At 72.5% G+C, this 56062-nt stretch carries 48 protein-coding genes, 1 tRNA gene and 18 pseudogenes (1 of these 67 cut by a window edge); 40 read left to right on the forward strand and 27 right to left on the reverse strand.

Translation table 11 applies throughout. From position 1 onward, the window contains the following. Positions 1–81: 81 nt before the first annotated feature. The 10 genes and pseudogenes from WKH84_RS18045 to WKH84_RS18090 all read left to right on the forward strand — a co-directional run bounded on the left by WKH84_RS18045 (position 82) and on the right by WKH84_RS18090 (position 9491). Complete coding sequence (locus tag WKH84_RS18045; RefSeq protein ID WP_341854647.1) at positions 82–501, forward strand: YccF domain-containing protein; 420 nt, start codon at positions 82–84, stop codon at positions 499–501. A gap of 2 nt (positions 502–503) precedes the next feature. Continuing rightward, the gene (locus WKH84_RS18050) at positions 504–911 is read left to right on the forward strand and encodes a flavin reductase (RefSeq protein WP_341856957.1); all 408 of its coding nucleotides are present in this window, start codon (positions 504–506) and stop codon (positions 909–911) included. Positions 912–1001: 90 nt separating this feature from the next. Continuing rightward, the gene (locus WKH84_RS18055; RefSeq protein ID WP_341854648.1) at positions 1002–2705 is read left to right on the forward strand and encodes an alpha/beta hydrolase; all 1704 of its coding nucleotides are present in this window, start codon (positions 1002–1004) and stop codon (positions 2703–2705) included. Positions 2706–2707: 2 nt separating this feature from the next. Further along, positions 2708–3034: a hypothetical protein gene (locus tag WKH84_RS18060; RefSeq protein WP_341854649.1), complete on the forward strand. Its 327-nt coding sequence runs from the start codon at positions 2708–2710 to the stop codon at positions 3032–3034. 123 nt (positions 3035–3157) lie between these two features. Then, entirely contained in the window at positions 3158–3397 is a 240-nt protein-coding gene (locus WKH84_RS18065) for a hypothetical protein (RefSeq protein WP_341854650.1), read from the forward strand. Further along, positions 3394–4059, forward strand: coding sequence for a DUF6320 domain-containing protein (locus tag WKH84_RS18070; protein ID WP_341854651.1), 666 nt, complete (start codon positions 3394–3396; stop codon positions 4057–4059). The genes WKH84_RS18065 and WKH84_RS18070 overlap by 4 nt, the downstream gene beginning before the upstream one ends. A 768-nt stretch (positions 4060–4827) precedes the next feature. Next, positions 4828–5868: a hypothetical protein gene (locus WKH84_RS18075; protein WP_341854652.1), complete on the forward strand. Its 1041-nt coding sequence runs from the start codon at positions 4828–4830 to the stop codon at positions 5866–5868. Positions 5869–5902: 34 nt separating this feature from the next. Then, positions 5903–7216, forward strand: a complete 1314-nt coding sequence (locus WKH84_RS18080; RefSeq protein ID WP_341854653.1) for a solute carrier family 23 protein — start codon at positions 5903–5905, stop codon at positions 7214–7216. A 22-nt stretch (positions 7217–7238) separates the two neighbouring features. Beyond that, a pseudogene (locus WKH84_RS18085) lies at positions 7239–7397 on the forward strand (iron chelate uptake ABC transporter family permease subunit); the annotation flags it as partial. Positions 7398–7592: 195 nt separating this feature from the next. Continuing rightward, positions 7593–9491, forward strand: coding sequence for a BCCT family transporter (locus WKH84_RS18090; RefSeq protein ID WP_341854654.1), 1899 nt, complete (start codon positions 7593–7595; stop codon positions 9489–9491). 54 nt (positions 9492–9545) lie between these two features. Here WKH84_RS18090 and WKH84_RS18095 read toward each other — a convergent pair. The 5 genes and pseudogenes from WKH84_RS18095 to WKH84_RS18115 all read right to left on the reverse strand — a co-directional run bounded on the left by WKH84_RS18095 (position 9546) and on the right by WKH84_RS18115 (position 14602). Continuing rightward, positions 9546–10554: pseudogene (locus WKH84_RS18095) on the reverse strand (ornithine cyclodeaminase). Between the two features lie 137 nt (positions 10555–10691). Continuing rightward, positions 10692–11714 (reverse strand): alcohol dehydrogenase AdhP, encoded by a 1023-nt coding sequence (gene adhP, locus WKH84_RS18100; protein WP_341854655.1) that lies wholly within the window; start codon positions 11712–11714, stop codon positions 10692–10694. Between the two features lie 109 nt (positions 11715–11823). Continuing rightward, positions 11824–13346, reverse strand: a pseudogene (locus WKH84_RS18105) (aldehyde dehydrogenase family protein). A 180-nt stretch (positions 13347–13526) separates the two neighbouring features. Next, the gene (locus WKH84_RS18110) at positions 13527–13655 is read right to left on the reverse strand and encodes a hypothetical protein (RefSeq protein ID WP_341854656.1); all 129 of its coding nucleotides are present in this window, start codon (positions 13653–13655) and stop codon (positions 13527–13529) included. Continuing rightward, the gene (locus WKH84_RS18115; protein WP_341854657.1) at positions 13652–14602 is read right to left on the reverse strand and encodes a transcriptional regulator; all 951 of its coding nucleotides are present in this window, start codon (positions 14600–14602) and stop codon (positions 13652–13654) included. Before WKH84_RS18115 ends, WKH84_RS18110 begins: the two co-directional genes overlap by 4 nt. A gap of 337 nt (positions 14603–14939) precedes the next feature. Here WKH84_RS18115 and WKH84_RS18120 point away from each other — a divergent pair, with 337 nt between their 5' ends. The 4 genes and pseudogenes from WKH84_RS18120 to WKH84_RS18135 all read left to right on the forward strand — a co-directional run bounded on the left by WKH84_RS18120 (position 14940) and on the right by WKH84_RS18135 (position 16681). Then, positions 14940–15188, forward strand: a complete 249-nt coding sequence (locus WKH84_RS18120) for a hypothetical protein (protein WP_341854658.1) — start codon at positions 14940–14942, stop codon at positions 15186–15188. Further along, a pseudogene (locus WKH84_RS18125) lies at positions 15083–15418 on the forward strand (NAD-dependent epimerase/dehydratase family protein); the annotation flags it as partial. The gene WKH84_RS18120 and the pseudogene WKH84_RS18125, both read left to right, overlap by 106 nt. Positions 15419–15602: 184 nt before the next feature. Beyond that, the gene (locus WKH84_RS18130) at positions 15603–16298 is read left to right on the forward strand and encodes a hypothetical protein (RefSeq protein WP_341857037.1); all 696 of its coding nucleotides are present in this window, start codon (positions 15603–15605) and stop codon (positions 16296–16298) included. Positions 16299–16330: 32 nt separating this feature from the next. Further along, the gene (locus WKH84_RS18135) at positions 16331–16681 is read left to right on the forward strand and encodes a hypothetical protein (RefSeq protein ID WP_341854659.1); all 351 of its coding nucleotides are present in this window, start codon (positions 16331–16333) and stop codon (positions 16679–16681) included. 259 nt (positions 16682–16940) lie between these two features. On the opposite strand, the gene WKH84_RS18140 is transcribed toward WKH84_RS18135, so the two are convergent. The 5 genes and pseudogenes from WKH84_RS18140 to WKH84_RS18160 all read right to left on the reverse strand — a co-directional run bounded on the left by WKH84_RS18140 (position 16941) and on the right by WKH84_RS18160 (position 22770). Beyond that, a complete protein-coding gene (locus WKH84_RS18140) occupies positions 16941–17921 on the reverse strand; it encodes an alpha-1,6-glucosidase domain-containing protein (RefSeq protein ID WP_341854660.1) in 981 nt (326 codons plus the stop codon). 457 nt (positions 17922–18378) lie between these two features. Beyond that, the gene (locus WKH84_RS18145) at positions 18379–19110 is read right to left on the reverse strand and encodes a hypothetical protein (protein ID WP_341857038.1); all 732 of its coding nucleotides are present in this window, start codon (positions 19108–19110) and stop codon (positions 18379–18381) included. A gap of 9 nt (positions 19111–19119) precedes the next feature. After that, a pseudogene (locus WKH84_RS18150) lies at positions 19120–19398 on the reverse strand (hypothetical protein); the annotation flags it as partial. A gap of 133 nt (positions 19399–19531) precedes the next feature. Further along, a pseudogene (locus WKH84_RS18155) lies at positions 19532–19984 on the reverse strand (DUF3372 domain-containing protein); the annotation flags it as partial. Positions 19985–20679: 695 nt separating this feature from the next. Next, positions 20680–22770 (reverse strand): alpha-amylase family glycosyl hydrolase, encoded by a 2091-nt coding sequence (locus WKH84_RS18160; RefSeq protein ID WP_341856958.1) that lies wholly within the window; start codon positions 22768–22770, stop codon positions 20680–20682. A 365-nt stretch (positions 22771–23135) separates the two neighbouring features. Between WKH84_RS18160 and WKH84_RS18165 the strand changes: the two are divergent. The 4 genes and pseudogenes from WKH84_RS18165 (at position 23136) to WKH84_RS18180 (ending at position 27017) form a co-directional block, all read left to right on the forward strand. Further along, positions 23136–24082 (forward strand): annotated as a pseudogene (locus WKH84_RS18165) (glutaminase). Positions 24083–24268: 186 nt separating this feature from the next. Next, positions 24269–24571: a GNAT family N-acetyltransferase gene (locus WKH84_RS18170; protein ID WP_341854661.1), complete on the forward strand. Its 303-nt coding sequence runs from the start codon at positions 24269–24271 to the stop codon at positions 24569–24571. Continuing rightward, positions 24568–25398 carry a DUF5926 family protein gene (locus WKH84_RS18175; RefSeq protein WP_341854662.1) on the forward strand — a complete coding sequence of 277 codons (831 nt, stop codon included), beginning with the start codon at positions 24568–24570 and terminating at the stop codon, positions 25396–25398. Before WKH84_RS18170 ends, WKH84_RS18175 begins: the two co-directional genes overlap by 4 nt. Continuing rightward, positions 25395–27017, forward strand: coding sequence for a glycosyltransferase (locus tag WKH84_RS18180; RefSeq protein ID WP_341854663.1), 1623 nt, complete (start codon positions 25395–25397; stop codon positions 27015–27017). Before WKH84_RS18175 ends, WKH84_RS18180 begins: the two co-directional genes overlap by 4 nt. Before the next feature lie 199 nt (positions 27018–27216). Here WKH84_RS18180 and WKH84_RS18185 read toward each other — a convergent pair whose 3' ends face one another. After that, complete coding sequence (locus tag WKH84_RS18185) at positions 27217–28497, reverse strand: hypothetical protein (protein ID WP_341854664.1); 1281 nt, start codon at positions 28495–28497, stop codon at positions 27217–27219. A gap of 472 nt (positions 28498–28969) precedes the next feature. On the opposite strand from WKH84_RS18185, the gene WKH84_RS18190 reads away from it, so the two are divergent. From WKH84_RS18190 to WKH84_RS18240, 11 genes and pseudogenes are all read left to right on the forward strand, one after another. Beyond that, entirely contained in the window at positions 28970–29374 is a 405-nt protein-coding gene (locus tag WKH84_RS18190) for a GntR family transcriptional regulator (protein ID WP_341854665.1), read from the forward strand. 34 nt (positions 29375–29408) lie between these two features. Continuing rightward, positions 29409–29627, forward strand: a complete 219-nt coding sequence (locus WKH84_RS18195; protein ID WP_341854666.1) for a hypothetical protein — start codon at positions 29409–29411, stop codon at positions 29625–29627. Further along, positions 29567–29929 carry a GNAT family N-acetyltransferase gene (locus WKH84_RS18200; RefSeq protein WP_341854667.1) on the forward strand — a complete coding sequence of 121 codons (363 nt, stop codon included), beginning with the start codon at positions 29567–29569 and terminating at the stop codon, positions 29927–29929. The genes WKH84_RS18195 and WKH84_RS18200 overlap by 61 nt, the downstream gene beginning before the upstream one ends. Positions 29930–30204: 275 nt before the next feature. Beyond that, a complete protein-coding gene (locus WKH84_RS18205; RefSeq protein ID WP_341854668.1) occupies positions 30205–30732 on the forward strand; it encodes a hypothetical protein in 528 nt (175 codons plus the stop codon). Next, complete coding sequence (locus WKH84_RS18210) at positions 30729–31049, forward strand: hypothetical protein (protein WP_341854669.1); 321 nt, start codon at positions 30729–30731, stop codon at positions 31047–31049. Before WKH84_RS18205 ends, WKH84_RS18210 begins: the two co-directional genes overlap by 4 nt. Next, positions 31046–31522, forward strand: coding sequence for a hypothetical protein (locus WKH84_RS18215; RefSeq protein ID WP_341854670.1), 477 nt, complete (start codon positions 31046–31048; stop codon positions 31520–31522). The genes WKH84_RS18210 and WKH84_RS18215 overlap by 4 nt, the downstream gene beginning before the upstream one ends. A gap of 31 nt (positions 31523–31553) precedes the next feature. Next, positions 31554–31724: a hypothetical protein gene (locus tag WKH84_RS18220; protein WP_341854671.1), complete on the forward strand. Its 171-nt coding sequence runs from the start codon at positions 31554–31556 to the stop codon at positions 31722–31724. Positions 31725–31813: 89 nt separating this feature from the next. Next, positions 31814–32792, forward strand: a pseudogene (pheA, locus tag WKH84_RS18225) (prephenate dehydratase). A 43-nt stretch (positions 32793–32835) separates the two neighbouring features. Continuing rightward, a pseudogene (locus tag WKH84_RS18230) lies at positions 32836–32985 on the forward strand (DUF1905 domain-containing protein); the annotation flags it as partial. A gap of 10 nt (positions 32986–32995) precedes the next feature. Next, positions 32996–33334, forward strand: coding sequence for a YdeI/OmpD-associated family protein (locus WKH84_RS18235; protein ID WP_341854672.1), 339 nt, complete (start codon positions 32996–32998; stop codon positions 33332–33334). A 104-nt stretch (positions 33335–33438) separates the two neighbouring features. Further along, positions 33439–34569, forward strand: a complete 1131-nt coding sequence (locus WKH84_RS18240; RefSeq protein WP_341854673.1) for a hypothetical protein — start codon at positions 33439–33441, stop codon at positions 34567–34569. 281 nt (positions 34570–34850) lie between these two features. Here the strand turns inward: WKH84_RS18240 and WKH84_RS18245 are convergent, their stop codons facing one another. Together WKH84_RS18245 and WKH84_RS18250 are read right to left on the reverse strand one after the other, a co-directional pair. Continuing rightward, entirely contained in the window at positions 34851–35435 is a 585-nt protein-coding gene (locus WKH84_RS18245) for a hypothetical protein (protein ID WP_341856959.1), read from the reverse strand. 304 nt (positions 35436–35739) lie between these two features. After that, a pseudogene (locus WKH84_RS18250) lies at positions 35740–36249 on the reverse strand (acylglycerol kinase family protein); the annotation flags it as partial. 62 nt (positions 36250–36311) lie between these two features. Between WKH84_RS18250 and serS the strand changes: the two are divergent. Together serS and WKH84_RS18260 are read left to right on the forward strand one after the other, a co-directional pair. Next, positions 36312–37568, forward strand: a pseudogene (gene serS / locus WKH84_RS18255) (serine--tRNA ligase); the annotation flags it as partial. Positions 37569–37775: 207 nt separating this feature from the next. Beyond that, positions 37776–38543: pseudogene (locus WKH84_RS18260) on the forward strand (HAD family hydrolase); the annotation flags it as partial. A 12-nt stretch (positions 38544–38555) separates the two neighbouring features. Here WKH84_RS18260 and WKH84_RS18265 read toward each other — a convergent pair. From WKH84_RS18265 to WKH84_RS18300, 8 genes and pseudogenes are all read right to left on the reverse strand, one after another. Then, on the reverse strand, positions 38556–39134 hold the full coding sequence (locus WKH84_RS18265; RefSeq protein ID WP_341854674.1) for a glycosyl hydrolase: 579 nt from the start codon (positions 39132–39134) through the stop codon (positions 38556–38558). Positions 39135–39213: 79 nt separating this feature from the next. After that, a pseudogene (locus WKH84_RS18270) lies at positions 39214–39390 on the reverse strand (glycosyl hydrolase); the annotation flags it as partial. Continuing rightward, on the reverse strand, positions 39318–40427 hold the full coding sequence (locus WKH84_RS18275) for a hypothetical protein (RefSeq protein ID WP_341854675.1): 1110 nt from the start codon (positions 40425–40427) through the stop codon (positions 39318–39320). The pseudogene WKH84_RS18270 and the gene WKH84_RS18275, both read right to left, overlap by 73 nt. A gap of 16 nt (positions 40428–40443) precedes the next feature. Next, positions 40444–43041 (reverse strand): glycosyltransferase family 2 protein, encoded by a 2598-nt coding sequence (locus tag WKH84_RS18280; protein WP_341854676.1) that lies wholly within the window; start codon positions 43039–43041, stop codon positions 40444–40446. Positions 43042–43264: 223 nt separating this feature from the next. Beyond that, entirely contained in the window at positions 43265–43453 is a 189-nt protein-coding gene (locus WKH84_RS18285; RefSeq protein ID WP_341854677.1) for a hypothetical protein, read from the reverse strand. A 38-nt stretch (positions 43454–43491) separates the two neighbouring features. Next, entirely contained in the window at positions 43492–43911 is a 420-nt protein-coding gene (locus WKH84_RS18290; RefSeq protein WP_341854678.1) for a hypothetical protein, read from the reverse strand. Beyond that, positions 43908–44889: pseudogene (locus WKH84_RS18295) on the reverse strand (NAD(P)H-quinone oxidoreductase). The gene WKH84_RS18290 and the pseudogene WKH84_RS18295 overlap by 4 nt, the downstream one beginning before the upstream one ends. Positions 44890–44933: 44 nt before the next feature. Next, positions 44934–45910, reverse strand: a pseudogene (locus WKH84_RS18300) (MDR family oxidoreductase). Positions 45911–46108: 198 nt separating this feature from the next. Here WKH84_RS18300 and WKH84_RS18305 point away from each other — a divergent pair. The 7 genes and pseudogenes from WKH84_RS18305 (at position 46109) to WKH84_RS18335 (ending at position 48836) form a co-directional block, all read left to right on the forward strand. Next, complete coding sequence (locus WKH84_RS18305; protein ID WP_341854679.1) at positions 46109–46468, forward strand: GntR family transcriptional regulator; 360 nt, start codon at positions 46109–46111, stop codon at positions 46466–46468. Continuing rightward, positions 46465–46602, forward strand: a pseudogene (locus tag WKH84_RS18310) (ATP-binding cassette domain-containing protein); the annotation flags it as partial. The gene WKH84_RS18305 and the pseudogene WKH84_RS18310, both read left to right, overlap by 4 nt. A 280-nt stretch (positions 46603–46882) precedes the next feature. Further along, a pseudogene (locus WKH84_RS18315) lies at positions 46883–46966 on the forward strand (hypothetical protein); the annotation flags it as partial. 118 nt (positions 46967–47084) lie between these two features. Beyond that, positions 47085–47348 (forward strand): hypothetical protein, encoded by a 264-nt coding sequence (locus WKH84_RS18320; protein WP_341854680.1) that lies wholly within the window; start codon positions 47085–47087, stop codon positions 47346–47348. 11 nt (positions 47349–47359) lie between these two features. Next, entirely contained in the window at positions 47360–48106 is a 747-nt protein-coding gene (locus WKH84_RS18325; RefSeq protein WP_341854681.1) for a hypothetical protein, read from the forward strand. A 26-nt stretch (positions 48107–48132) separates the two neighbouring features. Then, positions 48133–48220 (forward strand) — tRNA-Ser (locus tag WKH84_RS18330). A gap of 208 nt (positions 48221–48428) precedes the next feature. Continuing rightward, complete coding sequence (locus WKH84_RS18335; RefSeq protein WP_341854682.1) at positions 48429–48836, forward strand: PH domain-containing protein; 408 nt, start codon at positions 48429–48431, stop codon at positions 48834–48836. A gap of 9 nt (positions 48837–48845) precedes the next feature. On the opposite strand, the gene WKH84_RS18340 is transcribed toward WKH84_RS18335, so the two are convergent. Both WKH84_RS18340 and WKH84_RS18345 read right to left on the reverse strand, forming a co-directional pair. Further along, on the reverse strand, positions 48846–50426 hold the full coding sequence (locus tag WKH84_RS18340; protein ID WP_341854683.1) for a DUF1684 domain-containing protein: 1581 nt from the start codon (positions 50424–50426) through the stop codon (positions 48846–48848). Further along, positions 50333–50665 carry a hypothetical protein gene (locus WKH84_RS18345; RefSeq protein WP_341854684.1) on the reverse strand — a complete coding sequence of 111 codons (333 nt, stop codon included), beginning with the start codon at positions 50663–50665 and terminating at the stop codon, positions 50333–50335. Before WKH84_RS18345 ends, WKH84_RS18340 begins: the two co-directional genes overlap by 94 nt. A 210-nt stretch (positions 50666–50875) precedes the next feature. Between WKH84_RS18345 and WKH84_RS18350 the strand changes: the two genes are divergently transcribed. Together WKH84_RS18350 and ptsP are read left to right on the forward strand one after the other, a co-directional pair. Next, a complete protein-coding gene (locus tag WKH84_RS18350; protein WP_341854685.1) occupies positions 50876–51466 on the forward strand; it encodes a hypothetical protein in 591 nt (196 codons plus the stop codon). A 107-nt stretch (positions 51467–51573) separates the two neighbouring features. Next, positions 51574–53293: pseudogene (ptsP, locus tag WKH84_RS18355) on the forward strand (phosphoenolpyruvate--protein phosphotransferase). A gap of 78 nt (positions 53294–53371) precedes the next feature. Here ptsP and WKH84_RS18360 read toward each other — a convergent pair. The 4 genes from WKH84_RS18360 to WKH84_RS18375 all read right to left on the reverse strand — a co-directional run. After that, positions 53372–53644 (reverse strand): HPr family phosphocarrier protein, encoded by a 273-nt coding sequence (locus WKH84_RS18360; RefSeq protein WP_341854686.1) that lies wholly within the window; start codon positions 53642–53644, stop codon positions 53372–53374. Positions 53645–54270: 626 nt separating this feature from the next. Next, positions 54271–54621 (reverse strand): VTT domain-containing protein, encoded by a 351-nt coding sequence (locus WKH84_RS18365; protein ID WP_341854687.1) that lies wholly within the window; start codon positions 54619–54621, stop codon positions 54271–54273. A gap of 95 nt (positions 54622–54716) precedes the next feature. Beyond that, on the reverse strand, positions 54717–55028 hold the full coding sequence (locus tag WKH84_RS18370; RefSeq protein WP_341854688.1) for an antibiotic biosynthesis monooxygenase: 312 nt from the start codon (positions 55026–55028) through the stop codon (positions 54717–54719). Positions 55029–55291: 263 nt separating this feature from the next. Further along, on the reverse strand, positions 55292–56062 hold the 3' portion of the coding sequence (locus WKH84_RS18375; protein ID WP_341854689.1) for a Ku protein. It continues 96 nt past the right edge of the window; the window shows 771 of its 867 coding nt (coding positions 97–867); its start codon lies off the right edge, out of view; the stop codon is at positions 55292–55294.

The raw sequence follows: 56062 nt of genomic DNA on the forward strand, positions 1-56062 counted from the left end.
GGCTCCCAGAGTAGTGGCCCTCCCGCACGGTCGGGGGACAGCCCCCTGGCCGCGGACAGCAGCGGTGCCTACCCTGGCCCCATGCGTTCCCTCCTGAGCCTGGTCCTGAACATCATCTGGTCGCTGACCGCCGGCTGGTCGCTCTTCCTCGGCTATCTCCTCGCCGGGATCCTGGCCTGCCTCCTCATCGTCACGATCCCGTTCGGACTCGCGTCCTTCCGCATCGCGGGCTTCGTGATCTGGCCCTTCGGCCGCGAGGTCGTCGACACCGGCCGCGGCGGCGCCGCCGGCACGATCGGCAACGTGATCTGGTTCGTGATCGCCGGCTGGTGGCTCGCGCTCGGCCACGTCGTCACCGCGCTCGCCCAGGCGGTCACGATCATCGGCATCCCGCTCGCGTGGGCGAATCTCAAGCTGATCCCCGTGACCTGCTTCCCCTTCGGCAAGGAGATCCTCGACGCGGGCTCGGCCCGCGCCCGCATGCTCCCCACCGCGCGGTGAGCATGGCGCATCACGGGGTCGACCAGGACGAGTACCGCCGCCTCAGCGACCTGCTCGCCGTGGGCCTGGCCGTGGTCAGCACCCGGCAGGGGCCCCACGACCTGCTCGTCACCGTCGACTCCTATCTCGACATCTCCTACGACCCGCCGACGATGGGCCTGGCCCTGTACGGGCTCTCTCGCGCCGCGGAGGCGGTGGAGGAGGCGGGCCACTGTCGCCTGAGCCTGCTCGCCGAGGACCAGCAGGCGCTCGCCGACCGCTTCGGCACCCCCGGCGCGCCGCCGCAGGGGATGCTCGCCGGGATCGAGGCGGGGCGCACCGCCGACGGGGACGCGATCCTCCCCGGCGCGCTCGCCCACTTCGCGCGCGCATCGAGCAGGGCATCGACGCCGCCACTCACCGCCTGCTGATCGGTCCCGTCGTCGAGATGGGACAGGGCGCTGGAGGCGCCGAGGCGGGCCCCGCGATCCGCTTCGCGGGGAGAAGCGGGAGCCGCGGCCGTGAGCGCCCTCCTGCGCCTGGCCCTGCGCGCGGTCGCGAGGGCCGGCCGCTTCGACGTCCGCGAGGACTACCAGCGCGTCCGCACCCTCCAGCGACGTCTGGCCGCACTGCCGACGGCCCGCTACCGCACCCCCACCTGGGACACCTTCTCCGACGCCCCCGACGGGCACCGCGTGCCGGTGCGGGTGTTCGCGCCGACCGAGCGGCGCCGCGAGGACCTGTCGCTGTTCTTCCACGGCGGCGGCTGGGTCACCGGCGACATCGAGAGCTACACCCCCGCCTGCGCCACCATGGCGGACCTCACCGGTCGCCACGTCGCCTCCGTCGACTACCGCCTCGCCCCCGAGCACCCCTTCCCCGCCGGGCTCGAGGACTGCTACGGCGTCGCGCGCGGCCTGCTGGAGGACCCGGGGCGGGCGGGTCTGACGGACCCGGACCGGATCGTCCTGGTCGGGGACTCGGCGGGAGGGAACCTCGCCGCCGCCGTCTCGCTGCTGCCGCGCGAGAGCGGCCACCGCGTCCCCTCGCGCCAGATCCTGCTCTACCCGGTCACCCACTACGACCACGACCCCGCCACCTCCCCCTTCGAGTCCGTGCGCCGGCTCGGCGACCGCTACCGGCTCACCAGCACGGAGGTCCAGGACTATCTCGACCTGTACGTCCCGTACCCCGCGCGCGCGCGCCGCGCCCGCCTGGTCGCCCCGCTGATGGCCGAGGACCTCTCCGGACAGCCGGACACCCTCCTGCTCAGCGCGGGCCTGGACCTGCTGCGCGACGAGGGGGAGGCCTACGGCCGGGCGCTCGCCGCGGCCGGGAACCGGGTGCGCATCCACCGCCTCGAGGAGGCGCGCGCACGGGGTGATCACCCTGCCCCGCTTCGCGCGCCCCCTGAAGGAGGCGTACGAGGTGATCGACGAGTTCCTGGAGCAGGGGCCGTGAAGCTCTCCCTGCCGGTCCGGCGACGGCACTGGGTGCGCCTGGACAACGCCTCGAACATCTTCCTCGCCGCCCGCAGCGACGTGGACACCAAGGTCTTCCGCATGGCCGCCGAGCTGGACCACGAGGTCGACCCGGGCGCGCTGCAGGAGGCCCTGGACGCGACCTACGAGCGCTTCCCGCTCTACCACGCGGTGCCGCGCCGCGGCGTGTTCTGGTACTACCTCCAGGACAGCGACCTCCGCCCCGTCCTCGAGCCGGAGACCGAGCACACCTGCGCCCCGATCTACCAGGCCGACCGCCGCACCCTGCTGTTCCGCGTCGTCCACCACCGCCGCCGGGTGAGCCTCGAGGTGTTCCACGCCCTCTCCGACGGGACCGGGGCGCTGTGGTTCCTCACCGCCCTGCTGGAGGAGTACTGCCGCCGCCGCTTCGCCCCCGAGGACACGGCCGACGCGGCGGGCTCGGTCGAGCCGGAGGTCCACGAGCTGGCCGCCGACTCCTTCGCCCACCACTTCCGTCGGCGCACACGGGCCGAGCGCGCCGCCCGGGCGCGGGAGGAGCAGGAGCGGGCCGCGCACGAGGAGGAGTTCAGCCGCGAGGCCGCCTCCGCGATGCGCGCGCCGGGGAGGAGGAGCCCGAGATCGCGGAGGAGCCTGCAGGAGAGGAGACCGACGCCCCCGACCCGGCCCCGCCCGCGCCGCGACGGGTCGCGCGCCTGCGCGGCACCCGCACCCCCGACCACCGCACCCGCGTCCTCGAGCTGACGATGCCGGTGGCGCCCGTGCTCGCCCTCGCGAAAGGGGAGGGGGTGGCGATGTCGATGTTCCTCACCGCCGCGTTCTTCGAGGCGATCCGCCGCACCGGCGCGCTGGAGCGGGACGCCCGCGGCGCCCGCACCCTCGCCGCCTCGGTGCCGGTGAACCTGCGCCAGTTCTTCCCCTCCGACTCGGCCCGCAACTTCTTCGCCACGATCACCGTCTCCCACACCTACGGCGCCGGCGGCGACTCCTCGGCGAGGTCGCCCGGAAGCTCCAGCAGGACTTCGGCGCCCAGGCGCGGCCGGAGGCGCTCGAGGGCAGGCCGCGCCGCCTGATCCGGGTGGAGCGCGCTCCGCTGGCCCGGATCGTGCCACGCCCGCTCAAGGACGTCGCCGCTGGGACTGGCCAACCGGGCGAACAACCGCTCGCTCACCGTCGCGATCTCGAACCTGGGCCGGGTGACGCTACCCGAGGCCGCCGCCCCGCACGTCGGCCGGATGCTCTTCCACGTCTCCGCCGCACGTCCCCAGTTCTGCGCCATCTCCCACGCCGGCCTGCTCACGATCTCCTTCACCTCGCCCTACGTGGAGACGGAGCACGTGCGGGAGTACGCGCGGATCCTCACCGAGGCCGGCATCGAGGTGTCCGTGGCCGCGTCCCGGACCACCGAGGCGGAGCTCGCGGAGGTCGGCCGATGAGGAGATGCCCCGACTGCGCGGTCGGCGTCGAGGGGGAGTGGACCCGTCGCCCCCTGTGCGCGACGACGCTCGAGGGCACCGCCGCGCCGAGCCCCTATCCGGCGGTGCCGCTGCGCTTCCGTCGCCGCCGCGTGCCGCGGGTGCTCACGCTGACCTCGCTGGCGGTGATCGCGCTGTCCTTCCTCGCCCAGTCGCTGTTCCGTCCCGAGGAACAGGGCCTGGGGGCGCCGCGCTCGGTGTGGCTGGGCGTGGTCGCGACCTGGCTGGTGGTGCTGGTCGCGGTGGGCAAGCGCCGCAACCTCGCGAAGTTCATCGTCTATCTCGTCGCGCTCGCCGGCGGCGTCTGCGTGTACTGGGACTACCTGACCGGCTGGGACGCCTGGTCCCTCACCTTCGTGGTGCCGATCCTGTGCGCCGCCTCCCTGATCGGGCTGGTGATCACGGTGCGGGCGGTGCGGATGCAGGTGGGCGACTACATCGTCTATCTCGGGCTGACGGTGCCGCTGGGGCTCACCCCGATCGTGTTCCTGGCGCTGGGCTGGGTGGGCACCGTGATCCCCTCGGCGATCTGCGGCGGTCTGAGCGTGCTCTCCATCGTCTCGCTGCTGACGGTACGCGGCGGCGCGGTGCGGCACGAGCTGGCCACGCGCCTGCACCTGTAGCGAAGATCCCACGGCGCGCCGACGGCTCCAGCGCCCCCGCGCTCCCTAGGATGCGAGGGCAGACTTGCGCCCGGGCGGCCGTCCGGGCGACGAACAGCAGGAGAGAAGGTCGATGGACAGGGATCCGCGCTCGGAGGAGGACCAGGACGCCGACTGGATCTTCGCCATCGACGACCCCCACAGCCTCCCCACCGATCGCCTCCCGGGCCGCGAGGAGTTCGACCGCTACGCCCAGCCGCTGCTCGCTCGCCGCGGGCAGGGCCCGGCGCCGCCGGACCAGGACCGCCCCGGCGCCGAGCCCGACGCGGTCACCGGCGCGATCCCCGCCGTGGACGGCGAGGAGGACGGCTCCGACGGGACCGACGACGGCACCGTCGCCCCGCTCGCCCGCCCCCGCGTCGTCTCCTACGCCCGGTCGGGCACCACCCCGAACGCCGAGGACGACGAGATCCCGATCGCCGGCTTCCAGCCGCCGGAGCGCTTCAAGGACCTGGGCCTGTTCGACGCGGCGCGCGACGTGCTCGCCCTGATCTGCCTCACCTCCGCTCTCACCACGACCTTCACCGTCGCGGACAACCCGGTCCTGGACCTGCTGGGCCGGATCTCGATCGGCGTCGCGCTCGTCGCGCTGGTCGCCGTCCACGCCCTGCGCTGGATCCCCGCCGCGCCGCCGGCGCGCGCGATCCGGACGCGCGCGTGGCGGGCATGGCCCCCGCCCTCGCCATCGCCCTGCTCGTCCTCGGCGCGGACCTCGTGCTCTCCCTCCCGGTGCTCTTCGCTCCCCTGCCCGACGGGCCCCCCGTCGGGATCGGCGTCGGCGTCTCCCTGCTGCTGCTCGGCGCGATCCTCGGCATCGAGCCGCGCGCCCACGAGGGCTATCTCCCGCAGGAGCGGGCTCGCCGCGCCGCTCGACGGCCGCTCCTCGGGGTCGGGATCGCCGCGGCCGCCGCGCTGCTGCTGGCGCTGGTGATGATCGTCGGCCGCCTGTTCACCACCGGCTGGGCGTTCTCGCTGATGACCTTCGCGAACACGCTGATCTCCGCGCCGCTGCTGGCCGTGGTGCTCGCCTCCGCGGCGCGCCGGGAGCGCTCCTGGTACGTCTTCTCCACCGCCGTCGTCGCCGCTCTCGCGATCGGGGCGCTGGCCGACAACACCCTCGGGCCGCAGTTCGCCGCCCCGATCAGCGTCGCCCGCGGCTTCGTCTACCTGCCCTTCCTCTTCGCCGCGCTGGGGCTGATGGTCTCCCGCTCCTTCGTGCGCTCCATGCCGCTGTCCTTCCGCCGCACGGACTGGCTGGTGTACTCGGTGCGCGCCCTCGAGCTCAGCGCCCTGATGCACTCCGCCGCGGTGCTGTGGCACCTGATGGGCGCCCTCGCGGCGACCTCCGTGCCCCGCCCCGGCGGCCCCGTCCTCCACCTGGTCGACGCCGCGGTCTGCGCTTGCTTCGTGCTGGTCTCCGTCTTCGGCCGCACCGCGCCGCTCTCCCGTCCCGCGGTCAGCGCCCGAGCCAGCGGGGTCGTCGCCTCGCTCGTCCTGGTCGTCGTCGGCTTCCTCGACGTCATCGTCAGCTCGATCGCGACCGCGAGCGGCGCGGGCCTGACCACCGGCGGCGTCGCCCTCGTGCTCGGCATCGCCACCGCGCTGATGCTCACTGTCCCCGCCCCCGTGCGGGACGAGTTCGGCGCCCCGGACATCACCCGCATGTTCGCCGACTTCCGCGCCCGCGACAACGGTCGCGCCTCCCTCCTCGACCTGGTCCCGGACGTCACCGAGGCCACCGCCGAGCGGAAGACCTTCCCCGGCCGCTGACCGGCCCGCCGTCCCTCCCCACCCCTGGAGAACCATGTTCCGCTGGAGCCTGCACGGAGACGGCCGCACGGTCGCCCCCGACGCGATCGTCCTGCCCGAGGAGCGGCTCGCCTGGCCGCTGACGATCGGGATCGGCGCCCAGCACGTCATCGCGATGTTCGGCGCGACCTTCCTGGTCCCCGTCATCACCGGCTTCCCGCCCTCGACCACGCCGCTCTTCTCCGGCATCGGCACCCTGCTGTTCCTCACGATCACGAAGAACCGGGTGCCCAGCTATCTCGGCTCCTCCTTCGCGTTCATCGCCCCGATCACCGCCTCCACCCAGGCCGACTCGATGGGCGCCGCGCTCGGCGGGGTGCTCGTCACCGGCGTCTCGCTGGCCCTGCTGGGCCTGCTCGTGCAGCGGATCGGCACGGGATGGATCGGCCGACTCATGCCGCCGGTGGTGATGGGCTCGATCGTCGCCCTGATCGGCCTGAACCTGGTGCCCACCACCTACCAGAACAACTTCTCGCAGGCCCCGGTCACCGCGACCCTCACCCTGATCGCGATCCTGCTGTGCACCGCCCTGTTCCGCGGACTGCTGGGACGCATCAGCGTGCTGGTCGGCGTGGTCGTCGGCTACCTGATCGCGCTCGCCCGCGGCGAGGTTGACTTCACCCCGGTGCGGGAGGCGGCCTGGCTGGGCCTGCCCGAGTTCCACCACCCGGAGTTCAACCTCGGCCTGTCGCCGATCTTCCTGCCCGTGATCGTGGTGCCGCTGGCGGAGAACGTCGGCCACGTGACCAGCGTCGGCACCATGACCGGGAAGAACCTCGACCACATGGTGGGGCGCACCCTCTTCGCCGACGGCGCCGCGACCGCGCTCTCGGCCACCTTCGGTGGCTCGCCGACGACCACCTACGGCGAGAACATCGGCGTCATGAGCGCGACCCGCGTCTACTCCACCGCCGCCTACTGGGTCGCGGGCCTGGTGGCGATCGGCCTGTCCCTCTCCCCGAAGGTCGGCGCGCTGATCAACACCATCCCACCGGGCGTGCTCGGCGGCGTGACCTTCGTGCTCTACGGGCTGATCGCGATCGTCGGCTTCCGCATGTGGATCGACGGGAGGGTCGACTTCGCCCGCCCGGTGAACCAGATGACCGCGGGCGTCGCCCTCGTCATCGCGATCGCGGACCTGCACTGGGAGGTCGGCGGCTTCGCCTTCACCGGCATCGCGCTGGGGACGGTGGCGGCGCTGGTCGTCTTCCACGGCATGCGCGGGATCGGCCGCCTGACCGGCACCGAGCGCGGCCCGGCCGACGGGCGCGCCGACCAGGATCGGGAGCCTGCTCGACGCCGGCGATGAGGCGCGACTGGAGCACACCTGTGTGCTCGCGGTCGGGGTCGTCGGCTTCGTGGGCCTCGTCGCCCTCGCGGACGTGCTCGGGCGCACCCTGATCGCCCCCGCCCAAGTGCCCGCCGGGCTCATGGTCTCGCTGATCGAGGCGCCGTACCTGGCGTGGCTGCTCTGGCGCTCGCGAGTGTGATGCGCCACGTGCGCCGGGTCGGGCATGTGAGTTCCCCGACCGTCGCGTCGGACGGTGCAACAGCGCGGGGAAGCGTGCTGAACTGCGCAGATGCCGGTTGTCCGACCTTCGGACTCCGGATCGGCCTATTCTCCCTATACCCCGGGCATCCTGCACAGTTGGTGGGAATCCGATAATCGACAAGAAGGGACCGCTATGAGCGACTCAGGTCACGGCCAGGGAGCGGAGGCGCCCGCGCAGGGCTCCGACATCTCCGCATGGCCCGAAGAGCTCCCCAGGACCGTTCATCTTCCCCGGTCCCAGCAGATCGCCACCGACGACTCCGACGACGAGATCACGGAGAAGCCGCGCCGTCAGGGCGCGCGCATCAGCAAGGGCACCATCGCCCCGGCCGTGTTCTGGCCCGCGATGGTCGTCGTGCTCGGCGTCGCGCCGCTGGCGATCGTCTTCCCCGAGACCTCCGGGTCGGTGATGGAGAAATCCCAGAACTGGATCGTGGCGAACCTCGGCTGGTTCTACATGCTGGCCATCGGCATCTTCGTCGCCTTCGCGATCATCGTCGCGCTGTCCCGGTGGGGCTCGATCCGGCTCGGCCGTGACGACGACGAGCCCGAGTTCGGGCTGATGTCGTGGTTCGCGATGCTGTTCTCCGCCGGCATGGGCGTGGGGCTCGTCTTCTACGGCGTCGCCGAGCCGCTCGGCTACACGACGAACAGCCCCAAGCCGGGCTGGGACGTCGAGGGCGCAGAGGCCTCGGGCCTCGCGATGGCGCAGACCTTCCTGCACTGGGGCCTGCACCCCTGGGCCGCCTACGCCGTGATCGGCCTGGCCATCGCGTACGCCATGCACCGCCGCGGCCGTCCCGTCTCGATCCGCTGGGCCCTCGAGCCGATCTTCGGCGACCGGGTCAAGGGCTGGATCGGCGACGTCATCGACGTGCTCGCGATCTTCGGCACCGTCTTCGGCATCGCGACCTCGCTGGGCCTCGGCGCTCAGCAGATCGCCGCCGGCATGCAGGTCATCGGCCTGGTCGACGAGGTCTCCACGAACTTCCTGGTGATCCTGATCGTGGTGATCACCTTCATCGCGACCCTCTCCGTGGTCTCCGGCGTCGGCGTCGGCATCAAGTGGCTCTCCAACGGCAACCTGACCCTCGCGGGCCTGCTCGCCGTCGCGGCGCCGCTGTTCGGCCCCACCGTGTTCATCTTCCAGAACTTCGTGGAGTCCCTCGGCATCTACCTCAGCGAGGTCTTCCACCTGACCCTCGACGTCGGCGCGTACACCCGCTCCGAGGAGGCGCAGAGCTGGTTCGCCGGCAACACCCTGTTCTACTGGGGCTGGTGGATCGCCTGGGCGCCGTTCGTCGGCGTGTTCATCGCCCGCATCTCCAAGGGGCGCACCGTGCGCCAGTTCGTGGCCGGCGTGTCGCTGGTCCCCACCCTGGTGGGCATGATCTGGTTCTCGATCTGGGGCGGCAACGGCCTGTTCCGCCAGTGGTTCGGCACCGGCGACCTCGGCGACATCACCGCCGAGGAATCGATGTTCCGCATCTTCGAGCAGTTCCCCGCCACACAGCTGCTGTCGGTGCTCGGCATCATCGTGGTCGCGGTCTTCTTCATCACCTCCTCGGACTCCGGCTCACTCGTCGTGGACATGCTCGCCTCGGGCGGCCATCCGAACCCGCCGATGTGGTCCCGCGTGCTGTGGGCGCCGCTGGAGGGCCTGCTCGCCGCGGCGCTGCTGCTCTCGGGCGGCCTGACCTCCCTGCAGGCCGGCTCGCTGATGACCGCGCCGCCGTTCAGCGTGATCCTCTCGCTGATGTGCGTGGCGCTGGTGAAGGCGCTGAGCCTGGACCGGGCGGTGCTGGCCGAGCACGAGCGCCTCGCCCGCCTGGAGCGGGTCACCGCGCACATCACCGGCGAGGTGAGCCGCACCCACGCCTCGACCGACGAGATCGCCTCGCTGGTCGACGACCGCATCGACTACCGCCTCACCCGCACCCGCGGCGGCATCGGTCGCGGCGGTCACCGCACGCGGGTCGAGGGTAGGAAGAGCGCGCCCAGCGCGCCGAGCGCTCCGCCCGCGGAGGACTGACCCTCCCGCCTCCCGTGCCGACGGCCGGCGCCCTGCTGAGGGCGCCGGCCGTCGTCATGTCACGAGGGAGAAGAGGTCCTTCGGGTCGTCGGGGTCGGCGACGAGGTCCACCCATCCCAGCAGGTCCGTGCCCTCGGTCGCGTCCAGCGCGCGCCGCGGCGCCGAGAAGTCCCCGAGCGCGAAGCCGACGGAGTCCAGCACCGTCACCTCGGCGTCGGAGGTGCGGCCCGAGGCGTCCCCGGCGAGGATCCGCCACAGCTCGGTGACCTCGACGTGGGCGGACAGCCGCTGGATCTCGCCCTCGATCCGGGTCTGCGGCTCGTACTCGACCACCACCCGCGCCTCCTCGAGGATCGTCGGGTCCAGCTCGGTCTTGCCCGGGCAGTCGCCGCCGATGGCGTTGAGGTGCATGCCGGGACGCACCTGCTCGCTGTGCGGCACCGCGGCCCGGGCCTTGTCCGCCGTGCAGGTGGTGACCACGTCGGCGCCCTCGAGCACGTCCTCGATCGAGCTCGCGGCGTGGATCTCGAAGCCGAGCGGGACGAGATTGCGCCGCACCTTCTCCACCGCCGCCTCGTCGAGGTCCAGCACGCGCAGACGGTCGATCCCGAGCACGGTCCGCATCGCGAGCGCCTGGAACTCGGACTGCGAGCCCGCCCCGATCAGGGCGTGGACGCGGGCGCCGGGCAGGGCGAGCTCCCGCGCGGCGAGCGCCGACGTCGCGGCGGTGCGCGGCGCGGTCAGCGTCATCTCGGAGAGGAGGATCGGGTAGCCGTTGTCGACGTCGGCGAGCACGCCGAAGGCCGTCACGGTCTGCGAGCCCGCGGGCGGGGTTGTGCGGGTGGCCGTTGACGTACTTGAAGGAGTACAGCGATCCGTCGCTGGTCGGCATCAGCTCGATCACCCCGTGCGGGCTGTGGCTGGCCAGTCGCGGGACCTTCTCGAACTCCTCCCAGCGCAGCAGGTCGGACTCCAGGTATCTCACCATCCCCGCGAGGATGTTCTCGATCCCGTCGCGTCGGATCCAGCGGATCGTCCCGGGGACGTCGAGCAGGTGCGGCATGGTCCTCTCCTCTCGGTCGGCGCCTCGTCGCGCCGGAGCGAGGGTCGCTCCCGCTCCCAGGGTAGACGTGGACCGGGCCCGGGCGGGGAGGAGTCGCTGCTCCGCCCCCGCCCGGGCCCGATCTCTCGATGTCCTGCTCAGTACTCGATGACCACGCGGCCGTCGATCTTCCCCTCCCTCATCTCGCCGAAGATCTGGTTGATGTCCTCCAGCGAGCGGCGGGAATAGGTGGGGTGGATCTTCCCGGCCGCGTAGAACTCGATCGCCTCGGCGAGGTCCTGGCGGGTGCCGACGATCGAGCCGCGGATCGTCAGGCCCTTCAGCACGATGTCGAAGATCGGGGCGGGGAAGTCGCCCGGGGGCAGGCCGTTGAACACGATCGTCCCGCCGCGGCGGGTCATGCCGATCGCCTGCCCGAACGCCTTGGGGTGCACGGCCGTGACGAGCACGCCGTGGTCGCCGCCGACCTGCTCCTGGATCGCCTCGACCGGGTCGACCCGGCTCGCGTCCACCACGATCTCCGCGCCGTGCTTGGTGGCCAGGTCGAGCTTCTCCTGGGCGATGTCCACCGCGATCACGCGCATCCCCATCGCGACCGCGTACTGCACCGCGATGTGGCCGAGCCCGCCGATCCCGGAGATCACGACCCACTGCCCGGGCCGCACCTCGGTGCGCTTGAGCCCCTTGTAGACCGTCACCCCGGCGCACAGCACGGGGGCGATCTCGTAGGGGTCGGCGCCCTCGGGGATCCGGGCGGCGAACTTGGTCTCCACGAGCATGTACTGGCCGAAGGAGCCGTCGACGCTGTAGCCGCCGTTCTGTCGCTCCTCGCAGAGGGTCTCCCAGCCGGTGCGGCAGTACTGGCAGTCGCCGCAGGCGCTCCACAGCCAGGCGTTGCCGAGCAGGTCGCCGACCTGCACGTCGGTGACGCCCTCGCCGACCTTCACGACGGTGCCCACGCCCTCATGGCCGGGGACGAAGGGCGGGGACGGCTTGACGGGCCAGTCGCCCTCGGCGGCGTGGAGGTCGGTGTGGCACACGCCGGAGGAGATCAGCTTGAGGAGGGCCTGGCCCCGTCCGGGCTCGGGGAGGGTGTACTCCTCGACGGCGAGGTCGCTGCCGAACTCGTGGACGACGGCGGCGGTCATGGTGGTGGTCATCTCGTGCTCCTTGGTCGGCCCGTTCTCGGGCAGGGGGTGAGGGCGGGCCGTCGACAGATCGTCGAGGGGCCGCTGCGATAGCGGGATGGATCTTGCGGGGAGGGTCGGCTCAGAAGAAGCCGAGCTTGTTCTCCGAGTAGGAGACCAGGAGGTTCTTGGTCTGCTGGTAGTGGTCGAGCATCATCAGGTGGTTCTCGCGGCCGATGCCGGAGGACTTGTAGCCGCCGAACGCGGAGTGCGCCGGGTAGGAGTGGTAGTTGTTCACCCATACGCGTCCGGCCTGGATGGCCCGGCCGGCGCGGTAGATGATGTTCTGTCGCCGGCTCCACACGCCTGAGCCCAGCCCGTACAGGGTGTCGTTCGCGATCGAGATCGCCTGGTCGTAGTCGCTGAACGAGGTCAGCGCCAGCACCGGCCCGAAGATCTCCTCCTGGAAGATCCGCATGGAGTTGTCGCCGCGGAACACGGTGGGGGTGACGTAGTAGCCGCCGGAGAGGTCGCCGCCGAGGTCGGCGCGCTCGCCGCCCGTGGCGGCTCGGCGCCCTCCTGCTTGCCGATGTCGATGTAGGAGAGGATCTTCTCGAGCTGGTCGTTGCTGGCCTGCGCGCCGATCATGGTGTCGGTGTCCAGCGGGTCGCCCTGCTTCGTGGCCTCGACGCGCTTCAGCCCGTCGGCGACGAAGGAGTCGAAGATGCTCTCCTGCACCAGGGCGCGCGAGGGGCAGGTGCACACCTCGCCCTGGTTCAGCGAGAACATCGCGAAGCCCTCGAGCGCCTTGTCGTAGTAGGCGTCGTTCTGCGAGGCGACGTCCTCGAAGAAGATGTTCGGGCTCTTGCCGCCGAGCTCCAGCGTGACCGGGATGAGGTTCTGGCTCGCGTACTGCATGATGAGCCGGCCCGTGGTGGTCTCGCCGGTGAAGGCGATCTTCGCGATCCGCTTGTTGGAGGCGAGCGGCTTGCCGGCCTCGACGCCGAAGCCGTTGATGATGTTCAGCACGCCGTCGGGCAGCAGGTCGCCGATCAGCTCGGCGAGCACCAGGATCGAGGCGGGGGTCTGCTCGGCGGGCTTGAGCACGACGGCGTTGCCGGCGGCGAGGGCGGGGGCGAGCTTCCACACCGCCATCAGCGGCGGGAAGTTCCAGGGGATGATCTGGCCGACCACGCCGAGCGGCTCGTGGAAGTGGTACGCGACGGTGTCGTCGTCGATCTGGGAGAGCGCGCCCTCCTGGGCGCGGATGGCGCCGGCGAAGTAGCGGAAGTGGTCAACCGCCAGCGGCAGGTCCGCGTTCAGGCACTCGCGGATCGCCTTCCCGTTGTCCCAGGTCTCGGCGACGGCGAGCATCTCGAGGTTCTCCTCGATGCGGTCGGCGATCCTGTTCAGGATCACCGCGCGCTCGGCGACCGACGTCTTCCCCCAGGCGGGGGCGGCGGCGTGGGCGGCGTCGAGGGCAAGCTCGACGTCCTCGGCGGTGGAGCGCGCGACCTCGGTGAAGACCTGGCCGGTGACGGGGGTGGGGTTCTCGAAGTACTCGCCCTTGACGGGCGGCACCCACTGCCCGCCGATGTAGTTCTCGTAGCGGGGCTTGAAGGTGACCTTCGAGCCCTCCGTGCCGGGGTGTGCGTAGACAGTCATGGCGTTCCCTTCTGCGGTCGACGTCGTCGTCGGTGCGTCGAACGTAATCCACATCACGTTGCATGCACGTTGCGCGGGCGCTGCGACCGCGACGTCAGGCCGTCTCGCCCCGCGGCTCCCGAGCCCGGGTCGCGGCGACCGTCCGCTCGGGGGCGTCGGCCGGAGCGATCTGCAGGATCGTCATGAGCACCTCGAGGTCGTGCGCGGCTTCGGGCCGCGCGCGTAGGCCCACAGCTGCGCGGCGCCGCCGCTCCCGAGCACGAGCTCTCGCAGATGGTCGTCCACCTGGGCGCTCAGACGGCGGATCACGGGAGCGTCGGAACCGGGCAGCGCTCGCCGCTCCAGTGTGCGAGCGCCGTGTCCAGGTCGCCGCGCGCGAGGGCGGACCGTGTCTGTCGCAGGTCGCTGTCGACCTCGCCCTGAAGTCGGTAGGGGCGTGAGGCGATCGCGGGCCCGCCGTTCACCTCGAGCACGCGCCGCAGGCGCACCACCTCGGCGCGGACGGTGCTCTCGGCGGAGGCGCCGCCGTGGAGGTCCTCGGCGAGCTCCGCTCCACGCACCCCGTCGGGGGCCAGGTGCAGGAGGGTCAGCGGCTCGGCGTGGCGGCCGCTCAGCTCGACGGCGTCCTCGCCGAGGAGGAGCCGCGGGGTGCGGCGCCCGGTGAGCAGCAGGTGGGCGGGTGCGGCGGGGGCGCGTCCCGCTCCCTGTGCGCGCGGCTCCTCCTGGACGGCGCGGGAGGTCGCCTCGAGCAGCGGCGGCACCAGGGGCGCGACGGCGTCCGCGTCGCCGGTCACGTCGAGGACCCCGACGGTGCGGCCGGTGCGCGGATCGAGCACCGGCACGGCGCTGCAGCTCCAGGGGTGCACCGCCTCCTGGAAGTGCTCGGCCCCCACCACCTGGATCCCGGACCCCGTGGTGAGCGCGAGGGCCGGGGCGGAGGTGCCCATCGCGCCCTCGGACCAGTCGGCGCCGGCGGCGAAGCCCATCGCATCGGCTCGGGAGGTCACGGAGGAGCGGCCCTCGACCCAGAGCGACCTGCCCTCCGCGTCGCCGAGCGCGACCACGAGCCCCGCGTCGACGGCCGGCTCGATCAGTCGCGAGCGCAGCGACGGCGCGACATGGCGGAGAAGGGGTGCGCGCGGCGCGCCCGGGCGAGCTCGTCCCCCTCGAGCACGGCGCGTGCGGTGCCCGCCCCGTCGGGCAGTGCGGCCAGGGAGCGCCGCCAGGAGTCCAGCACCGGGGCGCGCACAGGCCACGGTGTCTCGTCGGGGAGGCTCTGCGCGCGCAGATCCTCGTGCGCTCGCCGCAGCGCGCCTGGTAGACGGAATCCGTCGGCGACCAGTCGGTGACGGTCATCCTGCCTCGCTCACGATCCACCTCGTCGTCGTTCGTGCCACAGGTGCGATGACGGTACCCCGGCGGGGGAGGGGTCGCAACGAGATCCGGCGCGGCCGGACACGGGTCCGGGAGGAGACCGAGCGGTCGGCGTCCGAGCTCTTCCCTCCTCCGTGCGGTCCCGGCGATCTAGGTTGGGAGGAGACCGCAGGTGCCATCGCCCCACCGCATACCCGGTGGGCAGAGGAGGAGCACGCCATGAGAGTCGCCGTCATCGGAGCCACCGGGAACGTCGGGACCGAGGTGCTCGCAGCCCTCGCCCGCCGGCCCGAGGTCACCTCGGTCCTCGGAATCGCGCGGCGTCTCCCCGTGCGCACCGAGGAGCCGTACGCGAGCGCGGAGTGGGCCGCGATCGACATCGGGGGCGCGACGCCTGCGCAGGAGGCGATCGCCGAGCTCACCGAGGCGCGCGTGGAGCGGACGCCGTCATCCATCTCGCCTGGCTGATCCAGCCCAACTCTCACCGGGACCTCCTGCGCCGGGTGAACGTCGAGGGGACGGCTCACGTGGGCCGGGCCGCCGCGGAGGCGGGGGTCGGCACCCTGGTGGTCGCCTCCTCGGTCGGTGCCTATTCTCCGTCCCCGGGACGGGAGGTCCGTGACGAGTCATGGCCTACGGGCGGCGTGCGCACCTCCCACTACAGCGTGGACAAGGTCGCCCAGGAGCAGGTCCTCGACGAGATCGAGCGTATGCACCCCGCGATGACGCTCACCCGCCTGCGCCCCGCGCTGATCTTCCAGGGGGACGCCGGCTCCGAGATCCAGCGCTACTTCCTGGGCCGATGGATGCCCGTGCAGCTCGCTGCGCGCCGGGCGGCCGCCAGCTGCTCCCAGCGCCGCGCGGGTCACGCGGATCCAGGCGGTGCACGCCCGCGACGTCGCCGAGGCGTACGCCGCCGCGGCCGTGGCAGAGGTGCCCGGCGCCTTCAACATCTGCGCGGACGACGTGCTCGACGTGCGGGACCTCGCTCACCTCGTGGGCACGGGGCGAGCGATCGAGCTTCCCGTGCCCGCGGTGCGCGCCGCGCTCGCCACAGCGCACCGCGCAGGTCTGGTCGCCGCTGACCCCGGATGGCTGGACATGGGCATGAACGTCCCCGTGATGGACAACGCCCGCGCCGACCGCGAGCTGGGCTGGCGGCCCCGTTACAGCGCCGCCGACGCCCTCTCCGAGTCGCTCGAGGGGATGGCCGACGGCCGGGGCACCGGCTCGGTGCCGATGCGTGCGCGCGACAGCCGACGGGCGCGCCTCGCGGTCGACGGGACCTCCGCGGGCGAGGGCGCGGGCCGCGACGCCGGGGCCTCGCCGCGGATCGACACCGGGTCGCTCGGGCTCTACCTCTCCGACCACCTCACCGGGGCCGCCGCCGGCGCGCCCGCATCGACCGGATGGCCGCCGACTTCGTGGACACGCCCGTCCACCCCGTGCTCTCCTCGATCGCCGAGCAGATCCGTGCCGAGCGGCGCTTCCTCCACCAGCTCATCGACGACCTCGGACTGCGACGCCGGCGCTACCGCCAGGCCGCGGCCTGGCTCGGCGAGCATGCGGGCCGTCTGAAGAGCAACGGGCGGCTCGTCGCGCGCTCCCCGATGACGATGGTGCTCGAGGCGGAGCTGATGCGCGGCGCGGTGATCGGCAAGCGGGGCGACTGGCTCACCCTCTCCGACAACGCCCAGGAGCTCGGACTGGACGAGGACCGGTTCCGCGAGCTCGCCGAGCAGGCGCGCGCACCAGTTCGAGCGACTCGAAGCGGTCCACGCCTACGCCCGCCGGCGCGCGTTCCGCACCGACCGCGGGACCTTCGACCCGCCGGAATGAGAGGGACGAGGCGCAGGGCGGTGCGGTCGGTGCGTGACGAGCGCACCGACCTCCCTGTCCCTGTACCTCGACCGTCTCACCGCAGCGCTGTCCATGGCGACGGGCTCCGCCGCGCCGCATGACGCGATCCCGGACTCGGCATCCCGGAGGATGATCCGTCCTGGAGCGGACGCGCCGAGGCCGTCGACGAGGTCCTCGCCTCCCACGGCTTCGACCCCCTGGGCGACGCGGGCCGCCGCAGCGGCGCCCCCGCCTACGGCTTCGACACGACACGCCCCGACGGCGCACGCCTCCAGCTGTACTCCGTGCCCGGCTCCACGGTGATCCGCCTGTCCGGCGTCCCCGTGGAGCCGTCGGAGTGCGACGGCTGAGCGCTCCCGCTCACCCCTCGCCCGAGGCGCGCCCCTTCGCCTTGCCGTTCGAGTGAGCGGGCGGGCCCTGCTCCCCGGCGTGCCCGGGCTTCCCCGAGCGCCCGGCGTGCGCCGGCGGGCCGGTCCGCTTCCCGCCGTCCTGCGCCGAGACGAACACGGCGACGGTGTGCGCGGGCACGCTCACGGTCCCGGTCTCCGCGTCCCAGCTCGCGCCCTTGACGACCTCGTCGGCGCCGCTGGCCTGCACCTCGTGCGGCTCGTACCCGAGTCCGGCCATGTGCTCGATCTGCTCGGTGAGCGGCTCGTCGGAGGCGTTGAAGACGGTGACCGCGCCGTCGAGCGCCGGGTCGACGTCGGGGCCGACGGTGTCGTCGATCCGCATCACGAGCAGGCCCGGGGTCGCTTCGGGACCGGCGTTCGGGAAGGTGACCTTCTGGCGGATCAGCTCCGCATCGCCGAGGGTGAACAGCGGCGTGGAGGAGCGCAGGCGCAGCAGGTCCAGGGTGACCTCGCTGCTGGACGCGATGTCCTCGGGGGCGGGGTTCTTCGCCGGGTCCTCGAGCATCGGCACCATCAGGTCCCACGCCTCGCCGTTCTTGCCCTCGGGCGGCAGGCCGTTCGCGTACCCGCTGTCCTGCTCGGTCCAGTCGATCGTGTTGAAGTGATCGCCGGAGTCGTAGCTGTCGCGGTCCAGGGACTTCGAGCGCATCAGGTCGGTGCCGCCGGCCCAGAAGGAGGGCGACTGCCCCAGCGCCACGGTCGCGAGCGAGAGCGTGTTCATCCGCACGCGCACGTCCATGGGTGCGTCCTGCGGCGGCTTCCACACGTTCATGTCGTACAGCGCCTCGTTGTCGTGCGCGTCGACATAGTTCACGGTCTCCTCGGGCGCCGTCGCATACCCGGCCGGGGCGCCGTTGTAGTCCAGCTGATCGCCGCGCACCACCTCGCCGGTGGAGCCGAGCGACTCGTAGTCGGCGAGGTTGCCCGCCATCCCGAGCCGGATCAGGTCGGTGCGGTGGCGCAGGTCGGTCAGGCTGCTCGGCCTCGCCCACCTCGGCGTGGCCGTTGGGCATGGTGGCGAGCCCGTTGCCGAAGCCCTGGGAGGTGCGCTTGTCGGTGTCGAAGGGCGCCGCCGTGCACGGCGTCGCGCGACCGGTCGTTGAAGGTGCCGATCGAGGTGCCGCCGAGCCGCCCCTGCGTGGCCTGGGTGAAGCGGGCGTTGCCGGTGACCTCGCCGAAGTCCCAGCCCTCGCCGTAGAGGTAGATGCCCTTGCCGTCCACGCCGTCGGACTCGAGGGTCAGCTCGTCCAGCGCCTCGCGCACGGCGAGCATGTTCTCGCGGCTGTGATGGCCCATGAGGTCGAAGCGGAAGCCGTCGACGCCGTAGTCCCGCGCCCAGGTCACTGTCGAGTCGACCATCAGCTTCTGCGCCATCGCGTGCTCGGTGGCTATGTTCGAGCAGCAGGTGGAGTTCTCGACGCCGCCTGCGAGGTCCAGGCGCTGGTAGTAGCCGGGGACGATGCGGTCGAGGACCGAGCGCTCGGACTGCCCGTGCGCGGCGGTGTGGTTGTACACCTGGTCGAGCACGACCTGTAGGCCCATGCCGTGCGGCTCGCCCACCATGGCGCGGAACTCGCGGGTGCGCTCGCCGCCGATCTGGTGGCCCTCGGTCGCGTACGAGCCCTCAGGCGCCATGTAGTGCAGCGGATCGTAGCCCCAGTTGTAGGCGTCCTCGCCCGCGACGGCCGCGACGGCCTCCTGTCGCGCGGGGAGGCGGGGCCGGCGTCGGCGGGGATGTCCGGGCGCGGCTGTGCGGCGCGGTCCTCCTCGATGGTGGCGATGTCGAAGGTGGGCAGCAGGTGCACGGTGGTCATGCCCGCCTGGGCGAGCTCCTCGAGGCGCGTGGAGCCCGCGGAGTCCGGGTGGCCGACGGCGGCGTAGGAGCCGCGGATCCCCTCGGGCAGCGCCTCGTCGCCGGCGGAGAAGTCCCGCAGGTGCATCTCGTAGATGGTCTGGTCGGCGAACTGTGCGACCTCGGGCGCGGGCGTGTCGGTCCACACCTCCGGCGCCCAGCGCGGGTCGTCCAGGTCCACGAGCACCGAGTGGGTCGAGTTCACGGTCAGGCCCACGGAGTACGGGTCGGTGACGACGTTGGTGACGACCTGGTCGAGGGCGGGCACGTACACCTCGACCGCGAACGTATAGGCCTGGCCGGTCCAGTGCTTCCTGCCCTCGAACGTCCACGCGCCGTCCGCGCCCCGCCGCATCGGGTACGTCCGCACGGGGTCCGACGGATCGGTCGCGGACTCCGCCGGGCCGTGCGGCTGCAGGGTGACGGCGCGGGCGGTCGGCGCCCACAGCGCGAGGCTCGGCGCGCCGTCCTCCCAGCTCGCGCCGAGTCGCCGGTCCGCGGCGGCGTCGGCGTAGAGCGCGTCGAGCACGCCGGGGATCTGCGGCCCGGTGAGCACCTCGAGGCCGTCCGGTCCGTGCTGGGCGACGACCAGCTGGCCGCGCGGCCGCCTTCTCGAGCACTCCGCGCTCGAGCTCGGGCAGGTCGAGGGCGAGGTGGCCGTCCAGGTGCGCGCGGCCGACGAGCTCGTCCTCGGCGAGGCCGCCGTCCCGCAGGGTCAGCTCGCCGAGGCTCCTCCCACCGGTGACCTCGTCGCCGTCGGCGGAGATCCCGCCGCCGGGCGCGGTGAACAGCTCCCAGCGGGTCGCGCCCGCATCGGCCACGAGGTCGGCGGGCCAGGCGATCGTGTCCGCGTCGACGAAGTGGGCCAGCCGCTTGCCGGAGCCCGCGGTCAGCGAATCGGAGGCCTCGATGGTCAGCTGATGGGTGGCCGGGTCGTACTCGAAGCTCACGATGTCTCCGTCCTGGGTCGAGAAGGTGTGATTGGCGCCGTCGGGCACGCCGTCCACGCCGTAGTTCTCCGCCCACGATCCACCATGGGCGACCTTCACCTCGTAGGACCCGCGGGGCAGGTCCTCGGTGGAGAAGGTGTAGATCCCGTCGCCGTCGGCGTCCTGCATCCAGGTGCGCATGCACCCGGGCATCCAGTCCTCGGGGCGCGCCGAGCGCGGCGTTCATCGAGCCGGGGAGGGTGAGGAAGGGGCCCTGGGCGCTGTTCTGCGCGATGTGGGTGACCGGGTCGTACCAGAAGGTCAGCGGCCCGCCCTCATGGGTGTAGGTGATGTCCTCGCCGCCGGGCACGCCGCCCGCGCCGTAGTTCTCGTCCCAGCCGCCGCCGATCGCGACCTTGTAGGCGTACTCCCCGGCGGGCACGTCGAAGGTGCCGGTGTACTTGCCGGAGTCGGCGTCCAGGGCGAGTTGCGCGGAGGTGCAGGCGGGTCGCCAGTCGCCCGCGCGACCCATCGCCGCATTGTGCGAGCCGGGCAGGGTCACCGTCTGCTCGTCGACCTCGCCGCCCTCGCCGTTCCCATCCTGGGAGCCGGTCGCGGAGAGGTCCGCGCCCACCACCGCGGTGACGGAGTCCGCCACGCGCTCGCCGCTCGCGTCGGTGGAGACGGCGCGATACTCGATCAGGGTGCCGACGGGCAGGCCGGCGACGTCGTGGAAGATCCGCGGGGTGTCGTCCTCGGCGGTGCCGAGCGGGGTCCACGCCGTCTCACCGGCCGCCCGCCAGCTGAAGGAGGTCTCGGCCCAGCGGTCCTGGGCCACGGTCGCGGAGATCGGGGCGCGTCCCTCGACCTTCCCGCCGTCGGTCACATCCAGGGCGATCGCCTGCGCGTCACCGGCCGGGGCGACGGGCTGATCGGCCACCAGGACCGCCGCGCCGAGCGAGGGGATCGTGAGCTCGAGGGTCCCGTCGGCCGCGGCGGTCACCGGGGCGTGGTCGCCGTACAGCGGCGCGTAGGTCGCGCCCGGGGTGAGGGCGGTGAGGGTGACGGTGCGCTCCTCGGGTGCGTTGTTCAGCGCCACCAGGTGCTCGATCTTCTCGTCGCGGTCCACGCGGGAGAAGGCGTAGACGCCGGCGCCGTCCTCGGCGTACAGCTCGACCTGCGCGCCCGTGGACAGCGCAGGCGTCTCGCCGCGCAGTGTCGCGAGCTCGCTGATCAGCGGGTACAGCTGCGTCTCGGTCGAGAAGTGCTCGTCGCTCCCGTACGGGGTGCCGTCGATCAGGGTGTCGTCGAGGTAGGACGGCACCTGGCTGGCGAACATCGACTGACGGGCGTCCTTGTCGTTGCCGTCGCCCACGAAGCCCTGCTCGTCGCCGTAGTAGATGACGGGCTGGCCGCGGGTCAGCGAGCATGGTCTCGTGCGCGAAGGCGGCGCGCTCGTCGAGCCGGTCGGAGCCGCTGAGCAGGTTCCCGATGCGGCCCATGTCGTGATTGCCCACGAAGGTAGGCAGGTCCGCGGCGGAGGAGTCGGCGGTCGTGTAGTGGTCGTCGGCGGCGAACAGCCCGGCCATGCCCTGCGCGGTGTAGCCCTTGGCCCAGTTGGTCGCGGAGGCCTGGTAGGCGAAGTCGAGCACCGAGTCCATCTCGGTGTCCCGCACGTAGGGGGACAGCGGCGTCGCGTCGGCGTCGTACACCTCGCCGAAGGTGAAGAACTGGTCCCCGGCCGGGGTCGCGGCCTGGTGGTCGACCAGGGCGGAGGTGAAGGTCTGCCAGAAGGCGAAGTCGACGTGCTTGGCGGTGTCGATGCGGAATCCGTCGATCCCGAAGTCCATCCAGGTGGTGTAGATGTCCGTCATCGTCTCGGCCACGCGCGGGTCCTCGGTCATCAGGTCGTCGAGGCCGTCGAAGTCGCCGAAGGTGACGGACTCGCCTTCCCACGTCGAGTTGCCGCGGTTGTGGTACATCGTCACGTCGTTGAGCGCCTCGGGGACCATCACCTGGTTCTCCTCCGAGCGGACCGGGGTGTAGGGGAACGAGGCCTGCGCATCGAAGGTCGGGAAGTCGGAGGACTGGGCGAGCGCCGTGACGTCCACCGGGTTCCCGTCCTGGTCGAGGTAGGGGGCGGTGGCCTGGTCGACGTAGCCGTACTCGCCCTCCTCGTAGTCGATGAGGTCCGCGGTGTGGTTGGTGATGATGTCGAAGTACACCTTGATCCCGCGCGAGTGCGCGTCCTCGATCAGCGCCTTGAGCTCCTCGTTCGTGCCCAGGTGCGGATCGATGGTGGTGAAGTCGGTGACCCAGTAGCCGTGGTAGCCGGCGCTCGCGTCGGCACCCTCGCCCTGCACGGGGTTGTTGGTGAACGAGGGCGTCAGCCAGATGGCGCTCATCCCCAGGCCCTCGATGTAGTCGAGCTGCGAGTGGAGCCCGGCAATGTCCCCGCCCTGGTAGAAGCCCTTGTCGGTGGCGTCGAAGCCGTGGTCGAGGCGGTCTCCCTCGAGGCCGCCGGTGTCATTGCTCGGATCGCCGTTCTCGAAGCGGTCGGTGAGCACGAAGTAGAAGGTCTGCCCGCCGCCGGGATGGCGGTAGGGGGCCGCGGCGAGCTCGTCGTCCGCCTCGGTGTACTCCCCGCCCTGCTCGGCCAACGCGACGGACAGCCGCGAGGTCTCCGCATCGAAGCGGAAGGTGATCTCGGCGGGCGCGGCGACGGCCAGCGGGATGTTGTCCTCCCCGCCGTCCAGGCCGTAGGCCTCGTCCCAGCCGCCGCCGATCGCGGCCTTGACCTCGAACTGCCCGGCAGGCACCTCGAAGGTCGACTCCCACTGCCCGGTCGTGTCGGTGGGGGAGAGGGCGGTGGCCTCGCAGGCCGGGTCCCAGTCCTCGCCACAGCCCAGCTCGTCCTGCAGGGAGCCCGTGAGCACCGGTCGCCCGGGGCCGACGGCGTGCACGAGCGGGGCGGTGCCCAGCATCGTCGCCGTGCCCATCGCCAGTGCTCCGGCGATCGCGAGCAGACGGGTTCTCATCGGGCGGGCGGAGGGCTGGATCGACATGCGGGGACTCCTCTGTCCGGGCAGCAGCGTCGACCGGGGCCGACGGGAGAGGCAGGCGGTGCGGAGCACCCGGCCTGCAAGAACTTGCAGTGCATCTGCCGCTCCTGTGCGGCCGACACGTCAAACACCGTAGGCGGGCCAGGTCGCATGCTCAAGGGAGCCCGCGAAACCTGCAAGAACTTTCAGGGCGGTGGGGGCGGTACCGTCGAGGAGTGACCAGCGCACTCACCACGTACCTCGACCGGCTCACCACGGCACTGTCCACGGCCACCACGGACATCGACCCGCACGCGGCCCAGGTGGACCGCGGCATCATCGGCGGCGCCGAGACCGACGGCGAGATCCCCTCCCTCTCCTTCCTCTCCGGCGCGCGCGAGGACCACCTCGGCGTCGCCGTCTGCTCGATCGACGGGGAGATCACCGCCGCCGGCACCGACCACGCCTTTCCGATGCAGTCGATCTCCAAGGCCTTCGCCTACGGCGCCGCGATCGACCTGCACGGCATGGAATACGTCGACGCGGTGGTCGACGAGGAGCCGACGGGGGAGGAGTTCAACGCCCTCAGCCTCGACCCGTACACCAAGAAGCCGAAGAACCCGCTGGTCAACATCGGTGCAATCCGCACCCACGCCATGCTCGGCACCACCCGGGAGGAGCGCACGCAGCGGCGCGCGCGGTGCTCGACGCCGCGGCGGGCCGCCCGCTCGCACCGCATGAGGTGACCTGGCGCGAGGAGCTCAAGAGCGCCGACCGCAACTACGCGCTGGCCTACATCGCGCGCGCCGCCGGCTCGATGACGGAGGACGCGATCGAGGTGGTCGACGGCTACATCGAGGGTCGCTCGGTGCTCACCACTGTCACCGACCTCGCCGTCATGGCCGCGACCCTTGCCTCCGGCGGCACGAACCCGCTCACCGGCCAGGAGGTGTTCTCCCGCGTCGCCGCGCGCCAGGTGCTCTCGGTGATGCTCACCTGCGGCATGTACGACAACGCCGGCGACTGGGTCAGCGACGTGGGCCTGCCGGCGAAGTCCGGGGTGGGCGGCGGGATCATCGCGGGCCTGCCCTCCCGCTTCGGCGTCGCGAGCTATGCCCCGCGGCTGGACCTGCACGGCAACTCGGTGCGCGGCACGCTCTTCTTCGAGCGGCTCAGCGCCGACTTCGCCCTCCACATGCTCGACGGCGTCGAGCCGCGCGACCTCGAGGAGTGCGCGCGCGAGCTGATGGACGCGGGGACGCACCCGTGAACGAGGTGCGGGAGATCGACGCCTCGGAGTGGGAGACCTGGCGCGCGCGCGCGCCTGAGAGCGCCGCGCGAGGACCCGGACGCCTTTGCCAGCACCCTCGCCACCGCCCTCGAGCGGGATGCGCAGGACGGGGAGGCCTACTGGCTCGGGTACTTCTCCCGGCCCGGCCCAGCCCTGATCGCCGAGGTGGATGGCGCCCCGGTCGGGATGGCGCGAGTGGTGGTCGAGGACGGCCCCGCGCACCTCTACTCGATGTGGGTCGCGCCCGAGGCACGGGGCGGCGGCGTCGGCGCACACCTGATCACGACCGGCCTCGACTGGCTCGCCGCGCACCACCCGGGACGCACGCGCGCCTCGAGGTGGTCGAGGCCAACTTCCCCGCGCGTCGCCTCTACTCCCGCGCGGCTTCGCCGTCGTCGGGCCGAACCCCGAGGACGCGGCCGAGATCGTCATGGAGCACGTTCCCGATCGGTAGACTCCCCGCCATGAGTTCCCCTTCGCGCAACGAGCTGGTCCGTCGCCCCTTCGACGGCCTGCCCAACGAGCAGGACCTGGTCGCGATGCGCCAGCTGATCCCCGCGGCGACCATGTCGGCGAGGACCACCGAGGAGTACGGCGCGGTCGACGTCGAGCTCGCCACGATCCTGCCGATGGCCTGGCCCGCCGTGCGCCGCACCGACGGCACCGTCACCGTCGGCGTGCAGACCCCGTTCCCCGGCGGCGACCTCTCCCGCGGGCTCGGCCAGGCGATCCGTCAGGCGGTCGCGCTCGAGCCCGGCAACCCGATCACCACCGTCACCCTCGAGGACGACTCCCCGCGCCTCCAGGACGTGCTGGACCTCTCCGGCGACTTCGCGATCCAGGTCCAGGACACCTTCGAGTTCTGGCTCGACCCGAGCGCCGAGCGCACCGGCGAGATCGAGCAGGCGATCACCCAGGCCAACGACTCGATCATGCCCACCCGACCGGTCGAGGGCCTGCCCCACGCCTACTGGGTCGACGCCGGCCCCAAGGAGCACGTGCGCTGGGTGCTGGACGCCGACGAGGACCGCGTCATCGACGCCGTCACCCGCCTGCACGCCCGCCGCGAGTCCGCGCTCTGCGAGGGCGCGAAGTACGTCGGCTCCTTCCGCGCCGAGGGCCTGTCGATCCCCGTCTGGGACCTGCCCAAGGGCGCCGGGGTCGAGGCCGCCGAGGCGGAGGCGGAGGCGTTCCGCGCCCGCTTCGAGGAGGCGCTGACCTCCACCGAGCCGCTCACCGCGATGGAGCGTCGCGCCCGGGGCGGCATCGTCGCCCGCCAGGTGACGCTGCGATGAGCGCCGCGGGGCCGCTGACGGCGCACCGCCCCGAGCGGGTCGCCGTCGTGATCCCCGCCAAGAACGAGGCGGAGCGGATCGAGGCGACCATCGCGTCGGCCCGGGGGATCCCGGGCGTCGACCTGGTCGTCGTGGTCGACGACGGCTCGTCCGACGCCACCTCCGCCGTCGCGATGGGGGCCGGCGCCCTGGTGGTGCGGCACAAGACCAACCGCGGCAAGGCCGCGGCGATGGCGACCGGCGCGCAGATGGTCGCGATCCAGGAGGGCGCCGAGCGGGCCGACGGCGGGGAGGGCTTCTCCGAGGAGCCGCACGCCGAGCCCCGCTCGCCCGGGCACACCGGCCCGCCGCCCGTGATCGACGACCGCGACGCTGTCCCGCGCGCCCTGCTCTTCCTCGACGCCGACATGGGCGAGAGCGCCGCCGCCGCGCGGCCGCTGGTCGAGGCGGTCCTCGGCGAGGGCGTCGACATGGCGATCGCGCTGCCGCCGCCGCAGTCGGGCGCCGGCGGGATGGGCGTCGTGGTGCGTACCGCCCGCCGCGGCATCCTGCGTGCGACCGGCTGGGAGGCGACGCGACCGCTGTCCGGCACCCGCTGCATCACCCGCGAGACCTGGGACGCCTGCCAGCCCCTCGCTCCCGGCTGGGGCGTGGAGACCTCGCTGACGATCGACGCGCTGACTGCTGGCTTCTGGGTCAAGGAGATCCCCGCCGACCTCCACCACCGCGCCACCGGCAACGACCTGCGCGGCCGTCTGCACCGCGCCGCGCAGCTGCGCGACGTCGCGCGCGCCCTCGCCCGCACGCGCCACCTGAGTCCGGAGATCGAGGGGGCCGACGAGGAGCAGGGCGCGGGGGAAGAGAAGCCCGCAGGCCTGCCGGCCGCCGCGCTCGAGCGGGAGGAACCCGTGGCGTCGGCCCCGGCAGAGACTCCGGAGCGCGAGGCGGCGGAAGAGACGGCGCCGACCGAGCCGGAGCCCGGGTCGGCGGCCCCGTCGGACCCCGCCCCGTCGGGCCCCGCCCCGTCGGCCGGGACCCCCACCCCGCTCCCCACCGGCCGTCCCGACCATGACGAGGCGAAGGTCTGGGCCGGCCTCGCGGAGCCTGCCGAGCCGGACGCCGAGCTCGCCGAGCGAGCGCCGGCTCACCCTCGCGGACCTCCCCGTCGACGGCGAGTTCTCCGACGACGAGACCCGGGCGCTGGGCGATGTGGACCCCGCCGAGCTCGACGCGCCGCTGCGCGCCCTGAAGGTCGAAGGCGACTTCGCGCCCGACGACATCGTCTATCTCGCCGGCACCGATCTCGAGCAGCTCGCCGAGCGCCTGGACGCCGCGCCCGTCGAGGGCCGCTTCGCGCCGGCGCACGCGGTGATCATCGCCTCCCACCTGCAGGTGGGGAAGCCGGAGATCCCCGCCTCGCTCACCGCGCCGCTCACGCCCGAGGAGTACACCTCCCTGGTCGTGCACGCCGCGGTCGACGCCGAGAACAGCTGATCAGACGCGCCGCTCCGTGGTCCCGTCGGCCGGGAGCGGGTCCGGCAGCGTCGGCGGCGCGCAGCGCGAGCCAGATCCCGAGCATCGCGGCGATCAGCACCGGCCCGGTGTCGTTGACGGCGTAGCCCACCCACGCCCCGACCACGAGCGCGATCCGCACCCGGTGCGCGACCGGATGGGCCGCATCGAGCGCGGCGAGCCGCCGCCACCGCGCCCGGCGCGGCATCAGGATCGCGATCGAGGCGAGCACCGCGATCACCAGCACCAGCCCGAGCGCCCAGTACCCGGTGGCCATGGCGATGTTCTGGGCGAGCTTGCGCACGATCACGGAGAGCGGCTCGCCGCTGAGCGGCTCGTCGATGAAGCGCCCCAGGTGCGTGCGGTCCTCGGGCGGGCGCGCGACCAGTCCAGGAAGGACACCGAAAGCACCGCCGCCGCCCCGCCGACGCCGAGGGCGAGCACGTGCCAGACCCGCGACCGGATCCCGGAGACGAGCAGGGCGAGCAGGCCGAAGGCCGGGACCGTGGCGAGGCCAGAGCCGAAGTCCGCACCCATCGACGGCGCGACGCACACCGCGGCGACCGCGAGCCCGACGCCCACGGTCCACAGCACCCGCGCCCGGGGCGTGCGCACCGCCGTGAACAGGCACAGCAGCGCCATCATCGCCGCGGCCAGCACCATCCCGAAGAGGTGGTTGGACAGGCCGTAGAAGCGCCCGCCCGAGATCGGTCGCGCCCCGAGCGGGGAGGAGAGCTGCAGTCGCGATCCGAACGCGGACTCGGCCAGGATGATCCCTGCGACCAGCGCCGCGGAGACACCGACGGGGCCGAAGCGGTCGCGGCGCCAGGGCCCGGCGAGCACGAGCACGGACAGCGCCGCGCACCCGCCCCACACCACGCCCGCCAGGGCGAGCGTCGGGCTGTCCGACCGCCACCACGGCACCAGCGAGGCGCACAGCCCCACCGGCAGGGCGAGCGGCGCGACCGCCGCGAGCGCCCGGCCGACGGCGGCGAGGCGCCGGCGTCGGGCGAGCGCCGGGACCAGCACGATCACGAGGCCGATCACGCCGAGCGCGAGCCAGGACCCGAGCGCGGGGACGGTCGCGGCATCCACCAGCCGGGCCGCCTCGGAGCGGTCCCAGGCGAGCCGCTGCGCGTCGTCGCTGTCGGTGCCGCGGAAGGGCTGGCCGGGGATCAGCCCGTCGGCGCTCGCGTCGTGGGAGGAGAGCACGGTCGCGACCACGTCGGTGATCATCACGACGCCGGTCTGCTTGGTGGCGCCGGAGGTGAGGGCCTGGCCGGGCAGGGCGGTGTCCATCGCGACCTGCAGGCCGACGGTGCGGGAGGCGACCGCGCCGGTGCGCTCGACCTCCTCGGGATGCTCGGGGTCGGTCGCGGCGACGGAGACCAGCAGGGTGCGCGGCAGATCCGCGGCCTCGCAGCCGCCGAGGTCCTCGAGCGCCGCGGCGACGGCGCCGTCGAGCTCCGTGAGCGCCTGCTCGCGCGAGGGGTCGTCGTGGTCGGGGACCGACGGAGCGATCAGCTCGACCACGTCCCCGTCCTGGAGCGCGCCGGCGACGGCGGTGGGGTCGTCGGTCTCGGTCACCACGCCGGGCAGTCTGCTCCCACTGGTCCGTCGGCGGGGTGGGGATGCCGCTGGTGCGCGGCGCCTCCTCGGCGAGGCCCCGGTAGCCGGTGTGCGCTGTCTCGATCCCCTGCCGCTTCGTGGAGACGACGGTGGTGGAGGTGGTGTTCATGGCGCCCACGCCGGAGCGGTCCGCGAGGCACTGCAGCGTCGGCGTGCTCTCTGCGTCGATGTCCTCCCAGGTCAGGCCCGCGGTCGCGATCACCAGGCGCACGGGTGCGTCGGCCTCCGCGCCCCCGTCGGCCCGTGCGGAGGCGCCCGGCAGCAGCGCGAGCGCGGCGAGGAGCGCGAGCGGCGTCACCCGGAGGGCGCGGGCGACGGGCAGGGAGGCGGAGCGGGCGGGGAGGCGGGCACGCCCCGATGCTACGGGGCGCTCCTCGACACCGACCGCGACGTGCACGAGGCCTCCACGTCCTCCGCCTATCGTGTCCTCATGCCCTCACCCCAGCCCCCGTACGAGCAGGTCCGTCGCGAGATCGTCGAACAGGTGCGCGGCGGCGAGCTCAGGCCCGGCGACCGGCTCCCCGCGATCCGGGCGCATGCCGCGGACCTCGGCCTCGCCGCCGGCACCGTCGCCCGCGCCTACAAGATGCTCGAGGAGGCTCAGATCATCGTCACCCGCCGCGGCGCGGGCACGACGATCGCTCCCGGCGCAGTGGAGAACGCCCGCCGGGAGGCCGAGACCGCCGAGCGCGAGGACGGCGGCCCCGTCGACGCGGCGCCGCTGACCCTGTTCGCCGGCCCCGTCGCCGAGGCCCGCACCCGCGGCGCCCGCGACGTCGAGATCCTCGCGACCGTGCGGGCGGTGCTCGCGGGGGAGAGCGCGGGCGGGCAGTGAGGCGGTCCAGGAGCCGGTCGTCGAGCCGCGTGGCGTGAGGATCCGCCTCGAGCGCCTGGGCCCGGGGCATGCCGAGGAGATCCTCACCGGTCAGGACGAGGCGCTGGCCAGGGAGATCATCGGCCGTCCCTGGGACCGGGAGCGCCTCGCGGAGTTCCTCGCCCGCGCGCGCGCTGGCACGAGGACGGCCCGGTGGTCGAGTTCGCCGCGCTCGAGGAGGGCAGCGGCCGGTCGCTCGGCGGGGGAGGGCTGAACCGGCTCGCGCCAGGACTCGGACCGGGCCAGGTGGCGCTGACCTACTGGCTCCTCCCAGAGGCTAGGGGGCGTGGCCTCGGCGTGCCGCTCGCGACGGCATTGGTCGAGCGGGCGCGCGACCTGCCGCCGGACCGAGGCACGACCCTGCGCGAGGCCCTGCTCCTGATCGCCCCGGACAACACCGCCTCGCAGAGCGTCGCCCGCACTCTCGGCGCCCGGCCGACGGGCGAGCTCGTCCCGCACCCCGCGGGCGGCACCTGTCGGGCGCGGCGCTGGGTGCTGGATCTGTGGGAGAGCTGACCTCGGTCAGCGCTTCGACCTCTCCTCCACATCCCGCACGCTTCCACATCTCCCGTCGGCCTGTGGCGGTCGCACACGTCGAATGTCAGGGTGGGTCCGTAGGCTGATCACCAGCTGGAACGCCCACAACAGCGGCATCGACGACGAGTCCACGGGGAGGTGGGGGCGATGACCACGACGGACCACCGCTCCGTGGCGTCTCCCGCCTCTGCGCGGTCCCCGCGCGCTCGTCGGCCGGACCGTCGGCCTCCCGCGCTCCCGCCTCACGCGGCCCTGTGCCGCGCACCGCGACGGCCCCTCCCCGTGCCCGCGTGCGGGCACGGGCACGGCTCACCGAGGACTCCCTCCTGCGCCGCGGCGGCGTCGAGCCCGGCGCCGACGCTCGCACGATCGCCCGCCTGCTCGAGGAGGAGCGGGAGGACTCCCGGCGCCACGCGCGCCGGCTCGCCGACCTCGCCCCCTTCTGGATCGACCACGAGGACCCTGACCTCGATGACGACCGCGAGGAGCGCGACCTCGCCGTCGCGATCGCGACCCGCACCACCACCGCGATCGCCTCCTATCGGATCGCGGACGCGCACACTGCCGTCACCGAGATGCCCGCGACCTTCGCACGACTCGCCGCCGGGGACATGCCCGTCGAATGGCACACGCGCATGCTGAAGGCGGTCCGCGACCTCACCGCCGTCCAGCGCGCCCAGGTCGACGAGATCGTCGCCTCATGGGATCTTGCCTCTGTGCCTGCGGACCGCTTCCGTGACGAGTCGCGCGCCAGCCGCGCTCCTGGTTCGATCGCGAGATGAGCGCCCCGCGGCCCGAGTCGCTGCGGGACGTGTCCCTCGAGAACTCCCTGCACGACGATGGCACCGCCTTCCTGCGCATCACCGGCCCGATCCCCGAGATCCTCGATCTCGCCCGGCGCCTGGACCGCTCCGCGAAGACCGTGCAGGCGCGTCAGCGCCGCGCCCTCGAGGAGGGCGAGCCGATCCCCTTCGACCTCGACGGGGACGTGGCCCGTGGCGGGAAGGCCATGAGCCAGGCGGCGCGCGCTACGCGATCCTCCTGCGCACCGAGCTCGACACCGGCGGGGTCGAGGTCCCCGCGCCGCGGCACCGCGTGAACGTCGTCGTCCCCGTGCTCACCCTGATGGGCCTCAGCGACACCCCGGCCCTGTACGACGGGATCCACCCGCTGCCTGGGCAGATGGCCCGCGACCTCGCCGCCGCCGAGCCCGTCTGGCACCGCGTCCTCGCCGACCCCGCGGACGGCGGATTCCTCCCGCGCCCGCCGAGCGCTACCGCCCCTCCGCCGACCAGGTGGAGCATCTGCGGCTCCTGCACCCGCGCGCGCCGCCCCCTGTCGCACGCACACCACCACCGACGACGCCGAGAACGACCACATCGAGGAGTTCGACCACGCCGATCCCGCCCGCGGCGGACCGACCAGCCTCCACAACCTCCACCGCCTCGACTGGAGGCACCACGATCTCAAGACCGCCGGGCGCATCGATCCACGGCGGGAGCCAGACGGAGCCACCACCTGGACGGTCGGCTCCCCGGCCCTGATCACCACCCGGGTCGCACCACGTGGTGACCTCGCCGCGCCCCATCACGCCAAGGCGCTCATGGAGTCGTGGGAGGAGTTCTGCTGGCACCGGGACCTCGACCAGATGCAGGCGATCGGCGAGATCGACCGGATCCTGCAGGAGTGGGGACCAGCGGACCTTCTGCACGACCCACCGCCCGACCCCGAGGACGAGAGAGGCGAGTACTGGGAGCAGGGTCCGCCGTTCTGAGACAGGGGGATGCCCTGCCCGTCTCCGCCCAGCGCGGCCACCATGACCGGGCTCCGCGCCGGGCATCGGCACCCGAGTACCCTTCCCCCATGCGGTACGGATTCCTCGGTCCCGAGACGACCTTCACCCACCAGGCACTCCTCCAGGCGCTCACGGAGATCCCCGAGGAGTTCCGGGCCACGGAGCCCGAGCTGGTGCCCTTCGCCTCGGTCGCCACCGCCACCACCGACCTGATCGCCGGCGACATCGACGCGCTCATGGCCCCGATCGAGAACTCCGTCGAGGGCGGCGTCTCCGGGACCCTCGACGTGCTCGCCGCGACCGACTCCATCACGATCGTCGCCGAACAGACCGTGCAGATCACCTTCGTGCTCGCCGCCCGCGAGCAGACCGCGCTCGAGCAGACTGACCACCGTCTCCTCCCACCCGCACGCCCAGGCGCAGGTGCAGGGCTGGGCGCGCAGCAACGTGCCCGGCGCGAACATCGCCGCCGCCTCCTCGACCGCCGCCGCGGCCCGCGACCTCGCGAGCATGAGCGAGGACGAAGCCTGGGGCCGTGCCGCGGTCTGCTCACCGCTGGCGGCGGAGCACTTCGGCCTCACCGTCCTCGCCGACGGGATCGAGGACCATGCCGGCGCGATCACCCGCTTCGTGCTCGTCACCCGCGAGGGCCGGATCCCCGCCCGCACCGGCTCCGACAAGACCACCGTCGTGATCCAGCCGCCGCACAACCGCTCCGGCGCCCTGCTCGAGGCGCTCGAGATCCTCGGCTCCAACGGCGTGAACATGTCCCGGATCGAGTCCCGGCCCGTCGGAGACTTCCTGGGCCGGTACTCCTTCTCCCTCGACCTCGAGGGACACATCGAGGACCGGCGGGTCTCCGCGGCGCCGCGCTCCCTGCACCGGCTCTGCCCGGTGGTGCACTACCTCGGCTCCTACCCGCGGGTCGACGGCGAGCGACCCGAGGTGCGCGAGGACTTCGCCGACGGCGCCTATGACGAGGCGCACGACTGGCTCGCGCGCCTCACCGGCATGATCACCCCCGCCGACCCGACCACGGAGATCTGAGATGGCCCCGAAGGCACCCGTCACCGTCACCGGCACCGCTCAGATGCGCGCGATCGAGGAGCGGCTGATCCTGCCGGCGCCCGAGGAGGCGAGCGCGCAGCTGCCCTCCCGCGGGCAGGTGGCTGTGCATGCCGTGCTCGGCGGTCAGGAGCGTGACACCGTCGTCGAGCCCGACGGGCGCAAGGGGCACTGGCTCGACCTCGATGCCGAGCTCATCGATGCTCTCGAGGCGAGCGAGGGCGCGCACCGTCGAGTTCACCCTCACCACCACGAAGGACTGGCCCGAGCCGGAGGTCCCCGCGGACCTCGCCGCCGCGCTCGAGGACGCCGACGACCTCGCCGAGACCTGGCCGTCGCTCACGCCGATGGCGCGCTGGGAGTGGGTGCGCTGGGTCGGCTCGACCCGCAGCGAGAGCACCCGCGCGAAGAGGGTCGACGTCTCCATCGACAAGCCGCGGAACGGCTCGCGCCGCCCCTGCCGCTTCGACCTCTCCTCCTGCACCGACCCGGAGCTCGCCCGCGGCGGCAAGCCGCGGGAGTGAGGGGCGCGCTCCCTGGCACCCCTTTCGACCCCGCTATCCACATCGAGCTGGACGTCACCCGGCTGGATTTCCGGGGGAGGTAGTGTTCTCGCTGAGGGGGAAGAATGAACACTTTCATGGGAATGGAAACTGCGGGGGTTGAAGCCCTCGCGCGACGTTACGTCGCGGCGGCAGGGGAGCTGGATCTTCTTCAGCGGCGCCTGGCGAATGTCGGTGCAGAGGTGACCTGGGTCGGTGAGGACCGGGTCGGATTCGACCAGGTTCTGTCTGGAACTGTTCTGGGCCTCTTGAAGACCGGGGCGCAAGATCTGGCAACACATGGCGGACAGCTGTCGGTCCACGTCGCGGAGCAGGAATTGGCCAGCGCAGCGATGGATCCCACACTCGAGCATTCGGCGTCCGGATTGGACTTCATCGCGGCCTTGGGCACATTCGCCCCGCCGAGACACACCGTCCCGGGACCGGGGAACCGCTCTGGCCCGCCCGGGGGCGTTGGCATGGGTGCTCAGAACTACCTGACGGGCGGGGTGACCTCGGACGGGCTAGAACCGCGGCAGGTCTCCGAGGAAGAACGCCGCCTTGAGCTTCTGCGGGATGGCACGGGTGACTATTCGCTGACGGAGACTGATGTCGAGTACGTCCTCGAGAACTATCAGGTCTCGGAGGAGGAACTCGTCGAGTGGTCGGTGAAGGAGCCATGGCGAACCCTTGCTGAACTGGCGGGTCTCAGGAGCGAGACCGTGGAGATTCCGGCTTCGGAGGCCGAACTTCTCGACGGTCTGGGACCCTCGGGCATGCTCGAATTCAACGCCAACAAGGATCTTGCGGAGAGCGAGTCGATGGACAGGTTCCCCTCCGGCGACACGGTGGACAACCACCAGGATGCCTTTCGACACGCGTACATCAATGCGCTCACAGCCAACGATCTGGGCGATTCGTGGGCCACGGACTACTGGACTGCGCATGAGAGGATCCCCGGGAACCTCCCTGCGGTCGAAGCCATGGACCTGTACAACAATCAGGTCGGCCGACGAATTGCTGGTGAGAACCCCGGCGCGACCGATGCAGAGCTGGCGGATCTCGTAGAAGAGGCGATCCACAACGGGGAGATGGTCGTCATCAACTCCGACGGCGAGCTAGTGCCCTCCAATTCGATTGGAATGGACGAGACGGGGCATCCGGTGCCAGGAGAGTCAGCCGAAGGTCGGAATCCGGCGGAGCAGACATATGGGTGAATCAAGTGAATTGTCTGCGCCATTCGGGATGCGTCGACCCACGTCGCGCCGCGCCCTCGGGATCTCCGCGGCGGCGGCTGGGCTCGGCCTCGTCCTCGGCGGCCGCGGGCTCCTGCCTGGGCGCCGACGGGAGATCGAGGTGGCCGCGAGCAGCGGTCTCACCGATGCCGTCATCGCGGTCGGCGAGGACCACGAGCCGCGCGACGTCGCCACGGCCATCGGCGACGAGTTCGACTGGGACCGCTTCACCGTCTACACGATCGGCACGCCCGCGACGACGATCAACGAGGAGTCGGGGGTGGTCGTCGAGACCGGCGAGCGCTACTCCACGCAGGAGGTCCTGTACGTCTTCCACCAGGACGGCGAGGCGGTGCGCGGAGTGCCCCTGCCCTTCGAGAACCTGGCGCACGGAGCGGGGACCTGGTGGGGCCCGCGCACGCGCTCGTCTGGGACGAGGAGCGGGGAACCCGGCTCGAGGATCCCGACGCCTGAACCGCCGGCTCCCGCGGCCCGTCGGCCTCGCTCAGTGCTTCGAGGGCTCCGTGCTCTCCGGGACGCGCGACCCGCAAGACGCCGGGATCGACGGTCGCGATCAGGTGCGTCGCCTCGATGTCGGTGTCCCCGTCGAGCTGGACGGGCCGCGCCTTCGCCGTGGTCACGCGGATGCCGGTGGTCAGGTAGCGCTCCATCGTGGAGAGCTTCGGTCCCACCTTCGGCACGAGCTTCGGGTTGATCACCTGGGTGGCGACCTGGCTGAAGCCCGCCGCGCCGCGCCAGCCGGCGACGACCACCTCGAGGCGGCCGTTGTCGATCGTCGCATCCGGCATCAGCACGAAGCCGCCGGGGAGCTTGCCGACGTTGCCCAGCGAGACGGTGCGGGCCTTGTGGGCGTGGCGGGTGCGGTCGGGGCGACTCGACGACGACGTCGACCGAGCGGCCGAGGATCGTGCGGACCCCGCCGAAGACGTACGCGACCCAGCCGATGCGCTTCTTCATCCGCGGGTCGGTGTAGCCGATCATCTCGGCGTCGGCGCCGAAGCCCGCGATGACCAGGAAGATCTGCTTCGGCGCGGACTGCGCGGTCGCGGGGGAGTCCCCATAGCGCGACCAGCCGACGTCGACCTGGTGGTCCTTGCCGGTCAGCGCCGCGACCATCGCCGCGGCCGGGTCCTCCAGGGGGATGTCGACGTTGCGGGCCAGGAGGTTGCCGGTGCCGGAGGGGATGATGCCCATGCGGGTGTCGGTGCCGGCGAGGACGGAGGCGACCATGCGCACGGTCCCGTCTCCGCCCGCGGCCATGACCAGGTCCGCGCCGTCGGCGACTGCCTGCTCGGTCTGTCCGCGACCGGGGTCGTCGATCGTGGTCTCGTAGTACTCGACCTCCGCGCCCTCGACCCGCTCGACGACCTCGGAGATCCGTCGGCGGAAGTCGTCGGTGCCCTCGAACTTCGAGGGGTTCAGCACCACGGCGATGCGGCGGAGGCGCCCCGGGGCGTGCGCGTCCTCGCCGTCGTCGGACGGCTCCTCGGGCGCGCTGGTCCGCGAGGCCGCCGCGGCCTGGAGGGCGGAGAGCTCGCGACGGTGGCGACCGAGGCGTCGCAGCACCACGACCAGCAGGACGACGGCGATGATCGTGGTGACCACCGAGGCGATGCTCAGCAGAAGCAGGGTCAGATCCATGTGCCCACAGTAGCGGCGCGGCCCCGCCGCGATAGGCCCGCGCACGCAGGTACCCTGGAGCAATGATCGATCTGCGGCTCCTGCGAGACAATCCCGACGTCGTCCGAGCGGCCCAGCGGGCCCGGAGGCGCGACGCCTCCACCGTCGATGCGGTGCTCGAGGCCGACTCCCGCTGGCGCGAGGCCACCTCCGCCTTCGAGTCCGCGCGCGCCGAGCAGAAGGCCTTCGGCAAGAAGGTCTCCCAGGCCACGGGCGAGGAGAAGCAGGCACTGCTGGCCGAGGTCAAGCGCTCGCCGCCGACGTGAAGCGGCTCGAGGCCGAGTCCGGCGAGGCGCTCGCCGTCCGCGATGCGGCCCTGCGCGAGATCCCGAACCTCGCCGAGGGCGCTCCCGAGGGCCTTGAGGAGGACTTCGTCGTCCGCGAGACCGTCGGCGAGATCCCGAGCTTCGACGTCGAGATCAAGGACCACCTCGAGATCGCCGAGGGCCTGAAGGCGATCGACATGGCCCGCGGCGCGAAAGTCTCCGGCGCCCGCTTCTACTTCCTGCGGGGCGTCGGCGCGCGGCTCGAGCTCGCGATCCTGAACTCCGCGATCGACCAGGCCACCAAGGCCGGGTTCACCCCGATGATCACCCCCACCCTGGTGCTCGCCGGAGTCGATGGAGGGCACCGGCTTCCTCGGCGAGCACGCCGACGAGGTCTACCACCTCGACAAGGGCGACGACCTCTACCTCGTCGGCACCTCCGAGGTGGCGCTGGCGAGCTACCACAAGGACGAGATCCTCGACCTCTCCGGCGGCCCGATCCGCTACGCCGGCTGGAGCGCCTGCTATCGCCGCGAGGCCGGCGGCTACGGCAAGGACACCCGCGGCATCATCCGCGTGCACCAGTTCCACAAGGTCGAGATGTTCTCCTACTGCCGCATCGAGGACTCCTACGAGGAGCACGAGCGGTCGCTGGACTGGGAGCGGGAGATGATGGCGCGGATCGACGTGCCCTACCGCATCATCGACACCGCCGCCGGCGACCTCGGCACCTCCGCCGCCCGCAAGTACGACTGCGAGGCGTGGATGCCCAGCCAGAACACCTACCGCGAGCTGACCTCCACCTCGAACACCACCCAGTTCCAGGCCCGTCGGCTGAACATCCGCGAGCGCACCGAGGACGGACTGCGCCCCGTCGCCACCCTCAACGGCACGCTCGGCACGACCCGCTTCATCGCCGCGATCCTCGAGAACCACCAGCAGGCCGACGGCTCCGTCGTCGTGCCGGAGGGTCTGCGGCCGTATCTCGGCGGGCGCGAGGTCTTCGAGGTCGTGGGCGGCGCGCCTGAGATGCCCTTCCCCCGACCCCTGAAGCGACTGCGCGAGGCTCTTCGTCACCGACGGTTCACCCGTTCGTCGGCGGCCGATGGCACACTGCCGCGCATGGGCGCCTCCCTCACGACCACCGACCACACCGCCGCGCGGGAGCGTCTGGCCGAGCACCTCGACCGGCTCGACGGGAAGGCGTCGCTGATCGGCCTCGACGTCGACGGCACCCTCGTCGACCACGACGGGCGGATGACCCCGGAGATGCGGGACGCGGCGCGCGGCGCCGCGAGCACGCACACCGTCGTCATCGCCACCGGCCGCTCCCTCGGCGCGACCCTGCCGATCGTCGAGGCCGCCGGGATCACGCGCGGCTACGCGGTCTGCTCCAACGGCGCGGTCACCGTCGAGATGGACCCGGAGGCCGAGGGCGGGCACCGCATCGTCGACACCCGCTCCTTCCAGCCCGGCCACGCCCTGCGCACCCTGCGCGAGGTCGCCCCCGACGCGCACTACGCGGTCGAGACGGCCGACGGCGGCTTCCACTCGACCACCGGCTTCCAGGACGCGAGCTTCGGCGTCGAGGCGACCGAGACCGCGCTCGACGACCTGATGGAGCTGGAGGCGGTGCGCGTGGTCGTCCACGTCCCCGACCTCTCCCCGCAGGAGTTCTCGAAGGTCATCGCCGAGTCCGGGGTGCACGGCGTCGAGTACTCGATCGGGTGGACCGCCTGGCTGGACATGGCCGCGCCCGGCATCTCCAAGGCCAGCGCCCTCGAGGTGATCCGCGACCGGCTCGGCATCGAGCGGCGGGCGACCGTCGCCGTCGGCGACGGCTTCAACGACACCGAGATGCTCACCTGGGCCGAGGTCGGGGTCGCGATGGGGCAGGCGCCGCAGGGTGTCAAGGATGTCGCGGACGTCGTCACCGAGTCGATCTACGAGGACGGCACCGTGCTAGTGCTGGAGGGCGTGCTCGGCTGACTCCTCCTGACATCACCTCGTCATGAGCCACGCCAGCAGGTAGCCGCGGGTGTTCCCGTCGTCCAGGTGCTCGTCGGCCAGGTCCCGCGCCGCCTCGAGCGCCGCGTACCGCTCCTCGTCCCCGCCGAGCGAGGAGTACATGAGCGACCAGTCCCCGTACTGCTGATCGAACCCGCCCGATGCCGTGCCCTCGGCGACGTTCCGCCGCACCCGCTCCGGGTCGTCGGCCAGGTGGTCCGAGCTCGGCGACAGGGGCGACACCAGGATCGCGAGCGCCGCCGCGGGCTCCGCGGAGAACCACGTGGCATAGTCGCGCTTGCCGCCGAACTGCAACGGCAGCACCTGATGCGCGAAGCCGTCGTAGACCGGGTCCGCGGCGTCGAAGTCGGTCCAGTAGGTGCGCGCCGCGAGGGCCTCATGGGCCAGCGACCAGGCCGCCAGCTCCTCGAGCTCGGCGTTCCCGCGCGCCCGCGCCCACAGCTGCAGACCCGCCCAGGCGGTGGTCGCCTCCGAGCTGGACTCCTGGTTGTTGCCGTCGGCGAAGGGGGAGGTGCCCGACGCCCACGAATGCGAGGCGTAGGCGTCGAACACCCGCCGCACCGGCAAAGATGTCCGTCGCCGCGTCGCTCGCGATGTCGGCGGCGAGGGCGTCGATCACCGGTGCGATCTCCTCCGCGAGCTCCGGATCGTCCGCGGCGAGCGTGCCCGCGGCATACAGGAAGTAGCCGTAGTGGAAGTGGTGGTCGTTGAACTCCTCCGAGCCGAACGACGGGGTCAGGCCCACGACTCCCCGGTTCGTGGCGTCGTACGCGAAGCAGAAGGCGTCGCGCTCCGCCGCCGCACCCACCTCCGTCCAGCGGCGCGGCTGGGTGAGGACCCGCTCGCGGAGGACGGCGGCGGGCCCCTCGGCCCCGACCTGCTCCGCGATCGCGAGGAGCGCGCGTCGCGGTGCAGGGCCTTCCCGCCGAAGTAGGTGTCGGCCGGGTAGTCGAGCAGGGCGGGGACGTCGAGCGCGACCTGTGCGGCGAGCTCCTCGCGCCGCGCATCGTCCAGGCCAGAGAGATCCAGTGCCGCACGGGCCTCGCGTCGCGGCGCGGACCAGGTGAGCTCGGTCGCCTCGCGAAGCACGAGGGTGCCGTAGACGCTCGAATACGTTCCGAGCACGTCGCCGGCCGACGGGTCCGCGCCGTGGTGCGGCATCGCGGCGATGGCCGTCGGCCCGTTCCCGGCGGTGGTGTAGGTGAGGGTCGTCGTGGCCGCGTCCTCGGTGAGGGAGCGGGTGAGCGCGGTGCTCTCCACCGGCACGGCGAGGAGGGCGAGGTGTGCGGGGTCGGCGCCCTCCGGGAGGGCGAGGAAGGTTGCCGTGCCGCCGGAGGCGACGTGGCACCGAGTGCCGTCGAGCGTCCCGTCCTCGAGGGTGAGGGCGTAGGTGTGGGGGCCGACGGCGAGGGTGGGCGGGTCCTCGCCCACGAAGGGCGCCGAGAGGGTGAGCTCCAGGTCCGCGTTCGCGCGCAGGGCGACGCAGGGCCAGCCCTCGGCGATCGTGACGGTCGCGAGAGCGGCGCCCGACCCGTCGCGCAGGGTCATGGCCACCGAGGCCTCGTCGTAGGCCGTGACCAGGGCGGACTCCGCCCCGTCGACCGCGACCCCGAGCTCCGGGGCATTGCCGCCCATGAGCGTCCGCTCCGAGGTGACCACGGCGGGCAGGCCGAGGGTGAACCCGCCGTCCACGAGCGCGAAGGACAGCGGCGGCGGGTGCACCGGCTGGGGCTCCTCGCCGAAGACGAGGCCGGAGAACCAGCGGTTCGTCGGCGGGACCAGACCCTCGCCGAGGCGCACAGCATGCAGGTCCGCGGGCTCGGGGAGCGGGGGCGGCGCGGTCATCGACGCGTCGACCTCCTCAGTGGTGAAGGCGGGGCTGTCCGGCGCGGAGGCCGCGTCGCGGTCCGTGCATCCTGTCATCCCCGCAGCGAGCATCCCGAGCGGCAGACCGGCCAGCGGCGTGCGGCGCGCGGGCCTCATCGCAGACCCACGCGCGCAGGAAGTCCATCAGCGCATCGGTCGGGCCGGCGAGGACGCCGTCGTCGGTGAGCTCGACCCGCACCGACACCGGCGCGCCGTCGGTCGCGATGAGGTCCAGGTCCTCGCCCTCGAGCTCCTCGCTCGTGATCAGCGCCCGGCTGACCGCCTTTCCGTTCTCGGTGACGACCGAGGCGGAGACGACGTCGCCGATCACGGTGCGGTCGTCCGGCAGGAGGATCTCGGCGCGCGCGCCCTCCTCGAGCCGTCCGTAGTCCCGGGAGGTGAGCAGGAACTGCGCCTCCACCGCGCGGGGGCTGGAGCGCACGATCGTCGCCACCGGCGCCCCGGCGCCCAGGTAGTTGCCGGGGGTCGCGGAGAGCTCGGTGACCCGGCCGTCGGCGGTGGCGCGGTAGACGATCACCCCGGTCACCGGGTCGATGTCCATCGCGTCGTTCGAACTGGCGGCCAGGCCGTGCACCGCGTCCTGCTGCGGCTCGACGCTGGTCATCGTGAACAGCACGTCCCCGGCGGAGACCTCGTCCCCGAGGGCCACGGCCATGTCGATCACGACCCCGGGGGCCACCGCCGCGATCGCGTAGCGGGGCTGGACGATCGCGGCGCTCACGGAGGCGCTCTGGCGCTGGCGCTGGTTGAACACGAGGCTCAGCCCCGCGGCGAGGGCGAGGACGAGCAGGACGGAGGTCAGCAGGCGGAGGCGGGCGATCCAGGTCATGACGTGGTCCTCATCAGTCGGGTGCGGGAGTGGCGGGCCGCGACGGCGTCCGCCGGGGTGGACAGCGGGATCGGGGCGGCGAGCGCCGCGGAGGTCGCGAGCGCCTTCGCGCGGTCGGCATGGGCGGCGAGGGAGCCGGTGCGGGCCGCGCGGATCTCGCCGAGCGCGACGACCACGAGGATCAGCGAGCACCGCGGAGTTCACCGCGCACCAGAGCGTCGCGATCGAGGGCCGGCCAAGCATCGTGTCGCGCCAGATCCCGACCGCGGTGGTGCACAGCAGGAACATGAGCATGCACACCTGCGGTCCCATCACCGTGAAGGGGGAGACCTGCTTCTGCGCGCCCGTCACCGACCACGCCTGGTCACGGCCGGTCACAGCGTTCACCAGCGCCTTCGTGTAGATCGGGAAGGAGCACGCGGCGAGGGTCAGCACCTCCCAGCGGAAGGAGCCGAGCGTGAAGAAGGCCAGCACGATCTGCGCGACGTAGAAGCCGCCGTAGAACACCACCCAGGTGCCCCAGCCCACGTCCATCGACACCGGGCGCAGGTCGAAGAACACCTCGAGCGCCGGGACCATCAGCGGCACACCCGGCACGATGCCGGTGAGGTAGTGGGTGGCGGTGATGAAGTACATCAGCCGCTGGTCCAGGCTCAGGCGCCGCCGCGGGCTCAGCGGATTGGCCTGCAGCAGGATCTCGAACCCGCCGGTCGCCCAGCGCAGCTGCTGCTTCGAGTACGCGACGATCGTATCCGGCGCGTCACCGATCGCGAGGGTCGTGGGCAGGAAGATCGAGCGCCAGCCGCGCTCGTGGAGCGTCAGGGAGGTCCATACGTCCTCGGACTTCGAGTCCGTGACCATCCCGCCGATGTCGTCGATCGCCCGCCGACGGAAGATCACGTTGGTCCCTACGCAGAACGCGGCGTTGAAGTGGTTCCGGCCCGGCTGGATGAACCGGTAGAACATCGCCTGCATGTACCCCGCGCCGCGGGAGATGACGTTGTGGAGGTTGCCGTAGGTCTGCGGGGTCTGCACGAAGGCGACCGTCTCGTTGGTGAAGAAGGGCGGCGTCTCCTCGAGCAGGCCCGGCAGGGGCACGAAGTCCGCATCGAGGATCACGAAGAACTCGCTCTTGGCGAGGGTGAGGGCGTGGTTGACGTTCCCTGCCTTCGCGCCGCCGCTGCTGAGGCGGCGCACGTACCAGCGACCGATCTGCGCCGCGAGTGCCCGCACCTCGTCGCTGCGCCCGTCGTCGAGGATCCACACCTCGTGGCGGCCGCGGATCGCCATCGCGGCGGTCGCGGTGCGGCGGATGACCTCGAGCGGTTCGCCGTACACGGTGATCAGCACGTCCACGTCGACCCGCCGCCCATCCAGCCGCAGGGGCCAGCGGGAGGGGTCCCCGCGCTGGGGGAGGGAGGACAGCTGCGAGAGCGAGTACAGCTCGTCCCGTGCCCGCCAGTACTCGTGGTCGCGCACGTCCCGGGTGCCGGCGAGCACGGTCCACATGGCGCACAGCGCATGGAGCACGAGGATCGCCTCGGACACGATGACCAGCGACCAGGGGATCAGGTCGCCGCGGTGCGAGGGCTGGAGGAGGAACACCCCGTAGGCGAGGCATCCGGCCGTCGCCAGCGGCGTCAGCACGATCATCACGGGGGAGAACCGGTCGGTGGCCGCGGCGCGGCGGCTCACCGGGGTGAAGCGGTCGACGGAGGCGAGATCGTGGGCGGAACGGGGCATGGAAGCTCCTCGGCCGGCGGGCGATCGGGCCTTGCGAGGCCGCGATGCCCGATCCGGACCGAGGTCCGTCCCGCATGATGGGTGGGTGCGGCCAAACTAGGAGAACGGGGCGAATCGGACAAGTCCGATTCGCCCCGTTCACCGTTCCGTGACCTTTCCCTGGATCACGCCTTCCGGCGGCGTCCCCGGCGGTGGTCGCCAGACGGGGGAGCGACCTCGAGGATCACCTTGCCGATGTGGCCGCCCTCGCGCAGGATCGTGTGGGCGTCGGCCGCCTGCTCGAGCGGCGCCGCGCATGGATCGGGACCTGGATCGTGCCCGAGGCGAGCTGCGGCGAGACCAGGTAGCGGGTCGCCTCGAGGATCGAGGCCTTGTTCTCCACCGGGCGGGAGCGCAGGGTCGAGCCGATCACGCGGCGGCTCGCCCGCCAGCCGGGATAGCGTCAGGGGATCACCGACCGCGACGGCGCCGGAACTCCTGCTTCCACGCGGCTTCGACGCGACGGTTCCGCTCGCGCAGAGGGCGGTCCCAGCGGGGGTAGAAAAGGTCGGGGAGCGGGATGAAGTACATCATCGCCCACAGGAAGAGGACGAAGGACAGTGCGGCCAGCGGCAGTGTGACGAGGCCGAGGTAGATCCCTACCACCGGCGCGACGAAGGCAGCGAAGCACAGGCACATGACGCCGAACATCGGTGCGCCGAGCACCGCCCAGCGCTCGTCGCGCAGGCGTTCGCCGAACTCGCTGCCCATCCAGGCGCGAGCTCGCTCGGAGCGGCCGCGCCGGGCCCAGGCCGTGTAGGCGAGGCAGAAGACGCCGACGAGCGTGAGGCCTGCGGCGACGAGGAGTCGGGTCGTGAGCTGATCGCTCATGCGCTCCGGCGGCGGCGCCCGCGCCGGTGCCCGTCGGCCGACTCCTCGACCTCCAGGATCACCTTGCCCAGGTGGCCGCCGGTGCGGAGGATCTCGTGGGCGCGAGCGGCCTCGGCCAGCGGGAACCGCTCGTGAATCGGGATCTGCGGCTCCCCGGAGGCCAGCGGCGGCCAGACCAGGTAGCGGGTCGCCTCGAGGATCGCGGCCTTGTTCTCCACCGGGCGGGAGCGCGGCGTCGAGCCGATCACGCGGGCGCGCTTGGCCATCAGTCGCCCGATCGGCGCTCGCCGCTCGCACCGCCGAGCGTCCCGATGATCACCAGGCGACCGCCCTCGTTGAGCATCGCGACGTTGTCGGCCAGCGCCGAGCCGCCGACGACGTCGAGGATCACGTCCGCGCCGCCCGCCTCGCGCACCGCGGCGGGCAGGTCGATGATCCGGCGGTTCCACGCCTGGTCGGCGCCGAGCTGGGCGACGATCGGCAGGGCGTCGTCGCTGCCGACGGTGGTGAGCACACGGGCGTCCATGCCCTTCACGAGCTGGATGGCGACCGTGCCGATGCCGCCCGTGCCGCCGTGGACCAGGACCGTCTCGCCCTCGCGCATCCCCGCCTCGAGCACCAGGTTCGACACGACCGTCGCGGCGGCCTCGACCACCCCGGCCGCGTCGATCAGGCCCATGCCCTCCGGGGCCGGCGAAGTCGCTCCTCGGGGACCGCGACGACCTCGGCGTAGCCGCCGCCGGCGAGCAGGGCGACGACCTCCTCGCCGGTGTCGCGGCGTCGGCCGGAGACCTCGAGGCCCGGCGACTCGGAGGCGCCGCGCGGGGGCGGGTACTGGCCCGCGGCCTGCGCCAGATCGGCGCGGTTCACGCCTGCGGCGACGACGTCGACCAGCACCTCGCCGGGGCCGGGCGTGGGCTCGGGCGCTGACTCGGCGAGCTCGAGCTCGCCCTCGCCGACGATGGTGATCGCGCGCATGGTCCTCTTCTCGGTCCTCGGGTTCTCCGTGTCCGGGCTCGCCGTCATCGTCCCACCTCGACGAGGGTACGGCCGCGGACCTGCCCGGCCAGCACCTGCTGTGCAGCGGGGATCGCGTCGGCGAGGCCGATGGTGGTCGTCATCGAGTCCAGCAGGGCCAGGTCGAGCTCGCTCGCCAGCGCCGCCCAGGCCCGCTCGCGCGGCGGCGGCGGGCACTCGACGGAGTTGATGCCGGCGAGGGTGACGCCGCGCAGGATGAACGGCGACACCGTCGTGGGCAGGTCCGGTCCCTGCGCGAGGCCGAAGGCGGCGACCGTGCCTCCCCATGCGGTCTGCGCGAGGACGTTCGCGAGGGTCGTCGAGCCGACCCCGTCGACCGCGGCGGCGAAGCGCTGCGACTGCAGGGGCCGTCCCGCCTCCTCCGACAGCTCGCGGCGGTCCACGACCTCGGCGGCGCCGAGGAGCGCAGGTACTCGCCGTGCTCCTCACCGCGGCCCGTCGAGGCGATCACGCGGTGGCCGCGACCGGCGAGCGGCGCGATCGCGATCGAGCCGGCGCCGCCGGAGGCGCCGGTGACCAGCACGTCCCCGTCGGCCGGGGTGAGGCCTGCATCCTCGAGTCGCAGCACGGCGAGCATCGCGGTGAAGCCGGCGGTGCCGATCGCGGCGGCGCGGCGCGCGGTGAGGGTCGCGGGGAGGTGGACGAGTGCATCGGGCCGCACGCGGGCACGGGTCGCGAAGCCTCCGTGGCGGGACTCGCCGATCCCGTCGCCGTTCAGCACCACGCCGTCGCCGGGGGAGAAGCGGGCATCGGCGGACTCCGTCACCGTGCCGACCAGGTCGATGCCCGGGATGAGCGGGTGGGCGCGGGCGATGCCCTTGCCGGCCAGGGCCATCGCGTCCTTGTAGTTCAGCGAGGAGAACTCCAGGTCGAGCGCCACCTCGCCGGTCAGCAGGGACTCGTCGGCGTCCTCCTGGAGGCGCGGTGCCGCGCCCTCGGAGTCGATCAGGATCGCGCGCATTCGAGGCTCCTCACGGTCGGGCATCACGGTCGGCACCAGCGTATGCCCCCCGACCCCGATCCTGACCTCGACCCGGACCTCGACACCGATCCCGCCCTCGACGTCGACACGACCCTTGACGGCCCGCCGGTCCCATGGTTCATTAGTGGGGTAATGAACCAATGAGCCGCAGTCGCGGCGCCGACCCCGGAGGTCCTCGTGCTCGACGAGTCGAAGCCCCTCTTCATCGCGGTGGCGGAGCAGATCGAGGACGGCGTCCTCGATGGCACCTACCCGGAGGAGACCCCCGCGCCCTCGACCAACGAGCTCGCCGCCTTTCTGCGCATCAACCCCGCCACCGCCGGCAAGGGCCTCAACCGCCTGGCCGACGCCGGCGTGCTCGTCAAGCGGCGCGGCGTGGGGATGTTCGTGGCCCCCGGCGCCACCGACCTGGTGCGGCGCCGTCGCCGCCAGGACTTCCGTCAGGCCTACATCGCCCCGCTGCTGCGCGAGGCGGACCACCTGGGGCTCACCGCCCAGGAGGTCATCACCATGCTCACCGAGGAGAACAACCGATGACCGTCGTCGAGACCCGAGACCTGACCAAGCACTTCCGCGACGTCGCCGCGATCGACCACGTCGACCTCGACCTCGACGAGGGGCGCATCCACGGCCTGCTCGGCCGCAACGGCGCCGGCAAGACCACCCTGATGAAGTCGCTCACCGGCCAGACCTTCGCCACCTCCGGGCAGATGCGCGTGTTCGGCGAGGGCCCCGTGGAGAACGCCGCGGTGCTCGCGCGGACCTGCTTCATCCAGGAGAGCCAGAAGTACCCCGACGGCTTCCGGCCTCGGGACGTCGCGCATCGCCGAAGGCCTCTACCCCGCCTGGAGCCAGGAGCTCGCCCGCGAGCTGATCGGCGAGTTCCGCCTCCCCGAGAAGCGCCCCATCTCCAAGCTCTCGCGCGGCCAGCTCTCGGCCGTCGGGATCATCCTGGGCCTCGCCTCGCGGGCCCCGCTGACCTTCTTCGACGAGCCGTACCTGGGACTCGACGCGGTCGCGCGGCGACTGTTCTTCGACCGGTCGCTGGCCGACTTCGCCGAGTATCCCCGCACCGTGATCCTGTCCACCCATCACATCGACGAGGTCTCCAACCTCCTCGAGCACGTGGTGCTCGCTGGACGGCGGCCGGGTCGTGATCGACGCCGAGGTCGAGGAGGCGCAGGCCGCGGCGATCGAGGTCTCCGGCCGAGCCGACGAGGTCCGCGGGTTCGTCGGGGACGCCGACCTCCTGCACTTCCAGGAGATCGGCGCGCTCGCCACCGCCACGGTCCACGCGGAGCAGGGGCGCGAGGAGCGAGCCCGGACCGCCGGGCCGCAGGTGGGGCCCGTGTCCCTGCAGAACTACATCGTCCACCGCACCAACACCGCCGCGGAGCACCCCGCGACGGTCTCCTGAGAGGAGCTCCCATGCGATATCGCAGCGTCATCGACATGCACGTCGTCAACCGCATGCAGGCATTCGGATGGCGACCCATCATGGGCGCCATCTCCCTCCTGCTGGTCCTCGCCATCGGCGCCATCATCGGCGACCAGGGGCCGGAGATCCGGGCCGGCATGTATGAGGGCATGACCTGGAACGGCGCGATCTTCGCCCTGCTCGGGCCCATGATCGGCTACGGCTTCACCTCGATGGGCCAGTACTTCCCGCTCGCACTCGGCCTCGGCCTGACCCGACGGGAGTTCGCGACCGGGGTGAGCCTCGTCTTCCTCGCCAACGCGGTCGTCTACTCCGTGGTCATCACGATCGGCAAGATCATCGAGGTCGCCACCGGCGGCTTCGGACTGCAGATCCGCTTCTTCGACGTCTTCTACACCGGCACCGGACCCGCCTGGCAGACCCTGATCCAGACCTTCCTGCTGATCCTCGGCGTGCTGTTCCTGGGGGCGGCGATCACCGCCGCCTACCTGCGTTTCGGTCAACCGTTCCTGTGGATCACCGGAGCGGTGCTCGCCGTGCTCGCGGTGGCGGCGCTGGCCGGGATCATCCTGCTCGACGGGTTCGGCGGCGGCCTGCTGGAAGTGCTCACGATGGGCTGGGGGCCGTGGATGGCCGTGATCGCCGTGATCGGCGCGGCCTCCGCCGGGGTCTGGCGCTGCTGGTGCGCCGCACCCAGACGCGCTGAGCGGGCGGGGCGCGGTTCGGCCGGACGGTAGACTTCCGCGGGTGCCTCCGAGCACCGGGAGGGTTGTCAGAGCGGCCGAATGAGATGGTCTTGAAAACCATTGTGCAGTGACCCTGTACCGCGGGTTCGAATCCCGCACCCTCCGCTGAACTGGGCCTGCGGCGTCCGTCGCCGGGGCCGTGTCCCGCGGGGGCGGGCGACGTCGTGGTGAAGGGGGAACGTGGCCGAGGTCAGGTATCGCGCGATGCGGGTCTGGTGGGTCCGGGCCGCGCTCGGCGTGGTCTTCGTGCCCGTCTCCCTCCTCGTGCTGGGCGGCGGCGTCCTGCTCGCTCACCGCCGAGTCCGTCGCCGGAGTGCTCGGGTTCCTGCTGTGCCTGTCCCTCGCGCTCTTCATCGGCCTGGTCTGGTTCGTGGGCACCAGGTTCCAGTTCCTCGTCGACGACGAGGGGATCACGATCGTCCACTACGTGCGCACCCATCGGATCCCGTGGGAGCAGGTCGCCGTGATCGAGCAGAGCGGCTCCTACTGGACCACGGGCGCCGCGGTCGTCGTCGCGCGCGAGCCCGCCGGACGGCGCATCACCGCGCTCGCGACCACGGATCGCATGATGCTGTACCGCGGGGAGAACCCATTCGACACCGTCCGAGCCGGGAATGCACCGCGCCGCCCCACCCTCGCCGCCATCGAGGCGCACCTCCGCTGGATCGCCGCGGCGAACGCGCGGATGCAGGGTCGGCAGGACCCGTGGGCCCTGCACTGACCTGCGCGCTCAGCGGTCCGTCGGCTCCACGCGGCGCTCGCCGGCGCGGACCGGGACCGGCAGGTGGTTGCCCTCCGGCGGGCGGGGGCAGGTCGCCGAGGTGCTGAAGGCCGAGGGGAAGTTCAGCGCCCGGTTCAGGTCCACCTCGATGCGGTCCCCGTCGATCCGCGCCTCCACCTGACGCCAGTCCGCGCTCTCCGCGCCGGAGGTCTCGTCGGTGAACACGAGGGTCGAGCGGCCGGTCACGACGAGCTCCACGTCCTGGCCGTCGATCGTGAAGCGCGCGACGCCGGGGGAGGGGATCTCCGAGGTGAGCCAGGGCAGGACCGAACCGACCGTGATCTCCGTCGGGCGCGGGACGAAGGTGCCGGTCAGCACCGCGTCCGGGTCGTGCTCGAAGGTCGGCACGCCCTCGAAGGCGGTGCGTCGCGGGGCCGACGGGTCCAGCAGGCGCGGCCCGATCCGGTCGCCGCGGCGGATCACGTCGATCTGCACGTCCTCGCCGAAGCGGGCCAGGCGCACGTCGGCGGCCGCGCCGACGGTGACGCGGGTGTGCTCACCATGGTGCTCGACGAGCGCCTCGGGGGCGTCCGCCAGCGGCTCGAGCGCCTCGCCCTCCCACTCCGCCTCGAGCACGTCGCCCTCGCGCTTCCAGGTGCCGGGCACGCCCTCGATCTCGCGCGCCCCGTCGGCCGGGTCGATCCAGTGCAGTCCCACCTGGGAGAGGATCCCGTGCGGCGCGGCGAGGCCGCGGTCGCGACGGTCGCGGAAGGCGATGAAGTCCTCGGGGGCGGATGCGGTCATGGGAGCCTCCTGCAGGTCTCGGACGGGACGCTCGCAGTCTGCTCCCTCTTGCCCCGCACGTCGAGGGCCCGTGTCATGCGCGGTCATCCGCCGAGGCCGTCGACCTCCGCACGCGCCCATGCGGCGACCTCCCGGGCCACGTCGCGGTCGAGCGCCGTGGGGGAGCGACGCAGGAAGGACGGCCGTCCGTGCGGCGCGCCGGGACCGTCGGGGCCGAGGTAGGAGCCGGGCGGGAGCGGGCGCGTCGCCGCGAGCGAGCACCGAGGCCGCGCCCTCCTGCGCCGTCATCGCCAGCGGACGGGACGTGGCGGTCACCAGGGCGTCCAGCCGGTCGGAGCCGGTCGCGTTCTGCAGGTTCGTCAGCACCCAGCCGGGGTGGACCAGCTGGAGGTCCACCGGGGAGCCCGACGCAGTCAGATGCTCGGCGAGGTCGAGCCCCCACAGCATCGTCACGAGCTTCGAGCGGCCGTAGGCGGCGCGCAGCGACCACCCGCCGCGGCGGAAGTGCGGATCGGTGAGGTCGATGCGTCCGAAGGTGTGGGCGTGGGAGGCCACCACCACGACCCGCTCCCGCACCGAGGGGAGCGGCAGATCCGTCAGCAGCAGCGGCGCGAGGGCGTTGACGCCGAGCATCCGCTCGAAGCCGTCGGCCGTCTCCTCTCGCCGGCGGGTGACCAGGCCCGCCACGTGGATCAGCAGGTCGATCCCGGTCCCGGCGGTCTCGCGGCCGATGGCCTCGGCGACCGCGCGGACGGAGGAGAGATCGTCGAGGTCCAGGTCGACCACGCGCACCGCCCCGGGTCGCCCCGTCTCCGCCGTGATGCGGGAGCGGACGATCTCGCCCTTGGCCCGGCGCGCACCGCGAGCACGAGATCGGCGCCCCAGAGCGCCAGCTGCAGCGCGGCCTCGCGGCCCAGCCCGTCGCTCGCGCCGGTCATGACGACGGTCCTGCCGCGCAGGTCCGGGGCGGGCAGATGCTCCCAGCCCAGCGGGGTGCCGGAGCGTGCAGATCGGGACCGGATCACGGGGGCTCCTGAGGGGTGCGGCGGCATCGCGTGCTGCGGCGGACGCTAGCGGTGCGCCGCGGAGGGGTCAACGCCGAGGCCGTCGGCGGTGGTCGGCCGTCGCATGAGAGGCGCCTCATCACCGTCTGGGGCGTCTCTCATCGGACCCGTGTTCTCTGTGGTCACCGAGAAGAGGACCCGGGCGACCGGGACGACGAAGGAGTGATCACGATGCGTGCGAAGACGACGATCTGGACCGTGGCGGCCGGCACCACCGCGGCCGTGCTGATCCCGGGCGTGGCCTATGCGATGGTCGGCGGCGGCGAGAGCGCCCCGCGCACCGTCGAGGACGCGGTCGTGCGCGCCGGCCGACGGCGCCGCGCAGGCCTCCATGGCCTCCGCTCCGCCGGCGTCGAGCCCGGTCGAGCCCGCCGCCGCGCGCCGCCGGCGACGGAGACGATGCAGAGCGCGGGGACCGCTGGTGGCGAGGTCAGCGCCGTGACGGCGGTGAGCGCGCCGACGGCGGTGAGTGCGGCCAGCGCGGCGTCGCCGGCGCCTGCTCCCGCGGAGGCCGCCGACGTGCAGTCGGCCCAGCCCGCCCCGTCCGCGCAGTCGGCCCCGTCGGCGCCCAGCGCCCAGAGCGCGCAGTCCGCGCCCTCTGCGCAGTCCGCGCCCACCCCGGCGTCGGCGCCGTCGGCTCCGAGCGCGCCCTCGGCCCAATCCGCCCCGTCGGCCCAGTCCGCACCGAGCCCGGCCTCCGTCCCGTCGGCCCCCAGCCCCGTGTCCGCGGATTCTCCGCAGTCTCCCGACTCCGCGAACTGAGCCGGCCCCTCCCACCACCGAGGACCTCCGGAGGTCCGCGGCGAGGTCGCGCCGCGTAGCATGTGCGCCAACCAGGAGCATCCGGCCGGATCGAGGAGATGACGACGATGGTGCAGTACACAGGTGTGGCAGTCAGCCCCGGACGGGTGATCGGCACCATCCGCACGATGGCCCCGCCGGTCGCCGAGCCCGCGGCGGATGCGACCCTGCTTGAGGGTGCCGATGCGCAGGCCGAGTCCGAGCGGATCCCCGCCGCGGCCGCCGCCGTGCAGGCCACTCTCGCCCGCCTCGCCGAGCGCGCGAACGGCGATGGGAAGAAGATCCTCGAGGCGACCGCGCAGATGGCCGCAGACCCCTCCCTCACGCAGACCGCCCAGGGGCTCGTCCTCTCCGGCGGAAAGACGCCCGAACGGGCGGTGTGGGAGGCCGGCGACCAGGTCGCCTCCATGCTCGAGAACCTCGGCGGGTACATGGCCGAGCGCGCCACCGACGTGCGCGACGTCCGCGCCCGCATCGTCGCCGAGCGCGCGGCGAGCAGGCCCCCGGCATCCCCGAGGTCGACGAGCCGTTCGTGCTCACCGCCATCGACCTCGCCCCCGCCGACACCGCCACCCTCGACCCCGCTCGGGTGCTCGCCCTGGTCACCTCCGACGGCGGCCCCCAGTCGCACACCGCGATCCTCGCCCGCCAGCTGGGCCTGCCCGCGATCGTCGCCGCGAAGGGGATCCACGAGTTCTCCGACGGCACCGAGGTGTTCATCGACGCCGGCTTCGGCACCATCACCGACGAGGTCACCGAGGAGCACCAGCGCCTCTCCCAGGCGTGGGCCGAGCTGCAGCGCAACCCCCTGACCTACGAGGGCGGGGGAGGGGTCCTCGCCGACGGGACCCGCGTGCAGGCCTGCTGGCCAACATCGGCGGCGCCAAGGACGCCGAGAAGGCGGCCGCCGCCCACGCCGACGGCGTGGGCCTGTTCCGCACCGAGTTCCTGTTCCTGGACCGCGAGGACGAGCCCGGCGTGGAGGAGCAGACCGCCGCCTACGCGGAGACGTTCGCGCACTTCCCGGGCAAGAAGGTCGTGGTGCGCACGATCGACGCGGGCGCCGACAAGCCCCTGCCCTTCCTCACCGACGCCGACGAGCCCAATCCCGCCCTCGGCGTGCGCGCCTATCGCACCTCCTGGGAGAAGCGCTCGGTGCTGACCAACCAGCTCGACGCGATCGCCGCCGCGGCGAAGAGCACCGAGGCGAAGCCCTGGGTGATGGCGCCGATGATCGCGACCGTCGACGAGACCGAGGACTTCGTGGGCCTGTGCCGCGAGCGCGGCCTCGAGCCGGCCGGGATCATGGTCGAGACCCCCTCGGCCGCGATCACCGCCGACCGCCACCTCGCCGAGTCCGACTTCGCCTCGATCGGCACCAACGACCTCACCCAGTACACGATGGCCGCCGACCGCCAGCTCGGCTCCCTCGCGCACCTGAACTCGCCCTGGCGACCCGCCGTGCTCGCGCTGGTGAAGGCCACCTGCGACGGCGCCCGCGCGGCCGGCGGCGACCCCGAGGCGTTCGGGGAGAGCGCGAACAAGCCCGTCGGCGTGTGCGGCGAGGCGGCGGGCGATCCCGGACTCGCGGTGGTGCTCGTCGGCCTCGGCGTGAACTCGCTGTCGATGACCCCGCGCTCCCTGCCCGCCGTCGCGAAGGTGCTCTCGACCGTCACCCTCGAGCAGGCCAAGGACCTCGCCGCGAAGGCGCTCGCGGCCCGCACCTCCGAGGACGCGGTGAGCCTGGTCCGCGCGAACCTGCCGATCCTGGGCGAGCTGGGGCTGTGAGAGGCTGACCGGTCCCGACGCGAGAAGGGCGCCCCACCAGCTGGTGGGGCGCCCTTCTGCATCGGGTGAGGCTCTCGCTCACTCCTCGGCGTCGAGGTCCTTCTCGAGCAGGTCCGCGAGAGCGTTGACCGACTCCTCGGCCCCCTCGCCCTCGGCGCGGAGGGTCACCTCGTCGCCGTGGCCGGCACCGAGGGTCATGAGCATCAGCATGCTCGAGGCCTGCACGGCGCCGCCGCCGGCCTTCTCGATGGTCACGGTGGCGAGGCGCTGCGCGGCGGCCTGGGCGAAGATGCCGGCGGGGCGGGCGTGGAGCCCGGAAGCGCTGGCGATCGTGACGGTGCGCTCTGCCATGGTGGATGCCTTTCGATCGAGTGGTCCCGCGGCCGTGGGTCGCGGGCGAGAAGTCGGGGACGGCTCGGGCGGGGTGCTCAGTCCGTGTGACGCGAATATACCGGGGACGCGATCCGCTCGCGCACCTCGGCGTACAGGGGGTGGGACGGCTGGAGCCCGGTGATCTCCGCGGTGGCGGCGTCCGGATCGGTACTGACGCGCGGGCCGGGCGGCTCGCTGCGGCCGGTCGGTGCCGTGCCCTCTCGTGGAACCGTGGGCCTGCTCCGTCGGGGTGCCCCGCAGTCCAGACCCGGACGGGGCCCCGGCGCGCCCTCGGACCCGACGTCGAGCGAGGTGAGCGGGGCTCATGCGTCGTCGGTCGCCCCGGCCGTCCCCGCCGCCCCGTCCGCAGTGCGGGTGGCGCGCCAGCGCCGGTAGGAGAGCACCGTCAGCACGATCACGACCAGCCAGGAGACCGCCACCACGCCGCCGTGCGGCGACGTCCGGGGAGGCGAGGAAGGCGCCGACCGCGATGAGGGAGACCTGGCCTGGCAAGCTGGCCAGCGCCGTCGCCAGCAGGAACTCACGGCTCGGGATCCCCAGGGCGCCGCCGCCGTAGTTCACCGGCCAGTAGGGGATCCCGGGCATCAGCCGCGCGGCGTGCATACCGCGTAGAACCCGCCGCCCTCGAGGCGCTCCTCGACGACTCCCCGGTGCGAGCCGAGCGCCCGCATCACCGTCTCGCGGCCCAGGGCACGGGCGAGCCAGTACGCGCCGAGGCGACCGGCTGTCACCCCGATCATCGACAGGAGCGTGCCGGGACCCAGGCCGAACAGCATCCCGCCGGCGACCGCCATGATCGTCACGGGGATCGGGGTCAGCGCCACCAGGGCGTAGAGGCCGATGAAGGCCAGCGGTGCCCAGGCGCCGAAGTCGTCGATGTCCGCCCGCGGCTCGTCCAGCGAGGGCAGGCGCACGTTCAGCGCGAGCCACACCATCGCCAGCGACGCTGCGACGAGCGCGACGTTGCGCGCGATGGAGCCCCAGGGCGTGCTGTCCCGCTCCGCCCCGGGGCTCGTGCGCTCGGAGGTGCTCAGAGGGCGCCCTGCGACTCCGTCCCCGCGGGGATCGGGGTCATGCGGGTGACGGTCGCGGGGCCCTCGATGAGGTCGGCGATGTCGGCGCGGAGGATCTTCACCTGGTCGCTGTCGCCGTGGACGTCGAGGTCCTCCGCCGTCGTCCACTTCTCGATCATCGTCACGGTGCCGTCCTCGGCGTCGTGGATCGCGTAGAGCTCGCGACCCTTCTCGGTGTGGACGGCCTCGATGCCGCGGCGCATGGCCTCGGCGAGCTCCTTCTGCTTCCCGGGCTTGGGCTGGAACACGGCGGTGACGACGACGGTCATGGGAACTCCTCGGGGGGCAGGAACACTGATCGTCCCCATGGTGCCGTGCTCGGCTGAACCGTTCCACCGCGTCCCACGCGGTCACTCAGCCGTGCTCATCGGCGGACGATGCCCGCGAGGCGCGGCCCTCGGGTGCCGACGTGGCGCTCTTACCGGTCACCGCGCGGCCTCACGCGGACTTCTTCGAAGCGCCTGATCTCTTGGAGGTACCGGACTTCTTGGTGCTGTTGGATTTCTTGTTGCTGGACTTCTTGGTGCCGGATTTATTCTTCGCCGGACTTCTTCGCGCCTCCGGATTTCTTAGTGCCGCCCGACTTCTTGGTGCCGCCGGATTTCTTGGTGGCGCGCGACGTCTCGTTGTCGCTCGCTCCTGTGTCGCCGCCGCGGCGCCTCCGCACGCCGCGCTCGAGGGCGTCCATGAGGCTGATGACCTTGCCGCCCTCTTCCGAGTCCTCCCCGGAGCTCTGTTTCCCGAAGGTCGCGTCGGTGTCGACCGTGTCGCCTTCCTCCAGCTTCGCCTCGAGCATCCGGCGCGGCTCCGCCTGGTACTCGTCGGTGAACTGCTCGGGATGGAAGTCGTCGCTGAACTGCTCGACCAGCGCGGCGGACATCTCCATCTCCTTCGCGGAGACCTTCGACCTCGAGGGCCCGAAGTCGACGTCCTTGAGATCGGTCGGCCAGCGCAGGGTCTGCAGGGCCAGCAGGTCCTCGTGCACCCGGAGCACGCCCAGGCGCGTCTTCGTCCGCGGCGTGAAGGTGACGATCGCGGTGCGCTCGGTCTCCTCGAGGGTCCTCCGCAGCAGAACGTAGGCCTTTGAGGAGCGGCCGACGGGCTCGAGGAAGTACGAGGTGCCCAGCAGGATCGGGTCCACCTGGTCCGAGGGCACGAACTGGACCACGTCGATCTCGTCGTTCTCCTCCGCCGGGAGGGCATCGAGCTCCTCGTCGGAGAGCACGACCGTCTTGTCGCCGTCCTCGTATGCCTTGTCGATGTGCTCGTAGTCGATCTCCCGCCCGCACACCTCGCAGCGCCG

Origin of the sequence: Brachybacterium sp. GPGPB12, from assembly GCF_038396325.1 — a bacterium.
GTDB classification, from domain to species: domain Bacteria; phylum Actinomycetota; class Actinomycetes; order Actinomycetales; family Dermabacteraceae; genus Brachybacterium; species Brachybacterium conglomeratum.

What these genes read in the sequence shown, in the direction of transcription:
- adhP (WP_341854655.1), bottom strand. Translation starts at nt 11,714, where the DNA reads ATGACCACCACCATGACCGCCGCCGTCGTCCACGAGTTCGGCAGCGAC.
- WKH84_RS18050 (WP_341856957.1), top strand. Translation starts at nt 504, where the DNA reads ATGGCGCATCACGGGGTCGACCAGGACGAGTACCGCCGCCTCAGCGAC.
- WKH84_RS18275 (WP_341854675.1), bottom strand. Translation starts at nt 40,427, where the DNA reads ATGACCGCGCCGCCCCCGCTCCCCGAGCCCGCGGACCTGCATGCTGTG.
- WKH84_RS18370 (WP_341854688.1), bottom strand. Translation starts at nt 55,028, where the DNA reads ATGACCGTCGTCGTCACCGCCGTGTTCCAGCCCAAGCCCGGGAAGCAG.
- WKH84_RS18045 (WP_341854647.1), top strand. Translation starts at nt 82, where the DNA reads ATGCGTTCCCTCCTGAGCCTGGTCCTGAACATCATCTGGTCGCTGACC.
- WKH84_RS18210 (WP_341854669.1), top strand. Translation starts at nt 30,729, where the DNA reads ATGAGCGCCCCGCGGCCCGAGTCGCTGCGGGACGTGTCCCTCGAGAAC.
- WKH84_RS18360 (WP_341854686.1), bottom strand. Translation starts at nt 53,644, where the DNA reads ATGGCAGAGCGCACCGTCACGATCGCCAGCGCTTCCGGGCTCCACGCC.
- WKH84_RS18175 (WP_341854662.1), top strand. Translation starts at nt 24,568, where the DNA reads ATGAGTTCCCCTTCGCGCAACGAGCTGGTCCGTCGCCCCTTCGACGGC.
- WKH84_RS18240 (WP_341854673.1), top strand. Translation starts at nt 33,439, where the DNA reads ATGAACACTTTCATGGGAATGGAAACTGCGGGGGTTGAAGCCCTCGCG.
- WKH84_RS18235 (WP_341854672.1), top strand. Translation starts at nt 32,996, where the DNA reads ATGCCGAGCTCATCGATGCTCTCGAGGCGAGCGAGGGCGCGCACCGTC.
- WKH84_RS18190 (WP_341854665.1), top strand. Translation starts at nt 28,970, where the DNA reads ATGCCCTCACCCCAGCCCCCGTACGAGCAGGTCCGTCGCGAGATCGTC.
- WKH84_RS18070 (WP_341854651.1), top strand. Translation starts at nt 3,394, where the DNA reads ATGAGGAGATGCCCCGACTGCGCGGTCGGCGTCGAGGGGGAGTGGACC.
- WKH84_RS18080 (WP_341854653.1), top strand. Translation starts at nt 5,903, where the DNA reads ATGTTCCGCTGGAGCCTGCACGGAGACGGCCGCACGGTCGCCCCCGAC.
- WKH84_RS18290 (WP_341854678.1), bottom strand. Translation starts at nt 43,911, where the DNA reads ATGAGCGATCAGCTCACGACCCGACTCCTCGTCGCCGCAGGCCTCACG.
- WKH84_RS18220 (WP_341854671.1), top strand. Translation starts at nt 31,554, where the DNA reads ATGGAGTCGTGGGAGGAGTTCTGCTGGCACCGGGACCTCGACCAGATG.
- WKH84_RS18090 (WP_341854654.1), top strand. Translation starts at nt 7,593, where the DNA reads ATGAGCGACTCAGGTCACGGCCAGGGAGCGGAGGCGCCCGCGCAGGGC.
- WKH84_RS18180 (WP_341854663.1), top strand. Translation starts at nt 25,395, where the DNA reads ATGAGCGCCGCGGGGCCGCTGACGGCGCACCGCCCCGAGCGGGTCGCC.
- WKH84_RS18060 (WP_341854649.1), top strand. Translation starts at nt 2,708, where the DNA reads ATGCCGGTGGCGCCCGTGCTCGCCCTCGCGAAAGGGGAGGGGGTGGCG.
- WKH84_RS18325 (WP_341854681.1), top strand. Translation starts at nt 47,360, where the DNA reads ATGCGATATCGCAGCGTCATCGACATGCACGTCGTCAACCGCATGCAG.
- WKH84_RS18350 (WP_341854685.1), top strand. Translation starts at nt 50,876, where the DNA reads ATGCGTGCGAAGACGACGATCTGGACCGTGGCGGCCGGCACCACCGCG.
- WKH84_RS18135 (WP_341854659.1), top strand. Translation starts at nt 16,331, where the DNA reads ATGACGATGGTGCTCGAGGCGGAGCTGATGCGCGGCGCGGTGATCGGC.
- WKH84_RS18160 (WP_341856958.1), bottom strand. Translation starts at nt 22,770, where the DNA reads ATGGGCACGGCGACGATGCTGGGCACCGCCCCGCTCGTGCACGCCGTC.
- WKH84_RS18120 (WP_341854658.1), top strand. Translation starts at nt 14,940, where the DNA reads ATGAGAGTCGCCGTCATCGGAGCCACCGGGAACGTCGGGACCGAGGTG.
- WKH84_RS18140 (WP_341854660.1), bottom strand. Translation starts at nt 17,921, where the DNA reads ATGGCGGGCAACCTCGCCGACTACGAGTCGCTCGGCTCCACCGGCGAG.
- WKH84_RS18280 (WP_341854676.1), bottom strand. Translation starts at nt 43,041, where the DNA reads ATGCCCCGTTCCGCCCACGATCTCGCCTCCGTCGACCGCTTCACCCCG.
- WKH84_RS18365 (WP_341854687.1), bottom strand. Translation starts at nt 54,621, where the DNA reads ATGGTGTGGCTCGCGCTGAACGTGCGCCTGCCCTCGCTGGACGAGCCG.